This is a genomic window from Pseudomonas sp. G.S.17 (genome assembly GCF_038096165.1).
GTDB lineage: Bacteria > Pseudomonadota > Gammaproteobacteria > Pseudomonadales > Pseudomonadaceae > Aquipseudomonas.
This window is the reverse complement of the sequence record NZ_CP151076.1, coordinates 917028-974698: the sequence shown is the minus strand read 5'-3', so window position 1 is coordinate 974698 and position 57671 is coordinate 917028. Positions and strand designations below refer to the sequence as shown.

Genomic DNA, 57671 nt, shown 5'->3' with positions numbered 1-57671 from the left:
CACTCATCTGAATTGCGGAACTCTAGCTTTGCACACTGGCTCGAAACCTTAGGTCGGAGTTTTATCTCAACCATCCTATGGACCAGGAGTTGATCAATGAGCGGATCCGGAACGAGCATAAAAAAAGCTGCCGTAGTTCTCTTGTCCACCCATAAAAAGCTCGCAACACACGAAATCGTCGTGCATCAGGCGCTCGCAGAAAAGCTCGCCGGGTTGCTCGGTACGCAATTCGAAGGCCTGTATGACAGCGCCATCCATACTCAACCTGGCCTGTATTACGTTCCTTCCGACACGCTGATCGGCAAGCAGGAACACAGCGCGCTGCATATCGACGACGCCAACGACTTGTTCGGCGGGCTGATCTCGCAACCGTTCATGGCCACCAAAGCCATCTCCCATCCGCTTATACCCAACGCCACTGCCAAACCACCCGGCTGGTCCGAGCAGTTTGATGAGCAGACCGCAGACGCGGTGCTGGCCGGTTATACCGTGTTCAACCAACAGGACGCGGATCGCGCCGGGCGGTTGATTCTGGCCAATGGACCGGTGCGCATTAAACCGGTTCTGGCTACGGCGGGTCGCGGACAGATCGTCGCGCACGATGAAACCGAGCTCGACCAGGCCATCGCGCAGCAGGACATGAAGGAAGTCGAAACCTGGGGGCTGGTGCTGGAAGAAGACCTGACCGATGTCGTGACCTTGAGTGTCGGTCAGGTCAGCGTTGCCGGGATCACCGCCAGCTATCACGGCACCCAATGCCTGACTCAGGACAATCACGGTGAAACGGTGTATGGCGGTTCGACGCTGTGGGTCGTGCGCGGCGATTATCAGATGCTGCTCAAAGAACCCCTCGAAGCATCCGTCAGACAAGCCGTCACGCAGGCAATGCGTTATGAGCAGGCGGCCTTTGAGTGTTTTCCGGACTTTATCGCTTCCCGGCGCAATTACGACATTGCCCAAGGCACCAACGGCCAAGGCAAGCGTTGTTCCGGCGTGCTTGAGCAATCCTGGCGCATCGGCGGTGCCAGCGCGGCGGAAGTCGAGGCGTTGCTGGCATTCGCGGCCGATCCCGATCTACAGGCGATTTGCGCCTCCACCCACGAGATCTACGGCCCTACTACGCTTGCGGCAGGGGCCAATGTGCTTTACGAGGGCGACGACCCGGACGTGGGATTCATTACCAAATTCACACAGGTTCAACCTTATGAGCGTCAGCAGTGAAAGCATTGAAATTGCCGTAGATAACCAGTCGATTTCGGGAACAATCCTGACCCCCGGCGCGAAAATCCCCGGCATCCTGTTCGTCCACGGCTGGGGCGGCAGCCAACAGCGTGACCTGGCGCGGGCGAAAAACATTACCGGCCTGGGCTGCGTGTGCCTGACATTCGATTTGCGCGGCCATGAACGCACCCATGAAATGCGCGCCCACGTGTCTCGCGAAGACAGCCTGGCTGATCTGGTCGCCGCTTACGACCGGCTGGTCAGTCATCCGGCCGTGGACGACAGCGCCATCGCCGTGATCGGCAGCAGTTATGGCGGTTATCTGGCAACAATCCTCAGCGGCCTGCGCCCGGTCAAATGGCTGGCCTTGCGGGTGCCGGCGCTGTATTGGGACGCCGACTGGGAGATGCCCAAACAAGAACTGGATCGGGACAAGCTCGCCCACTATCGCCGCTCGGCCGTGACCGCCGCGGACAATCGCGCGCTGGCGGCGTGCAAGGAATTCAAGGGGGATGTGCTGCTCATCGAATCCGAGCAGGACGATTACGTGCCCCACGCCACGCTGATGAGTTATCGCGGCGCGTTCGAACTGGCGCATTCGTTGACGTATCGGCTGGTGGACGGCGCCGACCACGCGCTGAGCAGCGACATCAGCCAAAGCATCTACAGCTCGATGCTGACCAACTGGATCAGCGAAATGGTGATCGGCGCACGTCTGGTGGACTACCCACATCATTCGTCGAAATATTCCTGAGCTATTTCGACCCGGTTTCAGTCACGAAGGCCTTCAGCGAAGGCCTTCGACTTAAACGGACTAGCTGACCGACAACACACCTTCGACACTTTCCGGCTCACCGACACGACTGTCGAAGCCCGGCGTGAGAATCACCTTGCGGCAGTCCTCTTCTTTCTTGTCGAAGATCTTGTAGCCTTTGGCTGCCTCTTCCAGCGACATGCGGTGGGTGACGATCGCTTCGGGATTCAACGCGCCGCTTTCGATGTGTTCCAGCAGCTCCGGCAGATAGCGCTGCACGTGGGTCTGGCCCATCTTGAAAGTCAGGCCCTTGTCGAAGGCATCGCCGAACATGAAGCCATGGATAAAACCTGCGTAGACACCCGGCACGCTCACCGTACCGCCACGACGAACCGCCGCGATGCACTGGCGCAACGCCTTGCCGCTGCTGCCTTCAAGCTTGAGGGTGGCGAGAATGGTTTCCGTGGTGCTGCCCTTGGCTTCGAAACCCACCGCATCGATCACGCCGTCAACGCCGCGCATGCCTGCGGTCTGGCGACTGATGGTATCGGCCGGATCATCGTCATCATCGAAGTTGATCGGGATAACGCCATACGTCGCCTCGGCATAGGCGAGCCGATACGGGTGGTGATCAACCATGAAGATCTTCTCCGCACCCAACATCCGCACGCATGCCGCGCTCAGCAGGCCAACCGGCCCGGCGCCATAAATCGCCACGCTTGAGCCTTTGCCGATGCCGGCATTGAGCACCGCTTGCCAGGCAGTGGGCAGAATATCGGAGAGGAACAGCACCTTTTCGTCAGACAGCGTGCCCGGCACCTTGAACGGCCCGGTATTGCCTTTGGGCACCCGCACGTACTCGGCCTGACCGCCCGGAATCCCGCCGTACAGATGGCTGAAGCCAAACAGTGCAGCCCCAGGTGGAATCGACTTTTTATTCAGAATTGCGCCGCGTCCGGTGTTGGTGGTTTCGCAAGCGGCGAACTGATCCAGCTGGCAGAAGAAACAACTGCCGCAGGCGATCACAAACGGGATTACCACGCGGTCGCCCGGCTGGACCGCTGTTACTTGAGATCCAGCTTCCTCGACAATACCCATGAACTCATGACCAAAAATATCGCCATGCTCAGTGGCCGGAATCTTGCCGCGATACAGGTGCAAATCCGAGCCACAGATGGCGGTTGCGGTGACTTTCAGAATGATATCGTCAGCTTCCTGAATGACCGGATCGGGAACGGTTTCGACCCGGACATCATGGGCTCCGTGATAGGTAAGTGCGCGCATGGAGTTCTCCTGAACAAGTGGCTGTTTGATCATCATCAATTGAAGTACTTGAATCAAAGGAGGCTGCTCGACGAACTAAAGTTCAGGTTCGGGTGCAATAAGTTGACCAGCGGGCGGCAGAGTTACATCCCGCAACGAGGCAGGGTTATTCCTCATACCGTTCAGCCTTTTTCGCTGAACCCGGCGGCCAACTAACCTCCAACGAGTGACACGGCTGCGTGCCGTAATCTGGAGGCTGCTTAGAGCAAGAGGGATTTGCCATGACTGCACACTTCATTAAATTGTTCACTAACCCCGAACATGCATGGCGGGACATTCGCCAGGACGAAAAAGCACCCGCGCCACTATCTGCTGCATCTGCTGCTGTTGGCGTTGATACCCGCGATCAGCCTGTACATCGGCACGACGCAAGTGGGTTGGAGCCTGGCGGAAGGTGAAAAGGTTCGCCTGACCGCGAGCAGCGCGCTGCAGCTGTGCGTGATGCTCTACGTGACCATTCTGATCAGCACGATCATCATGGGCGCGTTCATCCGCTGGATGTCCCGTACGTTCGAGGCGCGGCCGACGCTCAATCAATGCATCGGTTTTGCGGCCTACACCGGTTAGCTACCTCGCTAGTGTCGGGATGCGTCTGAATAGAGCCGCCCCGCCTGGCTGTAAAAACTGCTGTGCGGCAACTGCCGACCGGTAAATACTGAACACATCCCGAAGCACTTTCGGGACGTATTTCCCAGTCGGAGTTGTCATGAATTCTTCTTCCCTGCGCATTTGCGTCGCCGGTGCGGGCGCTATCGGCTGCACGCTCGCCACTCGCATGGCCCTGAGTGGCCAGGCGATCAATGTCTTCGCTCGGGGGGAAACCCTGAGCATCCTGCAACGTGATGGCATTCACTTGAGTGATGTGCACGGCGAGCATCACGTGCGGGTCAATGCCAGCAACGATGCACTCGCCCTGGGCGAACAGGATCTGGTATTTCTCTGCGCCAAAGCTCATTCGCTGAGCAAGATACTGTCACAAATCCAGCCGCTGATCGGCCCGCAGACTGTCGTCGTGCCAGTGGTCAATGGCGTGCCGTGGTGGTACTTCCATGGGGAAGGCGGGCGCTTCGATGGCGAACACGTCGAAGCGGTCGACCCTGGCGGCCTGCTGACGGCGGCGCTGGATCTGAACCAGATCATCGGCTGCGTGGTGTTTATCACCGCTCAATGTCCGAGCCCCGGCGTGGTCAAATCCGACGATCCTTATCGAATCATCTTCGGTGAACTGGATAACAAACTGACGCCGCGTCTCGAACGCGTGCGGGCGCTGATCGAAGCGTCCGGCATCGAGGCGCAAGGCACGGATCGTTTGCGCGATCAGCTGTGGACGAAAATCATCGCCAACCTGACGTCCAATCCAGTGTCGGTGATCACGGGCGCGACCTTGGGACAGATCTACGGCCTGCCGCAGATGCGTGAGCTGGCAATGGGTATGTTTCAGGAGGCGATGCTGGTCGCCACGACCTATGACGCCAGCGTGAGCATGGACCGTGAGACGTTTATTCGCTTTGGCGCAAGCATGGGCGCGGTGCGTACTTCCATGCGGCAAGACTTCGAAAAAGGCCTGCCGCTGGAGCTGGCCGCGATAGGCGACGCCGTACTGGAACTGGCCGAACGCGCCAACGTGCCAATGCCCATAACCCGCAGCATTCTGACCCTGGCGCATTTTTGTGCGGGAAAGGTGTAGGCCGGCGCCCGACCTACAACCGTGGGAGCGAGCTTGCTCGCGAAGTGGCCGGTGCAATCGACGCAATCTTTATCGCTTGCACCGACGCCCTCCCGGATAAATCCGGTCCTACAATTGGCGCACTCCAATCGCAGCGGCGTTGAACAAGGCAGGTCCGTGGGAGCGAGCTTGCTCGCGAAGAGGCCGGTGCACTCGACGCAATCTTTATCGCTTGCACCGACGCCCTCCCGGATAAATCCGGTCCTACAATTGGCGCACTCCAATCGCAGCGGCGTCGAACAAGGCAGGTCCGTGGGAGCGAGCTTGCTCGCGAAGTGGCCGGTGCAATCGACGCAATCTTTATCGCTTGCACCGACGCCTTCCCGGATAAATCCGGTCCTACAATTGGCGCACTCCAATCGCAGCGGCGTTGAACAAGGCAGGTCCGTGGGAGCGAGCTTGCTCGCGAAGTGGCCGGTGCAATCGACGCAATCTTTATCGCTTGCACCGACGCCTTCCCGGATAAATCCGGCCCTACAATTGGCGCACTCCAATCGCAGCGGCGTTGAACAAGGCAGGTCCGTGGGAGCGAGCTTGCTCGCGAAGTGGCCGGTGCAATCGACGCAATCTTTATCGCTTGCACTGCCCACTTCGCGAGCAAGTTCGCTCCCACAGATTGACCGCGTTCCAAAGGCGGGAAGCACCCGATCAGGTAATCGGCGCGGGGTTGAACAGGGTAATGTCGTTGTGCAAACGATAATGCTCGGTCCAGGTTTTCTTTTTGCCGCTGGCCACATCCAGATAGAAGTGGAACAGCTCCCAACCGAGGTCTTCGATGCTGGCGCGGCCTGTGGCGATGCGACCTGCGTCGATATCGATCAGGTCCGGCCAGCGCTGAGCGAGCTCAGTACGGGTCGACACCTTGACCACCGGCGCCATGGCCAGACCGTAAGGCGTGCCGCGTCCGGTGGTGAACACGTGCAGGTTCATCCCGGCCGCCAGTTGCAAAGTGCCGCAGACGAAATCGCTCGCCGGCGTCGCACAGAAAATCAGGCCTTTGCGCTTGAACCGCTCACCAGGGCCAAGCACCCCGTTGATCGCGCTGCTGCCGGATTTGACGATCGATCCCAGGGACTTCTCGACGATGTTCGACAACCCGCCCTTCTTGTTGCCCGGCGTGGTGTTGGCGCTGCGATCCGCTTCGCCCTTGGCCAGATAGCGATCGTACCAGTCCATTTCGCGAACCAGTTCTTCGGCCACTTCCTGCGACTCGGCGCGTGCGGTAAGCAAGTAGATCGCGTCACGCACTTCGGTGACTTCGGAAAACATCACCGTGGCACCGGCGCGCAGCAGCAGGTCCGAGGCGTAACCCAAAGCCGGGTTGGCGGTAATGCCGGAAAACGCATCGCTGCCGCCGCACTGCATGCCCAGAATCAACTCGGAGGCCGGCACGGTTTCGCGACGGCGCAGGTCGAGTTTCTTCAGGCGGGTTTCGGCCAGTTCCATGATCTGCTCGATCATTTCGTTGAAGCCGTGACTGGAATCCTGCAGGCGATACAGCCATGGATCAGTAAGATCCACCGAGCTGTCGCCTTCGTGCATCACCTGCCCGGCCTGCAACTTCTCGCAGCCCAAGCTGATGACCAATGCTTCGCCGCCCAGGTTCGGGTTGCGGGCCAGATTGCGTACGGTACGAATCGGGATGTACGCGTCGGTGGCGGTAATGGCGACGCCGCAGCCGTAGCTGTGGGTCAGCGCCACTACGTCGTCGACGTTCGGGTATTTGGGCAGCAACTCCTCACGGATGCGCTTGACCGCATGGTCCAGCACACCGGTCACACACTGCACGGTGGTGGTGATGCCGAGAATGTTGCGCGTGCCGACGGTGCCGTCGGCGTTGCGATAACCCTCGAAGGTGAAACCTTCCAGCGGCGCCTGCTTTTGCGGCACCGCGTCAGACATCGGCAAGCTGTCCAGCGCGGGGGCTGAAGGCATGCGCAGCTGATCTTCCCTGACCCAACTGCCCCGTGGAATTGGCTGCAAGGCATAACCAATGGTATGCCCGTAACGGATAATCGGCTCGCCCTCGGCGATATCGACAGTGTTGACCTTGTGGCTCTGCGGTACGTTGTCGATGGTCACCAGGCCATTGTCGAACTCGGTGCCGGCTGGCACACCCTGGTCGTTGACCACCACGACCACGTTATCCAGCTCATGCAGCCGGATGTAACGTGGCGAATCGGCATGTTGAATCAGGTTCATCACGGTTTCCTCAGGATTTAGCTTGAGAAAGGTCGCTGGCGTTTTCGCCAATCAGTGGCCCCTTTGGAGGCTCTTTCAATTCAACGCGTTTGATCTCTCCCACGATGAAAATGTAGCTGAACACTGCCACGACGGCATTGGCACCCACGAACACCAGAGCCCATTTGAACGAGCCGGTGGTGCTGATGATGTAGCCAATCACGATTGGGGTAGTGATCGATGCAATGTTACCGAACATGTTGAACAGGCCGCCGCTCAAACCGGCAATCTGTTTCGGCGAAGCGTCGGACATGACGGCCCAGCCCAATGCGCCCACGCCTTTACCGAAGAACGCCAAAGCCATGAAGCCCACGACTACCCATTCGATATCAACATAGTTGCACGCGACGATGGAAGTCGACAGCAGCAGGCCACCAATGATCGGTGCCTTGCGGGCGAAAGTCAGCGAATGGCCCTTGCGCAGCAGGTAGTCGGAAATGATCCCGCCCAACACGCCGCCGATAAAGCCGCAGATCGCCGGCAAGGACGCGATGATGCCGGCCTTGAGGATGGTCATGCCGCGCTCCTGAACCAGATACACCGGGAACCAGGTCAGGAAGAAGTAGGTGATGCCGTTGATGCAGTATTGGCTCAGGTAGATGCCGAGCATCATGCGGTTGGTCAGCAGTTGACGAATGTAGTCCCATTTCGGGCCTGATTTGCTGCCTTTGACCTTGTCCTGATCCATGTCGACCATGCCGCCGTTGTTGGCGATGTGATCGAACTCTTCCTTGTTGATGCGTGGGTGTTCGCGGGGACTGTAGATGACTTTCATCCAGATCATCGAGAACACGATGCCGATCGAACCCATCACGATGAACACATGCTGCCAGCCGTAGGTGTAGACGATCCAGCCCATCAGCGGTGCGAACAGCACAGTGGCAAAGTATTGCGCGGAGTTGAAGATGGCGGATGCCGTACCGCGTTCAGCGGTCGGGAACCAGGCTGCCACGATGCGCGCGTTGCCAGGGAAGGATGGCGCTTCGGCCAGACCTACCATGAAACGCAGCAGGAACAGCAGGACGATGGCGCTCGAAACACCGAACTCACCGACATAGCCTTGCAGCACGGTGAACATCGACCAGGTGAAAATGCTCAGGGCGTAGACTTTCTTCGAACCGAAGCGGTCGAGCAGCCAGCCACCAGGGATCTGACCGGCCACATAAGCCCAGCCAAACGCAGAGAAGATAAAACCGAGTGTTACGGCGTCGATTCCGAGGCTTTTTTGCAGGCTGGAACCGGCGATAGCGATGGTGGCTCGGTCGGCGTAGTTGATCGTGGTCACCAGGAACAGCATGAGCAGGATCAAATAGCGGACGTGAGTCGGCTTGGTTTTTAGCATGTGTGTGTGAACTCCCACTAATTATTTTTTTACGCGGGTGAAACTGTTTTTTTATGTGCTGCTTACGCCTGCCGGCCCCTTAGGCGATATCGCTCATAGCGAATCGTCCTACCCACAGTACAAACGCGTCCTTACGATCCATGCTGCTGGCAAACACCCAAGGGCAAAAAACCGCTGATCGCTCAGCGGTTGATTACCTGTGGATTTGTTACTGCTTACCCTGCTTGTCCATCAGGGCTGCGAGCATTTCGTACTCTTCGCCAGTCAGGTCAGTCAGTGGAGTCCGCACCGGACCTGCGTCATAGCCAGCGATTTTGGCGCCGGCCTTGACGATGCTCACGGCATAACCGGATTTGCGGTTACGAATATCCAGGTATGGCAGGAAGAAGTCGTCGATCATTTTGCCAACAGCAACGTGATCGTCCTTGGCGATAGCGTGGTAGAAGTCCATCGCCAGTTTCGGTACGAAGTTGAATACCGCAGACGAGTAAACCGGTACGCCCAGTGCTTTGTAAGCAGCGGCGTAGACTTCAGCGGTCGGCAAGCCGCCCAGGTACGAGAAGCGATCGCCGAGGCGACGACGGATCGAAACCATCAGTTCGATATCGCCCAGGCCATCTTTGTAACCGATCAGATTCGGGCAACGCTCGGCCAGCTGTTCCAGCAGCGGAGCAGTCAGGCGGCAAACGTTACGGTTGTAGACGATAACGCCGATCTTGACCGATTTGCACACCGCTTCAACGTGGGCGGCAACGCCGTCCTGGCTGGCTTCAGTCAGGTAATGGGGCAGCAGCAACAAACCCTTGGCACCCAGACGCTCGGCTTCTTGCGCATATTCGATAGCCTGGCGGGTAGAACCGCCAACACCGGCAAGAATCGGCACGCTGGTAGCGCAGGTATCGACCGCAGTCTTGATCACTTCGGAGTATTCGCTGGCTGCCAGGGAGAAAAACTCACCTGTACCGCCGGCCGCGAACAAAGCGCTGGCGCCGTATGGGGCCAACCACTCAAGACGTTTGATGTAGCCAGCGCGATGGAAGTCGCCCTGAGCATTAAAATCGGTAACCGGGAAGGACAGCAGACCGTGGGAAAGGATGGACTTCAGTTCTTGTGGATTCATTATTCGAACACCCTAGGGAAGCAAAAAAAGTGAATGGATCATCAGTCCTGCGCTGATGTCGTAAGTCATCGTACAACTGAAAATAAGATGACTCAACAGGGATTTAGAGATTTTTGCTTCAGCGGTCAATGACGGCTGGATGAAGCCCGCAGGAATGGGGCTTGGCGGGTTTTGGTATAGAACGAAAGTCGTACGACGTCTTTGGATGCCTGGACGGCTGACACTGCACGGATTCGTAGGACCGGCTTCAGCCGGGAGAGCGCGCTCCCGGCTGAAGCCGGTCCTACGTCATGGCACCTTGTCTTCTCAAGCCCGCTGCGATTCAGCCTCTTCATGGGCGTGGCGCAAGCGTTCGCGGCTGTTGGTCAGGTGCAGGCGCATGGCGGCGCGGGCGGCGTCCGAGTCCTGGCGGGCGATTGCGTCGTAAATCTCCTCGTGTTCCCGGCTGAGGCGATTCATGTAGTGCTGTTGATCGTCATGAGCCAGGCGTGCCGAGTTCAAGCGCGTGCGCGGAATGATGCTGGTGCCCAGGTGGGTCATGATGTCGGTGAAATACCGATTGCCCGTAGACAGCGCGATGTGCAAATGGAACTGAAAGTCCGACGCCACGGCATCACTGGCATGTGCAGCGCTTTCGTTCAACGCATCCAGCGCGTTGCGCATGGCCAGCAACTGCTCGTCCGTACGACGTTGCGCGGCCAGGCCGGCAGATTCCACCTCCAGGCTGATGCGCAATTCGAGGATCGCCAGCACATCACGCAAGGTAACGATGGTGGCGGGATCGATGCGGAAACCGCTCGGGCTCGGCGTATCCAGCACAAAGGTGCCGATGCCATGCCGGGTTTCGACCAGGCCCGACGCCTGCAGGCGCGAAATCGCTTCGCGCACCACCGTGCGGCTGACGCCCTGCTCTTCCATGATCGCCGACTCGGTCGGCAACTTATCCCCACGCTTGAGCTGTCCGCTGCGAATTCGCTCAGACAATTCAGTGACCAGCTCTTGCGCCAGGCTACGGTGCTTTCTGCGGGCGCGAGGCGGAGCGCTTTGATTTTCCATATCCAACATCAATCTCACGGCAGTTAAGGGAACAATGATAGCTCACGGCGTTGTACGATCACATGCGTAAAAACGACTCGACCTGCAACATATCTATACAACCGCTTCAGGATGCGGCTGTTCGAGCAGTTGCCCGCCCTCAATACGCAAGTGACGGCGATGAAAACGCTTGAGACTGCTGCGATGACCAATGCTCAACAGGGTCACGCCCGGCAATTCATCGATCAGCGCCTGATACAGCGCAGCCTCGTCTTCTTCATCCATGGCCGAAGTCGCCTCATCCAGATACAACCAGCGCGGCGCGAACAACAATGCCCGGGCAAATGCCACGCGCTGCTGTTCACCCGGTGACAACATCCGTTGCCAGTGATTACTTTCATCCAGACGCGGAATCAGATGGCTCAAGCGGCAGGTTTGCAGAATCTCGGCAAAGCGCTCGGCGGGGTAAACGTCGCTGGCCTGTGGATAACTTAACGCGTCGCGCAAGGTACCGATAGGCAGATAAGGCTTTTGCGGCAAGAACAGATAGCGTTCCGCCGGCACGACCAACTGGCCATGGCCATCATTCCACAAGCCACCCAACGCCCGCAGCAACGTGCTTTTGCCGCTGCCGGACCGCCCGCTGAGCATGACGTGCTCACCCGCAGCGATACTCAAATTGGCATTGCTCAGCAATTGCCGACCCGCACCGAGCTGCAAGCCCAGGCCTTTCAAGCTCAAGGCATCGCCGTCGTGACGAATATCGAAGGCTGGCTCGCGTTGTTCGTTCTTGGCCATGGCCTGGCGGAAACTCAGCAAACGATCACAGGTCGCGCGCCAGGAAGCCAGCGTGGTGTACGCGTCGATAAACCAGCTGAAGTTCTCCTGCACGTTGCCGAATGCCGAGTTGATCTGCATCAGGCCGCCCAGCTCGATCTTGCCCGCGAAGTAACGCGGCGCGGCGACGACAAAGGCGAAGATTATGGCGATCTGCGAATAGCCAGCAGTGAAGAACGTCAGGCGCTTCTGCACTTTCATGATCGTCCAGAAATTCCCCCAGACCATGCCGAATCGTGAACTCAGGCGCTCATTCTCGTTGGGCTCGCCGTTGGACAGCGCAATGCTTTCGGCATTTTCCCGCACCCGAACCAGGGCGAAACGCAGGTCAGCTTCGTAGCGTTCCTGTTGGTTGCTGAGCAGGATCAGCCGCCGGCCGATCAGGTGCGTCAGCCAGCTGCCCGCCACTGCATACACCAAAGCCGCCCAGAACATATAGCCAGGAATAGTGATGCCGAACAATTCGATACTGCCGGAAACGCCCCACAGGATGATGGAAAACGAAACCAGGCTGACCACTGTGCGCATCAGCCCCAAACCCAGCGACAAGGTGCTGGTGGTGAACTGATCCAGATCCTGGGACAGGCGTTGGTCAGGGTTATCGGTATAACCGCCCTGCTCCAGCTGGTAGTAATTCTTGTGACTGAGCCATTTGGCGAAATGCTGCTCGGTCAGCCAGCGCCGCCAGCGAATGGTCAGCATTTGCGTGAGATACAGCCGGTAAACCGCACTCAGAATGCCCACCGCAGCGATCCCGCAGAAATACAGAATCTGCTGGGTGAAGGCTTCCAGGTCTTTCTTTTCCAGCGCGTTATAAAAGTCGCGATACCAGCTGTTGATCACCACCGAAATGGCGACGCTGAACAGCGAAAGGGCAATGACCGCTATCAGCAGAATCCAGGCCAGGCCCTTTTCTTCACTGCGCCAGTAAGGGGTCGTGAGTTTCCATACTCGCGAAAAAAAAGCACCTTCAACGCTGTCATTGACCGTTGAATATTCGGCATTGCGGCTCATGGGTGATGTCTCGGCTTCAATTGAAGTTCAGCGTTCGGGATCAACCTGAACGCTCGACACGATCATCCTTGAATGGTTTTTGCTTTGACTCAGCGACGCACCGGGCGCTTCTGCAACTTGCGCTGCAAGGTGCGTCGATGCATGCCCAGCGCGCGGGCCGTGGCCGAAATATTGCCTTCATGCTCGGTCAGGACGCGCTGAATGTGTTCCCACTGCAAACGGTCCACCGACATCGGGTTTTCCGGCACCAGGGTATCCAGATCGGAATGCCGGGAAAGCAGCGAGGCCAACACGTCGTCGGCATCTGCCGGTTTGCACAGGTAATTGCACGCGCCGCGCTTGATCGCCTCCACGGCGGTGGCAATGCTCGAGTAACCGGTGAGGATCACCACGCGCATGTCCGGGTCCAGCTCCAGCAGCTTGGGCAGCAGAACCAGACCGGAATCGCCGTCCATCTTCAAGTCCAGCGCGGCAAACTCGGGAATGTCCGCCTGCGCCAGAGCCAGGCCTTCTTCGGCGGAACCTGCGGTACTCACGCGAAAGCCGCGACGGCTCATGGCTCGGGCCATCACTCGGGTAAAGGTCGCATCATCGTCAACCAGCAACAGATGCGGCAGCTCTTCGCCTTCAACCTGGATTTCGTCACTCATCTATGTCTCCTCGGGCATCACGGGGCAGACGCAGCTCAGTGAGCGTGCCGCCTTCTTCATGACTGTAGAGTTTTACCGAGCCGCCTGCGCGGGTCACGCTGGCTTTGCTCAGGAAAAGGCCCAGGCCGAAGCCTTTGCCCTTGGTGGTAAAGAAAGGTTTACCGATTTGTTCGGCAATGGCCAGCGGCACCCCTGCGCCGTGGTCGCGAATACTGATGCAGATTTCTTCTACGTCCCAGCCCAGACTGACTTCCAGCCCTTCCGGGCAGGCATCGGCGGCGTTGTTCAGCAGGTTAAGCAACGCTTGGGTCAAGTCCGGCGGCGGCGCAAGCATGGGCGCTGTATCGGTGCCCAGCAACAGAAAACGATAACTGGCTTCCGGGCGCATCAAGTGCCAGCGGTTGAGGGCTTCATCCAGCCAGTGCGTCACCGCCTGCTTTTCCACCGCCAGACGTCGATTGGCCTCGGAAGCGCGGACCAGTTGCTGCAAGGTCAACTTGCACTGTTTGACCTGCTCCTGCAGCACCGCCAGATCGTCCTGCAACGCCGGATCGTGATGATCCTGGCGCATCTCTTTAAGCAGCACACTCATGGTCGACAGCGGCGTGCCCAACTCATGCGCCGCGCCCGCCGCCTGGGTCGCCACGGCGAGCAATTGTTGATCGCGTAAACCCTCTTCGCGGCGCTCGGCACGCAGTTGCTCCTGGCGGCGCAGCTCTTCGGCCATTTTCGCCGCGAAGAAGGTGATCACCGCAGCCGCCAGAGCGAAACTCAGCCACATGCCGTAAACCTGCAGGTTTTCCCGCGCAATGGGCAGCGTGTCCAACGGATAGAACTGCACCAGCAGCAAGGTGTACGCGGCCAGTGCGATACCGGAAAGAATCAGCGAAAAACGCCATGGCAGCGTCACCGCAGCGATGGTCAGCGGCACCAGATAATAAGAAACAAACGGATTGGTCGAACCGCCGGAGTAGTACAGCAGCGCGCTATGGATCAGCAGGTCGAAAGCTAGCTGCACGGCATATTCCAGCTCGGTCACCGGCAGCGAAGTGCGCAGCCGAACGGCGGTCAGGACACACCAGACCATGGAAAAGCCAAGGGTAATAGCCAGTTGCATCCAGGGTAGCGGCAACAAGTGAAACAGGTAGGCAATCCCCACCGATCCAGCCTGCGCGGCCAGCACCAGCATGCGGATAAGCGTCAGACGCCAGAGGTTCTGGCGAGTAGCGGACAACAATTGAACGGGGGCGAGCATGAGCTCTCCTGATGAGTGCTCCAGGCGAATCGGAGCGAGTATAACCAGCCACAGGTGAAAACTGCGAAAAGTGAGGCATCTTTCATTTGGCGAAGGGGGGAGCAAGCCTGCTTGCGAAGGCAATGTTTCAGACCCGAAGAACGTGATGAATATAAATACGTCTTCGCGAGCAAGCTCGCTCCCACGGAACATGTGTTTATTCAACAGAGTTGGCGGGGCCTGTTGAGAGGAACCTGCCCCCGCTTTCACAGTCTGATAGCTTTGCGTCTCAGCTCGACCACACCTCCATAAAAGGAAGTTTCCATGTTCAGCCTTCGTCCAACTGCCGCCCTCCTCGCCCTCGGCGTCGCTGCCCTGTCCAGCGTTTCAGCCATGGCTGAAGACCTCCGTTACAATCAGATTTCCGTGCGCGCCGAAGTCGACCAGGAAGTCGCGCGTGACTTGATGAACGTCACGCTGTACAGCGAGGCGCAGAACACCGATCCGGCCAAACTCGCCGCTGAAATCACCGAAACCCTGAACAAGGCACTCGCGCAGGCGCGGCAGGTTAACGGCGTGACGATCCGCCAGGGCAATCGCAGCAGTTATCCGGTCTATGACGACAAAGGGCAGAAGATCACCGGCTGGCGTGAACGTGCCGAGCTGCGTCTGGAAAGCGCCGATTTCGCGGCACTGTCCAAACTCACCGGCGAGATGCTCGGCGACATGAAAATGGGCGGCATGGACTTCTCCATTGCCAAGCCAACCCGCAAAGCCAGCGAAGATGTGTTGCTCAAGGATGCCGTGACAGCGTTCCGCGCGCGGGCACAGCTGTTGACCGAAGCGCTGGGCGGCACGGGCTACAAAGTGATCCACCTGAATTTCAATACTTCGGGCTATCCGCAGCCGTATCTGCGCGCACCGGTCATGATGATGAAGGCCGAACGCTCTGACGCAGCGCCAACGCCGGATGTCGAAGCCGGCACCAGCCAGGTCACGGTCACCGCCGACGGCGTGATTGAAGTCGCCATTCCCTGATTGACCCTGGCGGCAACTATGGTTGCCGCCATTTCCTGTACGTCCCGCCGACACGTCGCAACACCTGCGTTCCTTCCCCCTACACGCTTTGCCGACCGATCTGATTCCGCCATTTTTCTCAGGCCGTAAACTCACACCCCGCTACACCCACATTCATTTTTATGTGCACGTCGCTGACAGTCGCCTGCGACTGCACGCTTGCGCTCACTCCAGAGGAATCACGGATGAATCCTTCGCAAACACTTGTTGATAACAACACAGCCGTCGAACCCCTGCCCGTGGCACTGCGCTTCGAAGCAGGCAAAGGCGACCCTGTAACAGCCACCCACGGTGCAATCGAAGCAGTGCTTGGCAAGCTCGATCTCACTGCGTTTCAGATCCGCGCCATTTATTACGGCAACTGGCTGCGGGATTACTCCCAACTGCTCGACCCGAAACTGGTTCGCGCTGTTGGCACGCCGAAAAACTTCCCGGACGTGTTGTCCCGAGAGGCCTTGACCAAGATCGTCGATGTGCTGGCGGTCCGGGAATTCACCGGCCTGATGGCAATTGATCGGCAGCAATTTACCGTGACGCCCGAGAAACTTGGCGTTTACCGGCCCAGCGAACACCTCGACAACCCCAAACCCGCCAACGACAAACCCACCGATCCGAAAAACATCGACGCGGATTTCGAAGACTGGGTCGCGCCTGATGATGCTTCGCTGCAAGTCGACCCTGAAACGTCGATGAAGCGCTATTTGCAGCGTGGTGTGGACTTCATGACCGCCGAGCTGAACCTTGCGCGCGAGGCGGGTCCGCAATCCGCCGATGGCTTGCAGGCCTTCGGTTCCGCACTGCATGTCCTGGAGGACTTCTTCGCCCATTCCAACTTCGTCGAACTCAGCCTGAGAAAGGTGGGCTATGACGACGTGCTGCCATGGACCTCCAAGGCCGACTGCAAGCATGGTTTGCCCCTGGTGACCGGCACTTTTGGCGGCAGCGATATCATCGGCAGTCTGGCGGCACCGCTGGGCAAGATCCTGTTCTCTACCGACGACAAACCCTTCGAAGCGACAAAACCCGGCGTGCGCTATGAGCGCGACCAGATCCTGCAAATCCTGCTCAGTGAACATCCGGACCCGCGTTTGTATGAGGCACATGAGGCATTTTTGACCGCGCGCGATAAATGGGCCGGCCTGGGGTTTGCCAGCCAGGTCGAACAGATACTCAACATCATCGTTACGCCGGGCAGAATCGTTGGCAACGCTGTCGGCACCGCCATGCAAGGCTTGACCACCTTGTTCGGCAACAGCGTTGGCGATGGACAAACCAGCTGGGGTGATGACCCCCACACCAGCGGCTCGACAAACCCGTCCCACTCTCAGCTGTCCAAGGACCATGCCGAACATCCGCCGCATCAGCTTGCAGCACTGCTTGCAGAAAATGCCGTACTTCGCGTCGGGCAGGCAATGGCGGGGCATTGGGAACAAAAGCCCGAAGTTCAAGACCCTGCGCAAGCAGCCGCGCACTACTTTACCCACCCTATGGACAGTGACTGGCAGGACGCACTGGTACGCGAATGGGCGAACAACAATCCCGCCCTTGTGAAGCGCGCAACCAGCAAAAGCGAGCTGGAAAACATCAGCAAAGAAGTGCTGGAAAGCGCCAACAAGGCGATTGAGCGATTCAAAAACGAAAGCAGCACTTTCCTGAGTAAATTCTTCGAAATCAATTCAGCCAAAGATGTGTGGGACCTTCTCTTCGGCAAGTAGAGACGCCGGCAGAGCAACATCAAGATGTTTGTGGGAACCCGCGCTGTGCGGCACTATCCGATGCCTATCGTTTGTCGAAATTCAGGCACGGCTATTGCCGCACTTCGCGAGGACTCCATGACACCGACGCTCTTCAAACCGCTGTTGCTGACTACCGCGCTGCTGGCTTGCGCGCCCTTTGCCCAAGCCGCCAGCACCCTTGTGTATTGCTCGGAAGCCAGCCCCGCAGGCTTCGATCCGAGCCAGTACACCAGCGGCACGGATTTCGATGCGTCCGCCGAAACAGTGTTCAATCGCCTGACGCAATTCAAGCGTGGCGGCACTGAAGTCGAGCCAGGGCTGGCAACCCGCTGGGATGTTTCCAGCGACGGCCTGACGTACACCTTTCACCTGCGCCCCGGCGTGAAGTTCCACACCACCGATTACTTCAAGCCAAGCCGGGATTTCAACGCCGACGACGTACTGTTCACTTTCAATCGGCTGCTGGATGCCAACCAGCCGTTTCGCAAGGCTTACCCGTCCGAGTCGCCCTATTTCACCGACATGGACATGAACAAAACCATCAAGAGCGTGACAAAGGTCGACGACCAGACCGTCACGTTCAACCTGAACAACATTGACGCCGCTTTCGTGCAGAACCTGGCGATGAGCTTTGCCTCGATCCAGTCCGCCGAATACGCCGACCAGTTGCTCAAGCAGGGCAAGGCCGAAGAGATCAACCAGAAGCCGATTGGCACCGGCCCGTTCGTGTTCAAGCGTTATCAGAAGGACACGCAGATTCGCTACGACGCCAACAAGGCGTACTGGAAACCCGAGGACGTCAAACTCGATCACCTGATTTTCTCGATCAACAGCGACGCTGCCGTGCGGTTGCAGAAGCTCAAGGCCGGCGAATGCCAGGTCAGCGGTTATCCGCGCCCGCAAGACATCGAACTGATGCAGAAAGACCCGAACCTCAAGGTGTTGAGCCAGCCCGGCTTCAACCTGGGATTCCTGGCTTATAACGTGACCCACGCGCCACTGGATCAACTCAAGGTGCGTCAGGCGCTGGACATGGCCATCGACAAGCCGGCGATCATCAAGGCGGTTTACCAGAGCGCCGGCCAATTGGCCGAGAACGCCATCCCGCCGGGCCAGTGGAGCTACGACCCAACCGTAAAAGACGCGCCATACGACCCGACCAAGGCCAAAGAGCTACTCAAGGAAGCCGGCATCGCGCCAGGCACCCAGATCAACCTGTGGGCCATGACCGTCCAGCGCGCGTCGAACCCCAACGCACGCATGTCGGCGCAGATGATTCAGGCCGACTGGTCGAAGATCGGCATCAAGGCCAACATCGTCAGTTATGAATGGGGCGAATACATCAAGCGCGCCAAGGCGGGCGAGCACGACGTGATGATCTACGGCTGGACGGGCGACAATGGCGATCCGGACAACTGGCTCGGCGTGTTGTACAGCTGCGCGGCGGTCAAGGGCAGCAACTACGCCAAATGGTGTGATCCGGCCTACGACAAACTGGTGCAACAGGCCAAGCTGACCACCAATCGCGACGAGCGAATCAAGCTTTACCAACAGGCCCAGCACATTCTCAAGGCCCAGGTGCCGATCACGCCGATTGCCAATTCCAAGGTCTTCCAGCCGATGCGCAAGGAAGTCCAGGACTTCAAATTGAGCCCGTTCGGCCTGACACCTTTTTATGGGGTCAGCCTGAGCCAATAAGCCGGACCAATCCAAAATATTGGTAACACTCGCGCGCTAACCGGGTGCAATCACCACGATCGGTTGCGCGCAGTTGGTGCGTAAAACATTCCCGATTGCGACGCGCAAACGATCAAATGCGCCAATAATTATACTTTTGCGACATTCGTGTACGCTCGTGCCACACATTGTGTCTTCTTTGACGTCAGGATCTTGCTTTGGGTATGGCCCCTGCATAACTATCACTCAGGTCTGACTCACAAGGTCATTCCCTCTCTTAAAAAATGACAACAACTGAGGCCACCATGCTCAAACAAGCGGTCATTCCGTTTCTACTCAGCGCAGGTTTGCTTGCTGCAGCTCCTTTCGCCCAGGCAGCATCGAACCTTGTGTTCTGCTCCGAAGGCAGCCCGGCCGGTTTCGACCCAGGCCAGTACACCACTGGTACTGACTTCGACGCAGCGGCAGAAACCATTTTCAACCGTTTGAGCCAGTTCGAACGTGGCGGTACCGCAGTTGTGCCAGGTCTGGCCACCAGCTGGGATATCTCTCCCGACGTGCTGACCTACACCTTCCATTTGCGTGAAGGCGTCAAGTTCCACACCACGCCTTACTTCAAGCCTACCCGCACGTTCAATGCCGATGACGTGCTGTTCACGTTCAATCGCATGATTGACAAGGATATGCCGTTCCGCAAAGCGTACCCGACCGAATTCCCGTACTTCACCGACATGGCCATGGACACCAACATCGCCAAGATCGAAAAAGTCGACGACCACACGGTCAAGTTTGTCCTGAAAACCGTTGATGCTGCGTTCATCCAGAACATGGCAATGAGCTTTGCCTCTATTCAGTCCGCTGAATACGCTGCGCAATTGCTCAAGGAAGGCAAGGCTGCGGACATCAACCAGAAGCCGATCGGCACTGGCCCGTTCGTGTTCAAGAGCTACCAGAAAGACTCCAACATCCGCTACACCGGCAACAAGGATTACTGGAAGCCTGAAGACGTGAAGATCGACAACCTGATCTTCGCTATCACCACCGACGCGTCGGTACGTGCGCAAAAGCTGAAGAAAGGCGAATGCCAGATCACTGCTTACCCACGTCCAGCCGACCTTGCGCCACTCAAGGCCGACAAAGAGCTGAAGATGCCGGATCAGGCAGGCTTCAACCTGGGTTACATCGCCTACAACACGATGGACAAGATCAAGGGTGACGACAAGCCAAACCCTCTGGCCATCAAGGAAGTACGTCAGGCGCTGGACATGGCCGTGAACAAGCAAGGCATCATCGATGCCGTGTATCAGGGCGCGGGCCAACTGGCTGTAAATGCCATGCCGCCGACCCAATGGTCGTATGACACCACCATCAAAGATGCTCCGTTTGATGTTGAAAAAGCCAAGGCGCTGCTCAAGCAGGCGGGCGTCAAGGAAGGTACCGAAATCACCCTGTGGGCGATGCCGGTTCAGCGTCCTTACAACCCGAACGCCAAGTTGATGGCCGAAATGCTCCAGTCCGACTGGAAGAAGATCGGTATCAACGCCAAGATCGTCAGCTATGAATGGGGCGAGTACATCAAGCGCGCCAAGGCTGGCGAAAACGGCGCCATGCTGATTGGCTGGAGCGGCGACAATGGTGATCCGGACAACTGGCTCGGCACCCTGTTTGGCTGTGATGCCGTCAACGGCAACAACTTTGCCAAATGGTGTGACAAGCCGTTCGATACCTTGATCCACCAGGCCAAGGAAACTCCGGATCAGGCCAAGCGCACCGAACTGTACAAACAGGCGCAACACCTCCTCAAGGAAGCCGTACCGATGACGCCTATCGCGCACTCGACGGTTTACCAGCCTATGCGTACCTCCGTTCAGGACTTCAAGATCAGCCCGTTTGGTCTGAACTCCTTCTACGGCGTCAGCGTTAGCGGCAAGTAACAATGATGTAATTGCGCCACTACTGTGGCGCAATTACATTTATCAGCCGTTAAGAGAAAGTTATTCGACAAGTGGCAATTTGTTTCCATATGGAAATTTCCTACTTTATAGACGACTTATTCCTACGAACTGCGTCGGCATAATTTCCATTTACTGTATTGGCTGACCGACATACCTTCGACGCCGGCAGTAATTGCCATTACCCCTATAAAAACAATCAGGAAGAATTCCGGATTGGAGTTTTCCTTTTGTCAGCGATTAACGATGGACGATTTCAGTTCGTCCCGCGTTCGTTGCTCACTCGTTGAAGGATAAGGAGCATCATGAATAAAAATATCGTCATGGCGTCAGTGTTCGGGCTTGGCCTGGCCAGCGCACCGTTCGCCCAGGCCGCCAGCAGCCTGGTGTTCTGCTCTGAAGGCAGCCCCGCCGGTTTTGACATTGCCCAATACACTTCGGGCACCGACAACGATGCAGCCGAGCCGATCTATAACCGGCTCACCGAATTCGAACAAGGCGGCACCGGCGTGGTTCCGGCGCTGGCGACCAAGTGGGACGTCTCGCAAGACGGTCTGGTCTACACCTTTCACCTGCGCGAAGGGGTGAAATTCCATAGCAATGCCGTTTTCAAACCGAGCCGCGATTTCAATGCGGACGACGTGCTGTTCACCTTCAACCGCATGCTCAAGCCGGATCATCCATTTCGCGTTGCTTACCCGACCGAATTTCCGTACTTCAGCAGCATGGGCCTGAACAAGAACATCAAGTCCGTGGAGAAAACCGCTCCGCTGACCGTGGTCTTCACCCTCAACAAGGTCGATGCCGCTTTCATCCAGAACGTGGCGATGAACTTCGCGTCGATTCTGTCCGCCGAATACGCCGATCAACTGCTCGCTGCCGGCAATATGCGCGATATCAACCAGCAGCCAATCGGTACGGGGCCGTTCGTATTTCAGCGTTATCAGAAAGATTCGCAGATCCGCTACAAGGGCAACAAAGAGTTCTGGGACCCGAGCCGGGTCAAGATCGACCAGCTGATTTTTGCGATCAACACCGACGCTTCGGTGCGCCTGCAAAAGCTCAAGAAGAATGAATGCCAGGTGACGCTCAACCCACGTCCAGCCGACGTTCACGCGCTCAAGGAAGACAAACAACTGAAGGTCATCGAACAAGCTGGTTTCAATCTCGGCTATATCTCGTACAACGTGCGTCATGAACCGTTGGGCAACCTGCAAGTGCGTCAGGCGCTGGATATGGCCGTGAACAAACAGGCCATCATCAACGCCGTCTACCAGGGCGCGGGCCAGCTGGCCGTCAATGCCATGCCGCCGACCCAATGGTCTTACGACGACACCATCAAGGACGCGGGCTACAACCCGGAAAAAGCCAAAGAGCTGCTGCGCGCCGCTGGCATCAAGGAAGGCACCGAGCTGACCCTCTGGGCCATGCCGGTACAGCGTCCGTACAACCCGAACGCCAAGTTGATGGCTGAAATGCTCCAGGCCGATTGGGCCAAGGTCGGCATCAAGGTCAAGATCGTCAGCTATGAATGGGGCGAATACCTCAAGCGCACCAAGAACGGCGAACACGATATCTCGCTGATTGGCTGGACCGGCGACAACGGTGATCCGGATAACTGGCTCGGCACGCTGTACAGCTGCGCATCGATTGGCGGCAACAACTACTCGATGTGGTGCGACGAAAAATACGACGCCCTGGTCAAAGCCGCCGTTGCCACCGCCGACAAGACTCAGCGTATCGACCTGTACAAACAGGCGCAGCAGTACCTGAAGCAGCAAGTGCCGATCACGCCGATTGCACACTCAACGGTCAATCAGCCATTGCGCGCTGAAGTTCAGGGTTTCCACGTCAGTCCGTTCGGTCGCAACAACTTCTCCGGCGTCAGCATCGCCGAATAACTACGTTGATCCATCTGGAGCTCGCTGCCTTTATCGCAGGCGGCGCGCTCCGCTGTTCCAGAGATTCATGTTTTCGATAAAAAAAAGCCGGGCCATAAGTTCGGCGCCTTCAAGCCAGACCAAAAAAACTGGCGTTTATAAGAGCAGTAAAGGGAGCGTCACCGTGAAGAAAGTCAACACCGCTGCATTCGCCTTGTCCATCGCCACCTTGAGCGCAATGGTCCAGGCAGAACCAACCAGCCAGGCATTCGTGCCCACCGAGCTGAGCTCGAAAAGCGCACAGGGAGAAGCCAATGGCTTCTTCGAAGACCAGCACCTGACCGGAACCACGCGCAACTGGTACGCCAACGAGCTGGCCCGTCGCGACACCAGCTTCTCTTATCGCAAGGGCGGCGACACTCCAACGCCAACCTCGCGTCGGATCAACTGGGTGCAGGGCACCATCGTTGACTACACCTCGGGCTTCACTCAGGGCACCGTAGGTTTCAGCACCGAAATGGCGCTATACAACGCCATCGCCCTGGACCGTGACCGCAAGGACATGGCTGGCGGTTCGAACCGTACCCTGACCGAAAACGACGGCGACGCCGTGGGTCAGTGGAGCAAAATGGGCCTGGCCAACGTCAAGGCGCGGATCTCCAACACCACCCTGACCGGCGGCCGCCAGTCGGTGAACACGCCTGTGATCGCCTACATCGGCAACCGTGCGCTGCCATCGAGCTTCAACGGTTTCGCCCTCAAGAGCGACGAGTTCAACAACCTGTCGTTCCAGGCCGGTAGCTTCGACCGCGTTTCGCCGCGTACCGAACAGAGCCTGACCAAGTTCCGCTCCGAATACGCCAGCACCACCGCCTTTGCCGATCGCATCGACATGGCCGGCGTTGACTACAAGCCGTTCGAGAGCCTGACCACCAGCTTCTACGCCTCGAACGTCGAAGACTTCTGGCATCAATACTACTTCGCCTTCACCCACGAACTGGGTGACACCGATGTAGTGGGCCTGAGCACCAACCTGAACTACTACAAGACCAAGGATGCCGGCCAGCGCAAGCTCGGCCCTATCGACAACGACACGTACAGCCTGTCGTTCACCGCGACTCACAAGGCGCACAGCCTGACGCTCGCGTATCAGGAAGTCGAAGGCGACGAATACTTCGACTACGCCCACGAAACCAACGCCATCTTCCTGGCCAACTCCCTGCTCTCGGACTTCAACGGCCCGAACGAGAAATCCCTGCAGATCGGCTACGTGCTGAACATGGCCGAATACGGCGTGCCGGGCCTGAAGTTCAACGTTTACCAGGCGCGCGGCTGGGGCATCGACGGTACGCATTACAAAGGTACTGCCTATGACGTGAAGAGCATGGACGGCGAAAAACACTACGAATATGGCGTAGGTACTTCGTATACCGTACAAGACGGCCCGCTCAAGGCCACCGCTGTACGCGCGACCTACACCACGCACCGCGCCAGTGAATTCCAGGCTGATGGCAGCCTGAACGAGTTCCGTCTGGTCACCACCATTCCGTTCAACATCCTGTAAGCGTTATCGACAAGGCCGGGCGGGCGCCCAGCGCATGCCCGGCTCACAGGCGTTATCTAATGGAGGGTTCCTATTGAAACTGTTATCACTACGCAACTCGATTGCCCTGGCACTGTTCAGCGTCGCAGTCGGCGTCTCGGCAAAACCCTTGGTGGTCTGCACCGAAGCCAGCCCCGAAGGCTTTGATATCGTTCAGTACACGACAGCGGTTACCGCCGATGCCACGGCAGAAACCCTCTTCGACAAGCTGGTCGCGTTCAAGCCCGGCACCACGGACACCGAACCAAACCTGGCGGAAAGCTGGGACATCAGTGAAGACGGCCTGACGTACACCTTCCACCTGCGCAAGGGCGTCAAGTTCCAGACCACCGATTACTTCAAGCCGACCCGGGAAATGAACGCCGACGATGTGTTGTGGAGCTTTCAGCGCCAGCTGGACCCCAAGCATCCCTGGCATGCAAAATCCCTCACCGGCTTCCCGTACTTTGAAAGCATGGGCTTCAATGACCTGGTGAAAAACATCGAAAAACTCGACGACCACACCGTCAGGTTCACCCTGGCGCGCCCGGAATCGCCGTTCCTGCGCGACCTGGCGATGCCGTTCACTTCGATTTACTCGGCCGAATACGCCGACCAGCTGCTCAAGGCTGGCAAGACCGCCGAACTGAACAGCAAGCCCATTGGCACAGGCCCGTTCATCCTGACCCGCTATGCCAAGGACGCCCAAGTCCGATATAAAGCCAACCCTGATTACTGGAAGGGTGTGGTGCCCAGCGAGGCGCTGATTTTCGCCATTACGCTGGACAGCAATGTGCGCTTGCAGAAGCTCAAGGCGAACGAATGCCAGGTTGCGCTTTATCCGAAGCCGGACGACATCACCAGCATCAAGGCTGACCCCAATCTCAAGATCGACGAGATGGAAGCCATGATGACCAGTTACATCGCGATCAACACCACACATAAATACCTCAGTGATGTGCGGGTGCGTGAAGCGATCAATATGGCTTTCGATAAAAAGGCGTACATCAAGGCGCTGTTTGGCGAGGGCAAGGCCACTGAAGGCGTAAACCCTTACCCGCCTACACTGTTGGGTTATGCCGCTGACATCCAGAATCCACCGCATGATCTGGACAAGGCACGTTCGCTGCTTAAGGAAGCAGGCGTACCGGAAGGCTACGAATTCAGTCTGTTCCTGCGCAATGGCGGTGCGGTGACCAACCCGAACCCGGCCCTGGGCGCGCAAATGATGCAGGCGGATCTTGCGAAAGTCGGGATCAAGCTCAATCTGCGGGTGCTGGAATGGGGCGAGATGCTCAAACGCGCCAAAGGTGGCGAACATGACATGGTGTTTGCAGGCTGGGCCGGCGACAACGGCGACCCGGATAACTTCCTGACGCCAAACCTGAGTTGCGCTGCGGCCAGTAATGGTGAAAATTACGCGCGCTGGTGCAACAAGGCATTTGAGGAAGCGATTTCCAAGGCTCGGGAGAAGACCGATCCGGCCGAACGCGCCGCCTTGTACGAGCAAGCGCAGCAAATCGCGCGCAAGGACCTGCCATGGATAAGCCTGGCGTATCCGAAACTGTTTACTGCAATGCGCAAGAACGTCGAAGGCTATCAAATCAGCCCGCTGACCAATAACAACTTCGCCACTACCAGGGTGAAGTAGAAGAATAATCCGGCGGGCTCATAACCCGAGACCCGCCGGAACACGCCTAACCGGCCGATGAGGTACACGAGAAGATGTTTAGTTTTATTGCCCGCCGAGTGGGGTTGCTGATACCCACCTTCTTCGGCATCACCTTGCTGACCTTCGCCCTGATTCGCCTGATTCCTGGCGATCCGGTCGAAGTCATGATGGGTGAACGCCGGGTCGATCCGGAAATGCACGCCCAAGCCATGGAACGTCTTGGCCTCAACAAGCCGCTTTATGCGCAATACATCGATTACGTCGGCAAGCTCGCTCACGGCGACCTCGGCGAATCGTTGCGTACACGGACCAGCGTCTGGACCGAGTTCACCGCACTGTTCCCGGCAACTCTGGAACTGTCGCTGGCGGCGCTGATCTTCGCGGGCATTCTCGGCTTGCTGGCCGGGGTCGTTGCGGCGTTAAAACGAGGGTCCCTGTTCGACCATGGGGTGATGGGTATCTCCCTGGCGGGATACTCGATGCCGATCTTCTGGTGGGGCCTGATCCTGATCATGTTCTTCTCGGTCACCTTAGGCTGGACCCCGGTTTCCGGGCGTATCGACCTGCTGTATGACATCCCGCCCAGAACCGGCTTCATGCTGATCGACACCCTGCTCAGCGATGAAGAGGGCGCGTTTCTCGACGCCTTGCATCACCTGATTCTGCCGGCCATCGTGCTGGGCACCATTCCGCTGGCCGTAATTGCCCGGATGACCCGCTCCTCGATGCTCGAAGTGCTGCGTGAAGACTACGTGCGTACCGCCCGGGCCAAAGGCCTGTCGCCGGCTCGCGTGGTATTCGTGCACGGCCTGCGTAACGCGCTGATTCCGGTGCTGACCGTATTCGGCCTGCAAGTCGGCACGTTGCTGGCCGGTGCGGTACTGACCGAAACGATCTTCTCCTGGCCGGGTATCGGCAAGTGGCTGATCGAAGCCATCGGCGCACGGGACTATCCTGTTGTGCAGAACGGCATCCTGCTGATCGCCTGCCTGGTGATCCTGGTCAACTTCGTGGTGGACATCCTCTACGGCTTTGCCAACCCACGCATTCGTCACCAGCGCTGAGATCATTCCTATGACCACCACTACTCCAGCGGTAGCAGTCGATCAAAGCCTGCTCTACCCCTCGCCGTACAAAGAATTCTGGCAAGCGTTCGCCAAGAACAAAGGCGCCGTTGCCGGCCTGATGTTCATGATCCTGATTGTGTTCTGCGCACTGTTCGCGCCGTGGGTCGCACCCCATGATCCGAGCGAGCAATACCGCGACTTCCTGCTGACCCCGCCGGTCTGGCTCGAAGGCGGCCAATGGCAGTTCCTGCTGGGCACCGACGAACTGGGTCGCGATCTGCTGTCGCGTCTGATCCAGGGTTCGCGCCTGTCGCTGCTGATCGGCTTGTCATCGGTTGTGATGTCGCTGATCCCAGGCATCTTCATGGGCCTGCTGGCGGGTTTCTTCCCGCGCATCCTCGGCCCGTCGATCATGCGCCTGATGGACATCATGCTCGCCCTGCCCTCGCTGCTGCTGGCTGTGGCCATCGTCGCGATCCTCGGCCCTGGCCTGATCAACACCGTGATCGCTATCGCCATCGTCTCGCTGCCTTCATATGTTCGTCTGACCCGCGCGGCGGTGATGGGCGAGCTGAATCGCGACTACGTGACCGCTGCACGTCTGGCTGGCGCAACCTTGCCACGCCTGATGTTCATCACCGTGCTGCCCAACTGCATGGCGCCGCTGATCGTGCAGGCGACCTTGAGTTTCTCCTCGGCGATTCTCGATGCCGCAGCGCTGGGTTTCCTCGGTCTGGGCGTACAACCGCCGACGCCTGAGTGGGGCACCATGCTCGCTTCGGCGCGGGACTACATCGAACGCGCCTGGTGGGTGGTAAGCCTGCCCGGCCTGACCATTTTGCTCAGCGTGCTGGCAATCAACCTGATGGGCGACGGGCTGCGCGATGCGCTGGACCCGAAACTCAAAAATGCCGCCTGAGGAGATTCGTATGTCACTTTTAGAAATCAAGAATCTCAACGTCCGCTTCGGCGACGCGACGGCGGTGCCGGTTGTCGACGGCCTGTCCATCAGCGTCGAGAAAGGCGAAGTCCTGGCCATTGTTGGCGAATCGGGTTCGGGTAAATCCGTGACCATGATGGCGCTGATGGGCCTGATCGATCACCCCGGCGTCGTCACTGCCGATTCCCTGAACTTCGACGGCAAGGAGCTGCTGCAGCTCAACTCACGCCAGCGTCGCAAGATCATCGGCAAAGACATGGCGATGGTGTTCCAGGACCCGATGACCGCTCTGAACCCCAGCTATACCGTGGGTTTCCAGATCGAAGAAGTTCTACGTCAACACTTGAACATGTCCGGCAAGGCCGCACGTCAGCGTGCCCTTGAACTGCTGGAAAAGGTAGAGATCCCCGGCGCCGCTGCGCGCCTGAATGCCTACCCGCACCAACTGTCCGGCGGCATGAGCCAGCGCGTGGCGATTGCCATGGCGATTGCCGGCGAGCCAAAACTGCTGATCGCTGACGAACCGACCACGGCGTTGGACGTGACGATTCAGGCGCAGATCATGGACCTGTTGCTGAGCCTGCAAAAAGAGCAGGACATGGCCCTGGTGCTGATTACCCACGACCTGGCAGTGGTCGCCGAAACCGCCCAGCGCGTCTGCGTGATGTACGCCGGTCAAGCGGTGGAAGTCGGCAACGTTCCCGGCCTGTTCGACGTCCCGGCGCATCCGTACAGCGAAGCACTGCTGGCGGCGATTCCGGAACACAGCATGGGCGCCGAACGTCTGGCGACCCTGCCGGGCATGGTTCCCGGCCGTTACGACCGTCCGCAAGGCTGCCTGCTGTCGCCGCGCTGCCCGTATGTGCAGGATAACTGCCGGACCCAACGCCCTGGCCTGGACCCGAAAGCCCATAGCCTGGCCCGTTGCTTCTATCCCTTGAATCAGGAGGTGGCGTAATGAGCGTCGTCTTAACCGCCCGTGACCTGACCCGTCACTACGAAGTGTCCCGCGGCCTGTTCAAGGGTCACGCGCTGGTGCGCGCCCTCAACGGCGTTTCGTTCGAGCTGGAAGCTGGCAAGACACTGGCGGTGGTTGGCGAATCCGGCTGCGGCAAGTCGACCCTGGCCCGCGCCCTGACGCTGATTGAAGAGCCTTCATCCGGTTCGCTGAAAATCGCCGGTAACGAAGTCACCGGCGCGACCAAGGAACAACGCAAGCAATTGCGCAAAGACGTGCAGATGGTTTTCCAGAGCCCGTATGCGTCGTTGAATCCTCGGCAGAAGATCGGCGATCAGCTGGGTGAGCCGTTGTTGATCAACACCAATCTGTCCGCCAAGGAACGTCGTGACAAAGTGCAGGCAATGATGGCTCAGGTCGGCTTGCGTCCTGAGCACTATCATCGCTACCCGCACATGTTCTCCGGCGGTCAGCGTCAGCGTATTGCCCTGGCTCGGGCGATGATGTTGCAGCCAAAAGTATTGGTGGCGGACGAACCGACGTCGGCGCTGGACGTGTCGATTCAGGCGCAGGTGCTGAACCTGTTCATGGATCTGCAGCAGGAATTCAACACGGCCTACGTGTTCATCTCCCACAACCTGTCAGTGGTTCGCCACGTTGCCGACACGGTGTTGGTGATGTATCTGGGCCGCCCTGCGGAAATGGGCCCGAAAGAAGAGATCTACAACCGTCCACTGCACCCGTACACCCAGGCGCTGCTGTCAGCGACTCCGACGATTCATCCTGATCCGCTGAAACCCAAGATCAAGATCATCGGCGAGCTGCCTAACCCGCTCAACCCGCCCACCGGCTGCGCCTTCCACAAGCGCTGCCCGTATGCGACCGAGCTGTGCGCCACCGACGAACCGGCCTTGCGCCTGGTAGACAACCGCCAGGTTGCCTGCCATTACGCCGAGCAGTTTGTGGCGGCGTAGGCCACTAGCCCGTAGGACCGGCTTTAGCCGGGAGAGCTTTAGCCCGTAGGACCGGCTTTAGCCGGGAGAGCTTTCTCGCGGCTAAAGCCGCTCCTACGGATTTCCCTATTAGTAAACATCCCTTCTATAACGCCCCTGCTCGATCAAATCCCCCACCGCTGGCGCGCCGAGGATTTCGATCAGCGCCGCATCGACGCCCGCCGCCATGCCTTCCAGGCTGCCGCAGATATAAATCGCCGCACCGTCCGCCAGCCAAAGACGCAATTCATCCGCCGCCTCCAGCAAGCGATCCTGCACATAGACTTTCTCGCCGTGATCCCGGGAGAACGCCAGATCCAGGCGCGTCAGCTCGCCCGATGCCAGCCACGCTTGCAACTGATCCCCGCAATGGAAGTCATGCGCCGCATTGCGCTCACCAAACAGCAGCCAGTTGCGCGTCTGCCCTTGGGCAATTCGCCCTTTGAGCAAGCTGCGCAGCCCCGCCAGCCCCGTGCCGTTACCCAGCAGAATCACCGGGCGCGGATCGTCCGGCAGATGGAAGCTGCTGTTACGCCGCACCCGCAGGCTGACCGCTTCACCCAGCGCCACATGTTCAGTCAGCCAGCCAGAACCCAAACCAAGGCTGCCATCCGGATGCAGCTCCTGACGCACGATCAATTCCAGCACGCCGTCCTGCGCAATCGACGCAATGGAGTATTCGCGCATGGCCAGCGGCACCAAGGCATCGATCAACGCCTGAGCGTGCAGCCCGACCAAATGCGCGCGATGTTGCGGCAACTGGCGACTGGCCAAAGCAATCTCGATGCTTTCTGCCAGACCGCCGACCTTGACCGAAGTGTCGCCCGAGATGCCCAGACCCGCGAGAAACTGCTGGATCGCCCCATGACTGTTGCGCGGCAGGATTTCCACCAGATCGCCCGCTGCCCACGTCATGGAAGGCGGCGGCGTCAGGCCCAGCAAGAACACTTTCGATCCGCTGCTGCCAGGGTTCAGATGCTCGCGCTGACAAAGGGTCCAGTTGTCATAGCTTGGCGCCTGCCACAACGTGGACGGCGTGCTGCCGGTCAAGTTGCCCAACTGCTGCTGCCATTGCTGCAGGGCGGCGGGATCGGCGCTGTCCACTTCAACCGAAGCGAACAGCGTGTTGCCGCCGCGCTCGGCGAGCCAGTCATGCAAACGGCGGGCAAATGCGCAGAAGTGCTGATATTGCCGATCGCCCAAACCAAGCACTGCGTAATTGAGATTGCCCAGCGTCAACTGACTGCCGAGCAACTTGCGCTCGAAACCCCGGGCGCTGTCCGGCGCTTCGCCGTCGCCAAACGTGCTGACCACAAACAATGCGTTCTGGCTCTGGCGCAAATCCCGTTCAGTCACATCCGCCAGACGCTGCACCTTGACCGGCATACCGGCGGCCTGCAATTGGCCCGCAGTCTGCCAAGCCAGTTGTTCGGCAAAACCGCTCTGGCTGGCAAAGCCGATCAACCACGCAGGCGCGTCAGTGGCAGCCGGAGCCGCTGAAACAGCACCCCGCGCACTGCGCACTTCTTTCTTCTTGCGGCGACGGTCCAGATACAGCAACCAACCGGTAATAAAGAACAGCGGCATCATCAGCGCCGCAGCGGTCATGATGATCCGCCCGACAATGCCGAAGTAACTGCCGACGTGCAGCGCATAGTTGCTGATCAGCAACTGGCCGCCGAGGCTTTTTTCCGCGTAACGGGAAACTTCACTGACCTTGCCGGTGGCCGGATCAAGGGTGATGGTGTTCAGCGCGCGCGGGTGCGGCGAGTCCTTGAGCAGGTAGAAAATCGTCGCCTGCTGACCTGCGACGTTCGGCAGGCGAATGTTGTAGCCCGCCAGATCCGGGCCAGCCGCAGTCTTGATGCTGTTCCACACCGCGACATAATCGACGGTCGGCAACGGACCTTGCGGCGCGCCTTTGCCACCCGGACGGCCACCGCCGCCACCTTTGCGCTGCTCGCCCGCAGGTGCGTCACCCAGCAAACGGGTCATGCCATCCTTGACCCAGTCATAGGACCAGGTCAGACCGGTAATCGCGAACAACAGGTAAAACACCAGGCACCAGGTGCCGAACACCGAGTGCAGGTCCCAGTTGAAGCTGCGGCCTTTCTTCGCCCAATCCAGCGTCAGCCAGACTCGCCAGTTCAAGGCTTTGCGCGGCCAGCGCAAATAAAGGCCGGACAAGCAGAAGAACACCAGAATCAGCGTGCAGGCGGCAGTGACTTGCTTGCCGTACTCGCCCAGCGCGAGAAAGCGGTGCAGCTTGAGGACGAAATCGAAGAAGTCCGCGCCGGTGGCGTCAGGCTTGAGGTCGCCGGTGTACGGATCGAAGTTGCGCATCGGCCCGCGTCGCTCGCCCGGCGCCGGGGTGAAATACACTTGCGCGGCTTTATTGCCGACGGTTTCAACCCGCAGGATCGCGACGATCAGCCCGGTGGTGGACTCCAGCTTGCGCACCAGTTCAACCGGCGGCAATTGCTCGCCACGCTGTTCGACGTACAAGGCATCGGGATTGGTCCATTCAAGGATTTCATCCTCGAAGGAATAGATCGCCCCGGTGATCCCCATCAGGGCCAGCACCAGACCGGCCGTGATTCCGAAGAACCAATGGACTTGAAACAGGACTTTCTTCAACACCCGTGCTACCTCGTTCTCATTCATCCGTCGCGCCGCGCAGTATGCTCCAAACGGAAGACGTTCTCATTTGCTAACTGCCACCCAATCCCGACCGCGCAGCAAACGTAAACCCTGTACCGGTATTCATTTGCTTGAAGCACTCCCCACACAACCAAAAGCCCCGCCAACCAGAACGGTCAGCAGGGCTTGGGTAACACTTCAAATCAGAAGTGGAAATTGGCGCTCATCAACGCGGTACGGCCAGCGGCCATGTGCGCGTAGTGAGTGGTGAACACCTGATCGTAATAACGCTTGTCGGTCAGGTTTTGCACGTTCAGTTGCAGGTCGACGTTCTTGGTCAGGGCGTAGCTCGCCATGGCATCGTAACGCCAGTAGGAAGGCACCTCGACCGAGTTGGCTTCGTTGCCGAAACGCGAATCGACGAAGGTTGCGCCGCCACCGATGGTCAGCTTCGGAATCAGCTCGTAGGTCGACCACAGGTTGAAGCTGTTACGCGGCGTGCTCGGCATGTGATTGCCTTTGTCCGCTGCCAGCGTGGTCTTGACCAGCTCGCTTTCCATGTACGTGTAGCCGCCGTAAACCTTCCACTTGCTGGTGATCTTGCCGGTGTAGGTGAACTCGAAGCCGTCGACACGTTGCTCGCCATCCAGCACCTGGAACGTGGTGTTATCCGGGTCGGTGATGCGGGCGTTGGTTTTTTCGGTGCGGAATAAGGCAGCGGTCAGCGACAGGTCATCGCCGAAGAAGTCCCACTTGGTGCCCAACTCGTAGTTACGGTTCTTTTCCGGTTCAAGATCGTTGTTGGCCGCGGAAATTTCCAGGCCGCCGTTACCACTGGTTTCGCCGGACGGGTTGCTGGAGGTCGACCAGGCCGCGTAAATGGTGCCGTTAGGCAGCGGCTTGAAGACCAGGCCCACCTGATAGTTCCACAGCTGGCTGGTGTTTTCGCGCTTGAAGTTGCCAGCAACGGTGTTGCGACCGGCAGTGGCGAAGCCGCTGGACTTGACCTCGTAGTCGTCATAACGCAGGCCGAGGTTCAGCGACCATTGCTCGTTGAACTTCAGGGTATCGAACACATAGGCAGCGCTGGTTTTGGTGTCGGTATCGGTGTAGGCCAGGTTGTCCGTGATGGTGCCGTTCCATGCGTCTTTCGGCGTCGGGTTATACAGGCTGGTGCAGTCGCCGGAGCGGAGCAGCGCTGCCGAGCAAATGCTCGGAATAGTGCCGCCCGCCGCGTTAAGCACGCTGTAATTGCGGTTGTGCGTGTCCTGATACGAGAACTCGACGCCGGTTACCAGGCTGTGATTGATAAAGCCGGTGTCGAACCTGGCGCTCAAATCGGTCTGGTTGACGAGGCCGCTGGAGGTCGAATTACGGCTCTTGGCCGAACGCGACAGCGTGCCGTTGGCGACGTTGCCACGGCTGTCATCCGGGTTGGTGACGATGTAGTCCAGGGTCGAGCGCGACATGCGGAAGCTGTTGGACAGGGTCAGGTTGTCGTTCAGATCGTGCTCGATCCGGAACGTGCCGCTGTCGTTCTTGCTCTTGCGATAGTCGCGGTCGGTCAGGCCGTAGAAATTGCTTTCGTTGACGTGAGCTGGCTTGTCGACAATGTACTTGCTACGACCGGTGGTGGAAGTCAACGGGATGCCGTAGTCCGGCATGTCGTCAGTTTCCAGGTGGTAGTAATCGAGTTTGACGCGGGTGTCGGTGCCCAGGCCGAAAGCAAATGATGGCGCCACGCCCCAACGGCTGACGTCGACGTTATCGCGACCGGCAACATTGGCGTCGTGCTTCATCAGGTTCAGACGGAACGCCGAGGTGTCAGTGAGCTGCTGGTTCAAGTCAGCGGTGTAGCGTTGAGTCTGGTCGGAACCAAAGGTGTAGCCGCCGTTATAGGCGTTGCCCAGGTGAGCGCCCTTGGTGATCAGGTTCAGGCTGCCGCCCGTGGAACCGGCGCCAGTGAACGCCGAACCCGGGCCTTTGCTGATTTCTACCGATTCAATATTGAAGATTTCCCGGCTTTGCGCCGCAACGTCACGCATGCCGTCGATGAACACATCACTTTCGGCGTTGAAGCCACGAATGATCGGGCGGTCAGCGTTCGGGTTGCCGCCCTCGCCTGCACCAAAAGTGATGCCCGGCGTGGTGCGCAGCGCGTCAGCCAGGCTGGTGGCGGCGGTGTCGCGAATTACTTGTTGTGGAATCACCGTAACGCTTTTTGGCGTCTCGCGCAGTGGCGCGGTGTACTTCCTGGAGGCCGATTCTTCGGTCTTGTAGCTCGCGTCCTGTTCGCCATTGATGCTGGTTGCCCCCAGCGAAATGGCTTTTTCATCGGTGCTTTCTGCGGCGTGGGCCATATGGCCGGCCGACATTGCAGCGATGGCAACGCCCACTGCCGAAGCGAGTGAACGTGGCTGAACAGCAGTGGATTGTGGTGATTGACGCGACATGTTGGTTCCTTCCCCAAGGAGTTGAGGCGGCGGAATATAGGGTAAACAAGTATTTGTAGCAATTGAGATACATTACTATTCGCGAAAAACTTACATTCTTTACATTTGGAATTTACGAAATTTTCATCTTCATTGACGTAGGTCGCCGTTCAGGGTTTTACACAGTCAATAAGAATCACTACCATTCGCTCCCTCTCCTGCACACGGTGCTGCGCCATGCTGCTACACATCCCCGGCTTGTTCGACCGCGACGAAGTGGCGCGCATCCGTCAGGCACTGGAAGCGACGGACTGGGCCGACGGCAAAATCACCGCCGGTTACCAATCGGCCAAGGCCAAGCACAACCTGCAGCTGCCCGAAGGCCATCCGCTGGCGCTGGAAATCGGCACCGCCATGCTCGAACGCTTGTGGGCCAACCCGCTGTTCATGTCGGCAGCACTGCCCCACAAAGTCTTTGCGCCGCTGCTGAACTGCTACACCGCGGGCGGCAGTTTCGATTTCCATATCGACAATGCCGTGCGCCAATCCAAAGGCAGCATCGAGCGAGTGCGGACGGATTTGTCGAGTACGCTGTTTTTCAGTGACCCGGATGAATACGACGGCGGCGAGCTGGAAATCCAGGACACTTACGGCATCCAGCGCGTCAAGCTGCCAGCGGGCGACATGGTCTTGTATCCCGGCACCAGCCTGCACAAGGTCAACGCGGTTACCCGTGGCGCCCGTTATGCGTCGTTCTTCTGGACACAAAGCCTGGTGCGCGAAGACAGCCAGCGCACGCTGCTGTTCGAGATGGACAACGCGATCCAGAAGCTGACCCAGGACGTGCCCGATCATCCGTCGCTGATCCAGTTGACCGGCACTTATCACAACCTGCTGCGCCGCTGGGTCGAGGTCTGACCCATGAGCTGGAATCTGCAACGCAAGGAAGAACTCGACGGCGACCAACTGCGCGCCATGCTCGCCGACCATCCGGCCAAGGCCGCCCAGGCGATCATCGGTGCGGCGGCGGACAACGTCGTCGATGCCCAGGCATTGCTGGGGCAGATTCTGCTGGATGGCAAAGGCATTGAACGCGATCCGCAACTGGCGCTGGTCTGGTTCGAGATCGCCGCGCGCAACGGTCACGTGATGGCGCGCAACATGCTGGGCCGCTGCCTGGAGCATGGCTGGGGTTGCAGCGCCGATGCTGCCAAGGCCGCCGCCCACTATGAAAAGGCCGCCAAGGCAGGTCTGGACTGGAGCCTCTACAACCTGGCGAACCTGCTGGCCACCGGACGCGGCGTCGCGCAGAACCAGCAACGCGCGTTGCAGTGTTACCACCGCGCCGCGCAGATGGGCCATGCCAAATCCATGAACCTGCTGGGCCGCTATCTGGAAGATGGCCTGTTCTGCCAACAAGACCTGCCCGCCGCCTATGACTGGTATCGCCGCTCAGCCGAGGGCGGCGACTTTCGCGGGCAGTTCAGCCATGCCGCCGTGCTGGCTGATCACGGCATGACTGATGAAGCACTCAGCTGGCTGCAACTGGCCCTGGAAAACGGCAACCTGAATTTCCTGCGGGTCAGCCGTTCAGTCCTGTTGTCGTCGACCAACCCGCAGATCAGCGCGCTGGCCGTGGATTACCATCGCCGCGCGGCAGAACTGGGCGACGAAACCGATGCTCAGCTTTTCCAGACACTGTGCAATTCCCGAAGGTAATCGACCAGTTCGTCTGAATGGTGCAGGAAGTCTTCGGCCCGCTGGATGACGTCCGGACTAGCTTCCAGCACGTTGTCGAAAAAGTAACTCACCGCAAAAACCAGCTTGCTGATTTCGTGCACATAACCGGCTCTGGATTTATCCACGTCCAGAACCGCGCAAAACTCGTCGAGGCAATCGCGGAGTCGCTGGGCTTCTGCGTCCGTCGAAGTTTCGAGTCGCGTCTGCAACTCTGCTATCGGCGCGAAAACATCATCGATGGGCGACGTCTCAAGGGACAAAAGGCTCGCGTCCAGGGTGCTGAGGTAGGTCCTGACCAAAGCAGACGCGTCCAGCAGCAGATTGGCGACTTCCTCCTGGTATTGCAGGCAAGCCGCACTTTCCTCGGCAGTCCTCTCGGGCTTGTCCAGCAAGAGAATGGCTTGCTGATAAGGGGCAATGTCGATCTTGCCCAGGCCTGCGCCGATGCCGATGATCAACTCCGTGGCAGCTACGTCCACGGCATTTACCTTGTCCAGTAACGCCTGCAATTGTTGCCTCAATGACGGCCAGTACAGCTCACCCGGCGTGCTGGCGAGGCGGGTCATCTCACGGCGATGTTTCTCAAGCATGTCGATATCCGGCAACGGACACGCATCCAGCATTCCTGCCGACAAAACCTCATTGGTGACTGTCATTGGTCCACCTCCGCAACCGCATGGTTAAAGGCTGTCAATAAATCCTGACTGTGTTTCCTGATTTCGACCCAGCACTGGATCATCGCCTTGAGCCGGGCGACGAAAACCACCAGATAAACCGCATCGTCCATATGGCTAAGCCGTCGGGCGGAGCTGTCGATGTAGGCCAGGACCAGTATCCACAGGCTTTCCAGATTGGAGGCGCCAGACGCAGCGGCACTCATGCGCAACCCCAGATCCTGGACATCGGTTTGCAGGCTGAGCAGCGCGGCGATCAGCGCATGGTTATGGCGAATCTCTTTCTGCACCTCGCGCTTGCGCGCCAACAATGCTTCCAGCTGTGTTTGCGGCGAAGCCTCGGCGCCGGGAATGAGCAGGCTCCCGGCAAATGACAGCAGGCTCCATTGGCGCTCCAGAAAATCTTCGAAACTGTCAGCGTGTTGCTGGATCTGGCGATTGAGTTCGTCCAGTTCCTGATTCAAATCAGCAAGGGCGCTGTCCTTGCGATGGCGCTGCATCAGGGTCAGCGTCAAGCCGACTGCCGGTGCGATGCGGGTTTTAAGCTCAGTCTTGAACGAGCTTATGCCGGAGCTGACCTGGGTGGTGGTGCGGCTGCACTCGCGAATGACAATGCGCATGTCTTCCACCAGCGCAAGCAGCGTTGGCGCGCGGCTTTTATCCCGCGCAGTCAATTCCATGCGCGGGTGACCCGCCATATCCAGCGCATCGACGTCGCCAACCACGCCTATCGCATTCTGGAAACCTTCCAGGCCCTCGATAAAGCTGATCAGCGTTTGCCCGCTGCTTTTCAATGCATCGGAAAACACCACGAGGTCCGAGCCAACCGCCTTCATGCCACTCTCGATTGCCGGCCAGCCGTGAGCATGACGCTTGACCGACTGATGCAGGTTTTGCATTTCCATGGGTTCAAGCCCGGGGACGCCGGCAACCTCATAACCGAGGAATTTTTTCACCTGCGCTAGTTCGCACGGCAACTCCAGCGCAGAAGCGACATAGCGCTTGATGGCCCGGACATCCGTATCGGTCACGAGCAGACCCGGGGATCGACCTGCAGAAGTTTCGCGTCGGGTGCGGGTATTTATATAGTGCGTACTTATTTCGTTGAGTCTTTCGACCGTTAGTTCATCGTGTGCAAGCATATGACTCATCCTTGTATATCGGCGCACTCTTGACGCTAATGATTATATTTTCCAGCGGGCGGCAGCTTACTTAACGAACCTGACAACAAAGCACTAACATACTACCGACACAGCACACGATAACGACTCAATTGTTCAACGGTACAATATCCAACTCCATTACACACTTTTCCTACACACTCAATCCAACTAATTAACTGACACCCATTCAAAACAGCTGCTAACTTTTGTAACAGCCACGCAAATATACCCTTAACCCAAGACTGTCACTTCATGACTCAAGGAATAGACATGACACCTGTAAAGACCGAGATCTCGCAAAGCCTGATGAACGAAGTCACCACAGGCTTTATTAATGTTGTCTCAAGCGCCAGCCCGGAAGTCACTCGTGCTCCGGGGCTCCTGGCAACCGCCAAGGACATGCAGGCGCTTAGAAGCTTTGCTGCCTACGCGAATGCGCTTCCACAACGCCTGGACCAGGTCAAATATTTACTCGGCTACGATGAAAGCGGCGTCCCTGGACTTGAACCAAAGGACATTCTGAATTTGTATAACGACACTCAGAAAACCGCCGATCTGTGGCCTCACCTCGAAATAAACATGAAAAACGTGAGCGCCGGTCTTGGCGTGTTCGCGGACAACCTGAAGAGTATCGGTAATGATGTAATTGCACAGATCCAACGCTTTGATAGCTACTCTACTGATGGCGTCGTTGACGATTACAAAAACGTCCCCCTTGACTCCATTCCCCACTCGCCCCTGCTCGCCAGCGACGCAAAAAAAGTCTCGACCCTGGAAAGCTTTATCAACGAGTTGAAAGGTCTTGTCGAAGAGCAGAAAAACCAGGCCGCCGACGTCAAGGAAAGGATCACCGATTACAAGTATGAATTGACGGATCTGGCCGCCAAGGTTGGGCTCAAACGCAAGCTCTGCCTGACCGCTGCCAAAGGCATGGATTCGAGCGACCTGAACGAAAAGATCGAATCGCTAAACACCCGCATTGCCGAGCAGCAGCGCACTTATGAAACCTACTGTCGTTACATCTGGGTCGGCGCATGGTGGGGACTTCCCGGTCTCGCGGTCAGCGGAGGCATTTATGGATTCAAGGCATATGACGTTTCAAACGGTATTGAACGGCTGATCGCAGAGAAACAGCAATTGAGCAAGAAGTTGGAATCCGGCAAAGTGGCCAACTCCCTCACAACCTTTGAAACCAGCCTGCAAGATCTATCCTTGCGTATTGACGGCGCGGCCAGTGGTGCGGCAAATCTGCAAGAACTGTGGACGACCATAACGACCTACATCATGAGCGCGGCAAAGCGGTTCAAAGATACCAGCAACGCTACTTTGCTGACGGTACTCGTTTCACGGCTGACCAATCTGATTTCAAACTGGCAAACCGTCAAACTAAAATCCGAGCTATTGCAGAGCGCATTTGAGTATTCCGCCGAACAACTTTAATCATTTCAATTCACCACGCCGCTTATCACTAAACACTTAGAGACCGCACCACTATGCCTACTATATTTGACCCAATTCAGCTTGACCTTGAAACGATTCGTTCGTGCAGGGACAGTATCAAAACTCATGTGCTTGACCTTGACGGCCTCTATCTGCCAACACTTCAGGAAAAGGTACGAACGCTGGCGACCGATATTAATGAAGCGGACGATCAGGCCCGATCAACCCTTGCCTTGCTACCCGCCGCACTACAGGTCCGCGCGATTCAATCCGCTTTGAATATATTAATCAAGGAGGCCGCGCAGTCCGGGCCGGTGCCAGCGCAACATGTGGCAGAGATGAACAGCTATCTCGAAGATGCACTCAGCCAGACGCGCGAGCATTACAACGTTCTTTCCATGCGCCTCGACAACTTGCGCGCGTTTGATACCGGAAATATCACCGACCTGCAAGGCAGTCTTAATCAGCAACTTGAGATACAACAGACGGCATTGAATGAAACCGAGAACAAACGCGACCGATACACCGGCGATAAACAGACCCTCAACGCGGCCATGTCAGTAATAGAAGACAAAAATCTGATTGATCAATTTATCCCGCTGCTTGACGCGTTCACCAAGCTCGACCCAAGAAGCCCCCAAGCATCCCTGGTCAGAGCGGCCGTGGTCAGCGTGCAGAATATTCTGCGGATGGCGAGCGAATCAGTGAAGTATGTAGATATGGTTGAGGCCAGAGCAAAAGTACAGGCAGAACTGAATTCGATCGCAAAGGAACTAGGCGACATCAAGCCGCGCATTAAATCCCTGGAGCAGCGAATTCAGCAGTTGAGTACTGCCCAGGCCCTTGAGCAAAACGTGGCGCGCTATGAGGAGCAAGTCAGGAAAATCTGCACCGCGCTGCTCATCTTCATCAACGCGCAACAAGCGCCTTCGAACGTGAGCATCGTCGAGGATGTCGAAGCGTTTGTTGCCAACGCCAGGGCGCTATCGGACTACGTGACTGATCTTCGCGCTCGCTGGAAATAACAGCGAGGTCGAAAATGCAAAAAACCCGCGATCACTCGCGGGTTTTTTATCAGCCGTAACGCTTAAACGTAAAACGATTTCAGCGGCGGGAAGCCGTTGAACTCAACGGCGCTGTAGCTGGTGGTGTAGGCGCCGGTGGACAGCCAGTACAGGCGGTCACCGATGGCCAGGTTCAGAGGCAGGCCGTACTTGTAGTTTTCGTACATGATGTCGGCGCTGTCGCAGGTTGGACCGGCAATGACCACTTCTTCCATTTCGCCTTTCTTCTCGGTCCAGATCGGAAACTTGATGGCTTCGTCCATGGTTTCGATCAGGCCGGAGAATTTGCCCACATCCGTGTACACCCAACGCTCGACGGCGGTACGGGATTTACGCGCGACCAGCACCACTTCGCTGACCAGGATGCCAGCGTTGGCGATCAGCGAGCGGCCTGGTTCCAGAATGATTTCCGGCAGGTCATCACCGAAGTCTTCTTTCAGGAAGCGGATGATTTCTTCGGCGTAGGTTTCCAGGCTGTTGGTGCGGGTGATGTAGTTGGCCGGGAAGCCACCGCCCATGTTGATCAGCTTGAGGATGATGCCGTCTTCTTCTTTCAGACGTTCGAAGATCACTTTGACCTTGGCAATCGCCGCGTCCCAGACACTGATGTCGCGCTGCTGCGAACCCACGTGGAACGAGATGCCGTACGGCACCAGGCCCAGGTCGCGGGCGAGGATCAGCAGGTCCATGGCCATGTCGGTCTGGCAGCCGAATTTACGCGACAGAGGCCAGTCAGCCGTGGTCGAACCTTCGGTCAGGATACGCACGTAGACTTTTGAGCCCGGTGCGGCCTTGGCGATGTTGCGCAGGTCGGCTTCGGAGTCGGTGGAAAACAGGCGCACGCCCTTCTCGTAGAAGTAGCGAATGTCCTTGGATTTCTTGATGGTGTTGCCGTAGCTGATGCGGTCAGCGCTGACGCCGCGGTCCATCACCTTGTCCAGCTCATAGATAGAGGCGATGTCGAAGCTCGAGCCTTTATCCTTGAGCAGGTCGATGATTTCGACAGCCGGGTTGGCCTTGACGGCATAGTAGATCTTGGCGAAATCGAAGCCTGCGCGCAGGTCATCGTAGGCCTTGCTGATCATCGCGGTATCGATGACCACGAATGGGGTTTCTTGCGTGTCGGCAAACGCCTTCATCTTGTTGAAGGTGTCGCGCTGGAAATAGTCTTCGACCTGGATCGGCATGCGGAAACTCCTACTGGCAAACTGCATTAATCAATGGGTGCGAGGCGTGTCTCCACGCGCTCAACGAACGCCCTCAGTATCCCCACTTTGGTTCGCCTACTTCCCAAGGCTGTTCGCCGAAAGCAAAAAGACCATATGGACGCGGTTAGCGCATTCCCTATGGCCTTGCTGTCTCGTCGTCAGTACTTGAGCCGGATGGATCGTTTCCAGCATGGACGTTCGGCGCGAACTTTAGGACGTGAGGAGCTTGAGATCAACAAAAAATGTCGCATTTTTACCCGTTTTTGCCTGATCGGCAGCTGATCGCGTTCCCACACCCGTAGTAACGGACCTGTGTGACAGGATGATGTTCATTCTGTAGGTGATTGTAGGACCGGCTTCAGCCGGGAGGACGGAACGTCTGACGACTGAACGGCTATGGATGTACCGGCATCCTCCCGGCTGAAGCCGCTCCCACGGGATGACCGTATTCCACCTGTGGGAGCGAATTTATTCGCGAAGAGGTCGCGACAGACTCCGACTATCTCGCTGACTGAACCGACGTCTTCCCGGATAAATCCGGTCCCACACTTGAATCGCGCTTCTACGCGAAGTTGTTCGTGAGGCAATGGGCCTGATCAGCCAGTAGCAACATATCGCCAACAAGTTGGCCCCTACCACACCATCCAGGAAAATACTTTTAGCTTCTAGGTAAACGAAATTAGACAGCGCTAATCCTGCACTAAACATTCTAAAAACCTGTAAGTTCTAACAGTACCACCCGACAGACAACCCCAATAAAGTCGTGATCGAATCCTTCCAAAAATGAAGGCCAAGTTTACGAGGCATAGCATGAGTACGTTTATTAAGGAAAAATCATTCAGAGCCACGTTAAGATCCGTACATCCAGACTACCCGGCGGCCTTTGATTTTTCGAAGATAATTTCAGAAATTGAACTCCCGAAAGACTACCAGTCATCCGGAAATTTTATGGAAGCCACCCTGAAAGGCACGGAACGGTGTGGGTATCTGACAGCCACCACCTGCCCTCGAGGCGCTCAGAATCCGATGCCTATTCAGCAGTTCTGGTTTCTGTATCGAGAGTGGGACGACGGATCAAGCAGCTATGAAATAAAAATCAAAGATGCCCTTATCATTAACAACAAAGAAGTCTTCAGGAACATTGTCATTGGCAGACGACAGATTTATAGTGTACAGACGATGAGCCACCATAGTGTAGATTTCTATGTAGCCCCCTCCACTACTGAAAAAATAGTTTCAGGCTGGAAATTAGTACCACTCAACAATAGCGAGTTCACGCCAAGCGTAGCTGAAATCGGCCCGGTCTATATAACCGCGCCAAATGGCAATACGCTTGGCGTTAATGAACGACAGAACTTTGGAGAACAATGGTGGGCGTATGTAGCCTGTTCCAAACAGAGCGAACCACTGCTTATCAATAAAACAGTTATTGTTCCAGTGATAGTGAACATTCTTGAAACCGATATTTCCGATCCGACGGCGTAATTGCCGTTTAGTGGAAAATGGCTGACCGGCTCGTGCTGGCTGTCGAAGCGCGATAACGGCAGCACACGATGCCTCTCGTTGGAGCGAGGCTTGCCCGCGAATGAGTCATTGAGGTGCAGCAGACACACCGCATGATCGTTCTTCGCGGGCAAGCCGCGCTCCAGCGGGACCGGTTTTCATACGAAAAATGTCACTATTGCGAAGGACCGGTCTGAATCTTTTGTGCGAAATGTCCTAGACACTCCCGCCCCGCTTGCGCCTGCCCATTCCTGCAACTAGCCTGCGCCCTGCCATTGAAAACTCAGTGGATGGGTGTGAGAGCCCGGTGATCAGAAGCCGCATTAACCTGTCAGTCCATCATCGATATTCAGATATCGATGAATGCGTTATGGCAGCTGTGTGCAGGCAGACTTCGGTCTGACCGGGTCCCTTCTGCCGGTCTCTCACCCTGTGCATAGCTGCCACCCTCTACCGCGTGAGAGCGACAGGTGTTGGCGCAAAAGGAAGGAATTCTATCTTGATCAACAATGCCCCAGAACCGCCCATGAACCTCGAAGAAAACCTGGTGCGCGTGTCAGAACTGCTGCGTTGCGCAGCCGCCACCGCCTACGAAACCTGCGATCAACTCACCGGCCAGAAACGCGACCTGGCGTGTTCGGTGATGCATCTGGTCGAAATGGCGCAGGGTCTGGTTGAGCGATCGTTGACGAGCGTCGAAGCGCGATAGAGCACGCCTGATTACACCGGGATCCGTAGGACTGGCTTCAGCCGGGAGGAGGCCGGTACATTCGCAGCAGTTGCGTCGTCAGAACTTGCGCCCTCCCGGCTAAAGCCAGTCCTACGGATTCCGTGTGCTGACCGACATCGCGGTGTACGCGACACAGTGAAATCCTCCGCTGGTCTCGCGTCGGATTTGGATCCAGGGAGCGAACTTGTTCGCGAGGCGTCGACCTATCTATCGCAAGATCGCAAGGAATGACGCCTTCGCGGGCAAGTTCGCTCCAACGACCCTCAGCCCTGCGCTTCAGCCACAACGTCAGCCGGAGAAGTAATACTCGTCTTGCCACCACGCGAACGGCCTGAACTCAGGTATTCGGCGATGGACTCCTGGGTGACTTCACCGAGGAACACGTTTTCGGCATCCAGCACCGGCAGCCATGAGCGGTTGAACTCGTACATGCGCGACAGCAGGATGCGCAAGTGTTCGTCGTAAGCGGCGGTGGCGTTGAATTTCTGCAGGAATTGCAGGCAGTTGCCGGTCTGGCGATGCAGGTCGCGGCGACGTACGTAACCCATGGCCTTGTTTTCGCTGTCGGTGACGACGATGTAGCGACGGTCGTTTTCGTCCATGACTTCCAGCGCATCGACGACCGGGGTTTCCGGGCTGACCGAGGGCGCGTTGTCGGCGGCGTCTTCGGCCTTGACCAGCAACAGGCGCTTGAGGGTGCTGTCCTGGCCGACAAAGCTCGACACGAACTCGTCTGCCGGGTGCGCCAGCAAGGTGTCCGGGTGATCGAACTGGATCAGTTTGCCCGCACGGAAGATGGCAATTTTGTCGCCCATCTTGATGGCCTCGTCGATGTCATGGCTGACCATGATCACGGTCTTGTTCAGCGCACGCTGCATCTCGAAAAATTCGTTCTGGATCATTTCGCGGTTGATCGGATCGACCGCGCCGAACGGTTCGTCCATCAACAGCAGCGGTGCGTCAGCGGCCAGTGCGCGGATCACGCCGATGCGCTGTTGCTGGCCACCGGACAGTTCACGCGGGTAGCGATTCAGGTATTGCTTGGGTTCCAGCTTGATCATGCTCATCAGTTCGCGAGCGCGGTCGTGGCACTTCTGTTTATCCCAACCCAGCAGGCGCGGAACAATCGTGATGTTTTCTTCGATGGTCATGTTCGGGAACAGACCGATCTGCTGGATCACATAGCCGATGTTGCGACGCAGGGTCACTTCATCCAGGCCGGTGGTGTCTTCGCCATTGATCAATACTTTGCCGGAAGTCGGCATGATCAGGCGGTTGATCATTTTCAAGGTGGTGGACTTGCCGCAGCCCGATGGCCCCAGAAAGACGCAGATCTCACCTTCATTGACGGTCAGGCTTACCGAGTCGACGGCTTTGACTTCTTTGCCGTTGCTTTGAAAAATCTTGGTCAGGTTTTGAAGTTCGATCATTTGAGCAATCCTTTTGGAGTCAGCGTGCGTTGCAGCCATTGCAGGAGCAGGTCGGCGAAGATGGCCAGAAGACTGACCAGCACGGCGCCGACGATCAGCATCGACATATCGCTGCGGCTGATTGAAGCAAGAATAAGTACACCCAGACCGCCCGCGCCGATGGTGGCGGCGATGGTCATGACGCCGATGTTCATCACGACGGCAGTGCGCACGCCAGCGAGAATCACCGGCACGGCAATTGGCAGTTCAACCATGCGCAGGCGCTGGCCGAAGGTCATGCCGATGCCTTTGGCGGCTTCGCGAATACCCGGTTCGACGCCGGTCAGCGCCAGATAGGTGTTACGCATGATCGGCAATAGCGAATACAGGAACACAGCGGTGATTGCTGGCATCGGGCCCAGGCCCTGACCGAACTTGGAGTAGAACGGCAGCAGCAGCCCGAATAGCGCAATCGACGGCACCGTCAGCAGTACCGTGGCGCTGGCTTGCAGCGGTCCGGCGAGTACCGGAAAGCGCGTCATCAGCACGCCCAATGGAACACCCACAACAATGGCCAGGGTCACGGCGATCCCGACCAGCGTGATGTGCTGCCAGGTAAGGTGCAGGATCAACGGCCAGTCCAGATGGGAGAAGGTACTCAAGAAATTCATGTCTTCTCCTTAATCAGTTCAATGGGTGCTGGCGCAGGAAATCTGCGGCAACAGCAGAGGGGCTTTCGTGATCGACATCGATGCGGGCGTTGAGGTCGATCATGGTCTGACTGTCCAGCAGATCCGCCAGCGGTTTGAGCAGCGTGGCGATTTCCGGGTGAGCATCCAGATACTCCTGACGAATCACCGGGGCAGCGGTGTAGTCCGGGAAGTAATGCTTGTCGTCCTGCAATACTTTGAGTTTGAAGGCGTTCAAGCGACCGTCGGTTGTATAGACGAGGCCGGCGAAGACTTGCCCGTTGCGCAGCGCGGTGTAGACCAGACCGGCGTCCATCTGCCGGGTGTTTTCACGACTGAGATTCATGTCGTAATGCTTGACCATGCCAACCAGACCGTCGGAACGGTTAGCGAACTCAGTGTCCAGCGCTACGATATGATTCTCTTTGACTTCGTCCTTGAGCACTTTCGTCAGGTCAGTCATGTTGTTGATCTGCGGGTATTGTTCGGCAATTTTCCGCGGCAATGCCAGCGCGTAGGTGTTGTTGAACTTCGACGGCGAAAGCCAGGCCAGGCCTTTTTTCGCATCGAGTTCCTTCACCCGGGCGTAGGTTTGTTCGCTGTCGAGTTTTTCATCGACATGGTTGTAGGACACCAGCGAGACACCGGTGTATTCCCACAACATGTCAAGCTGACCGCTTTCCTGTGCACTGCGCGCCAGATTACTGCCCAGACCGCCAGTGATTTGCACCTCGTAGTTTTTGGTACGCAAATATTGCGCGGTTAATTCGGCCAGTATGGTCTGCTCGGTAAATACCCGGGCACCAATACGCAGCAGCGGCTTATCCGCTGCCTGGACAAATGCCGGGAACAGCATGGCAAAGCCTAGAAACAAGCATAATTTTTTCATTGGAATTCCTTTCGCTCAGCGAGTCAGGCCGCGTTCCAGCCAGATACGACTGGCAAATGTCACCAGGCCATCTAGCAGCAGCGCGAGCAAGGCGGTACACACCGCGCCCAGCAGCAATTGCGAATGATTGTTCAAGGCGATGCCGGGGAAAATCAGGCTGCCGAGACTGTTGGCACCAATCAGGAACGCCAATGGCGCGGTCCCGACGTTGATTGCCAGCGCCACACGCACACCACCGATGATGATCGGCACGGCATTGGGCAGCTCGACACGCATCAGCACCTGGCTGGGCGTCATGCCGATACCGACGGCGGCTTCCTTGAGTGAACCCTGAACGTTTTTCAGGCCTTCGTAGGTGTTGCGCACGATGGGCAGCAACGAGGCCAGGAACAGCGCGAAGATGGCAGGTCCGCTGCCGATGCCGAGGATACCCAGGGCGATGGCCAGAACCGCGAGAGGAGGAATGGTGTTACCAATGTTGAAGATCTGCATGAAGCGCTCGGCGCGGCCAACCATGCTGGGTCGACTGAGGGCAATGCCCGCCGGGATCCCGACCACAAGGGCCGCCAACATTGAAACCAGAACCAGAATCAGGTGAGCTTGCAGATAAAACAGCAGGTCATCCTGGTATTGCTTGATGGTACTTATGCCGATCCAGTGGATCAGCAGGGCCAGGAGTGCGATAACAACCGCACCTCCAATCAGCCCCTTGCCATAGCGATTAGCCACAGGCGGACTCCTTATTTCAGTCGGCGAACGCGTTGCCGTTGATCGACCATTGCGGGCCATCAAGGAATAACGTTCGCGAAGAGCAGCGGGTGGGTCGCCGTTGAGGGTTAAACCTCGGCGAAAACACAAGCCATTAGCGCAGCTTCGTCAAGCCAACTCGTTGATTTTGCAGACCCTGACGGTGGTTGTATCAGGGGAATGGACGTCTCCACGGTCTGAAAGGTTCCCACATAAGATGGTAATTGGCCACCGCGCATGTGCTGAACGGTTCGGTTATTGCATCGAGATAGGCTATAATCTGCGCCCTTTTTTGACTCACCTGCCAGGCGATTTCCCATGACCCACCAGGCCGCCGAAGTCGCGAAACGCCGCACTTTCGCCATCATTTCCCACCCGGATGCGGGCAAGACCACCATCACCGAGAAGCTGCTGCTGATGGGCAAGGCCATTTCCATCGCCGGCACGGTGAAGTCTCGCAAGTCCGACCGCCATGCGACATCCGACTGGATGGAGATGGAGAAACAACGGGGTATTTCCATTACCACCTCGGTCATGCAGTTCCCGTATCGCGATCACATGATCAACCTGCTCGACACCCCGGGCCACGAAGACTTCTCGGAAGACACCTATCGCACCCTGACTGCGGTCGACTCGGCCCTGATGGTGCTCGATGGCGGTAAAGGCGTTGAGCCACGGACCATCGCGCTGATGGACGTTTGCCGTCTGCGCGACACGCCTATCGTCAGCTTCATCAACAAGCTGGACCGCGACATTCGAGACCCAATCGAGCTGCTGGACGAGATCGAAGCCGTCTTGAAGATCAAGGCTGCGCCGATCACCTGGCCGATTGGTTGCTACCGCGACTTCAAGGGTGTTTACCACCTGGCCGACGACTACATCATTGTCTACACCGCCGGTCACGGCCATGAGCGCACCGACGTCAAGATCATCGAGAAGCTCGATTCGGACGAAGCCCGCGCACACTTGGGCGACGAGTACGACCGTTTCGTTGATCAGCTGGAACTGGTTCAGGGCGCTTGCCATGAATTCAACCAGGAAGAGTTCATCAACGGTCAGCTGACGCCGGTGTTCTTCGGCACGGCCTTGGGCAACTTTGGTGTCGATCACGTGCTCGATGCCGTGGTGAACTGGGCGCCGATGCCGTTGGCGCGGGTTGCCAACGAGCGCACCGTGGAGCCGGTCGAAGAGAAATTCACCGGTTTCGTGTTCAAGATCCAGGCAAACATGGACCCAAAGCACCGTGACCGGATCGCGTTCATGCGGATCTGTTCGGGCCGCTATGACAAGGGCATGAAAATGCGCCATGTGCGTCTGGGCAAGGAAGTGCGCATCGGTGATGCACTGACGTTCTTCTCATCCGAGCGCGAAATGCTTGAAGAAGCCTACGCCGGCGACATCATCGGCCTGCACAACCACGGCACGATCCAGATCGGCGACACCTTCACCGAAGGTGAAAACCTCGGTTTCACTGGTATCCCGCACTTCGCCCCGGAGCTGTTCCGTCGCGTACGCCTGAAAGATCCGCTCAAGTCCAAGCAATTGCGTCAGGGTTTGCAGCAACTGGCCGAAGAAGGCGCCACGCAGGTGTTCTTCCCGCTGCGCAGCAACGACATCATTCTCGGCGCCGTGGGTGTGCTGCAGTTCGATGTGGTCGCCAGCCGCTTGAAGGAAGAATACAAAGTTGAATGCGCCTACGAGCCGATCACGGTGTGGTCAGCGCGCTGGATCGAATGCACTGACAAGAAGAAGCTCGAAGAGTTTGAAGTCAAGGCCGTGGAAAACCTCGCGCTGGACGGCGGCGGTCACCTGACCTACCTGGCGCCAACCCGGGTCAACCTGGCCTTGATGGAAGAGCGCTGGGCGGACGTGAAATTCCGCGCAACGCGTGAGCATCATTAAGCAATAACCGTTACGTTACCGTAGGACCGGCTTTAGCCGGGAGGTGGTTGTTACATTCGCTGCATTTGCTTCGTCAGAGATGCCGCCCTCCCGGCTAAAGCCGGTCCTACGGGCTCGTTTATTTCACCACCATCCCCACGCCCCTGCCCCGTGGATCGGACGCTGTCTCCAGCTTCGTGCCATCAATCCTGATCGCCTGCACATTGCCCATTTCCCAACCCTGATCCTCAAGCTTATAGCCCATGGCCTTGAGGTCTTCGGCGGGTTTGCCGGTCAGCGGCGCGTAGGCGTCGTAGTAAATGGTGTCCTTGGGCAGCAACTGGTGATGCACCCGTTGCGCGCCGACGGCTTCCTTCAACGGCAGCTTGTAGTCATAGATATTGTTCAGCACCTGAAAGATCGAGGTGAAGATCCGCGAGCCGCCCGGCGTGCCCAACACCAGTGTCACTTCGCCGTCGCGGGTCACCAGGCTTGGGCTCATGGAAGACAACATGCGCTTGCCCGGCTCGATGGCATTGGCGCTGCCGCCCACCACGCCAAAGGCATTGGCCACGCCCGGCTTGGAGCTGAAGTCGTCCATTTCGTCGTTGAGCAGGAAACCCGCGCCTTTTACGACAACGCCGCTGCCGTAATCCCAGTTCAGGGTGTAGGTATTGCTGACCGCGTTGCCCTGTTTGTCGACGATGGAGAAGTGCGTGGTCTGATGCGGCTCAAGGCCGGGCTTGATGTTTGCCGTAGGTGAAATGGCCGTCGGGTTGATCTCATGGGCGCGCTTGGCGAGGTACGCCTCGTCGATCAGTTCGTTGACCGGCACCTTGGAGAATTCCGGATCGCCCAGATAATCCGCACGGTCGGCAAACACGCGCTTTTCGATTTCCGCCAGCAGATGGATATAGCGCGCCGAGTTGAGTTCGACGCCTTTGAAGTCGTCGGCGCGCTGTTCCTTGATGCCGATCAGCTGCGCCAGTGCGACGCCGCCGGAGCTGGGCAATGGCGCGGTATACAACGTGTTGCCGCGCCAGTTCACGTGCAGCGGTTTGCGCCAGACGGCTTTGTAATCCGCCAGATCCTGTTTGCTGATCAGGCCGTTATCGCGCTGCATCTGCGCCACCAGCAAGTCAGCGGTCTGGCCGCCGTAGAATTCTTTCGCGCCCTTGTCGGCGATGCGTTCGAGGGTCTTGGCCAGCTCCGGCTGACGCAGGGTCTCGCCGACTTTCATGTTGCCGAAGTAATCATTGAAATTGGTCGTGCCGTTGAACAGTTCCAGAGCCTCCTGGCGATACATGTATTGCTTTTCGGCGACCTTGAAGCCGTTCTGCGCGTAACCGATGGCCGGGGTCAACAGCTCGGACCACGGCAACTTGCCAAACTTCTGATGCGCCTCCCACAAGCCCATCACCGTGCCCGGCACGCCCACCGCGCGGGCGCCGACCAGGCTCATGTTTTCGATGACTTCGCCTTTCTCGTTCAGGTACATATTGCGCGAGGCAGCTTTCGGCGCAGTTTCCCGGTAATCGAGAAAGTACGGTTTGCCGTCCATGAACAGGGTCATGAAGCCACCGCCGCCAATGTTCCCCGCTTCGGGATAAGTCACCGCCAGGGTGAAGGCCGTCGCCACGGCAGCGTCCACGGCATTGCCGCCTTTCCTGAGAATCTGTGCCGCGACTTCGGCGCCGTATTGGTCCGGCGCAGCCACCGCGCCGCCTTCCAGAGTGACGGCGAACGCCGCCGACGAGCTGACAATGGCCACCGACAAAGCCAGTGTCTTGAACATGACGAGTCGCATAACGCTTCCTTATTATTTGCAGAACTGACGGCACTGATTAATGACCAGGAATGGCACAAACGCAAACGGCCACCCGAAGGTGGCCGCTTTTTGGCAATTGCGCGTCGCAGGTCTTATCCAACCAGCTCGTCGCGAATCCAGTCGGTGACCGAAGTGCGCTTCGGTACCCAGCCCAGCAGTTCGCGAGCATTCTTGCCGCGCACCCGGCTGTTGGAACCCAGGCCGTAGTTGGCCATTTCATAGCCCCATTCGGCTTCGGCATCCTTGAGCGGCCAGTCCTGCACTACGGCCAGGCCCAGCGCCTTGGCGATGGCATTGCTCATGTCGACAAATGCCGCCTCGCCACTTTCGACGAAATAGAACGTACCGGCCGGAGTTTTCTCCAGGGCCAGCGCGTACAGCTCGACCACATCTTCGATATGCACGTTGGACCAAATGTTCTCGCCCGGACCGACGTGGCGCATGATGCCGCTCTTGCGCGCCTGCTTGATCAACCGTGGCAACTGCACGCTGTCGCGCTTCACGCCCAGACTGTGGCCGTAAATCAAAGTGTTGCAGATCACGGCCGAACGCACGCCTTGCTTGGCGGCATCGAGCACCAGATTATCGATGGCAACACGCGCGGCCTTGTCGACGGTCGGTTCCGGCAGCTGGCCTTCGTAATAGATGACATCACTGCCCTTGCCGCCGGACGCATCGCCGACAATGCTGGAACCGCTGGTGTGCAGAAACGGCTTGTTCGAGCCCTTGAGCCCTTCGATCAGCGCTTCCACCGCGCCGCGATGATCGCTGCTGGCGGCGTTGATCACGCCATCGGCTTTGCGTGCCTGTTCGGTGAGCAATGCGCTGTCGTCCAGGGTGCCGACGACCGGCGTGATGCCCAGCGCGGTCATTTCTTCAGCCTGCTCGGCGCTGCGCACCAGACCGGTAACTTGATGCCCCTTCTTGACCAGACCGGTAGCGATGGAACCACCGATGAAACCGGCAGCGCCTGTAATGAATACGTTCATGGTGACTCCAAGCTTGCGATGAATGATGGGATCAGTATCGGCTTCGGATTCATGTTGAAAAAGACGGGCTTAGTGAAATAGCTTTTGCGCAGCAAGCACGAATCCTGCGCAGGGTTGTAGGACTGGCTTTAGCCGGGAGGGCGTGCTCCCGGCTAAAGCCGGTCCTACGAGATAAGCCCCTACATATTCAGACCGCATACCCCGCCATCTTCTGCTGAATGAAATCCAGAAAACACTGGATGCGCAGTGCCAGCTGCGAGTTGCGGTAGTACACGGCGTTGATCGGTTGACGATAGCCGGTGTTGGCGTCGGGCAGGATGATGTTGAGTCGCCCCAGGCGAATGTCTTCGTGAGTCATGAAGTGCGACAGGCACACGATACCCTCGCCCGCCAGCGCCAACTGGCGCAAGGTTTCGCCACTGGAAGCGGCGATAGCCGGCTGGATAAACAGTCGATCACCTTCGGCGTGGCGCAGCGGCCAGTGGTTGAGGGTTTCGGTCTGGGTAAAACCCAGCAGCACGTGTTCGGCCAGGGCTTCAACACTGCCTGGCGTGCCATGTTTTTTTAGATAGGCCGGGCTGGCGAGGATGTTCAGCGGGCTGCTGCCCAGCGAGCGAGCGTGCAGGGTCGAATCCGCCAGGGCGCCGATGCGAATCGCGACATCGGTGCTTTGCTCCAGCAGATCGATAATCAGGTCGTTGCTGTTCAGCTCAAGCTGGATGTCCGGATAACGCTCACGAAACTCGGCGACATAAGGCACCACCGAATGCAGCATGAACGGCGACGCCGCGTTGATCCGCAAACGTCCGGCGGGCGTCTGTTGACGCAGGGAAAGCCGCTCTTCCAGCTCCTCCATCTGCGCCAGGATCAGCCTGGCCCGCTCAAGAAAGAATTTGCCTTCTTCGGTCAGGTCCATACGCCGGGTGGTGCGGTTGATCAGCGTGGTTTCCAGCTTGGCTTCAAGGCGCGACAAGGTCCGACTGATGGCCGAGGGCGTTTGCCCGACCTGTTCGGCGGCAGCGGAAATCGAACCGCACTCGATCACCGAGATAAACACCTGCAATTCATCGGAGCGCGCTTTCATTGTTGTCCTCCATTCAAAACAGCCTGGATATTAGCGCTGTTGAGGACAACAAAGCGTGCCGATTCAGCTACCGATCAACAGATGCAAACCCAGCGCGCCCATGCCCGTGAAGAATATGCGTTTGAACAGTTGCGGGCTGATGCGCTGGCGCAACCATTGGCCGAGCCACATGCCGAGCAACGCTGGAATCAACGCCAGCAGTGACGCGCCCAGTTCATCGCTGCCTAACGCATTGTTCCAGAACAGCCCTGCTGCCAGCGCCAGGGTCGAAACGGTAAATGACAGGCCCAACGCCTGCACCAGCTGGTTGCGCTCCAGCCCGAGCGCCTGAAGATACGGCACCGCCGGAATGACAAAGACGCCGGTGGCCGAGGTGATGATGCCAGTCAGCAACCCGCAGAGCGGCCCCAGCCAGGCTTCATGGCGGGGCGGAATGTGCAGCGTCGGCAGAAACAGCCCGCTCAAGGCATACAGCAGCAATGCCGCGCCCAGCGCCCGGGTCATCGAATGCCCGCCGCTCATTCCGATGCCGATCGAACCCAGTCCGGTGCCGATCACGATCATCACCAGCAGCGGCCACAGGCGCCGGATCAGCACACGCAATTGGCCGCCCGCCGCCAGTTGCCAGAGATTGGTCAAGGTCGACGGGATGATCAATAACGCGGCTGCCTGCGCTGGAAGCATAGCCAGCCCGAGCAATCCCATCGCGACCGTCGGCAAGCCCAGGCCAATGACGCCCTTGACCGTGCCAGCCAGAAAAAAGGTGCCCATCACCAGCGCCGACAGGGCCCAGCCGAGTGCCTGGTAGTGTTGGATAATTGCATTCATGGGCCTATGCTGACGCCAGCCAGGGAGTTTGAAAATCTGTCATGCATTGAGCCAGCCTCAAGCTCAGACAGAGGCTGAAAATACCGCCCACGTCAAAGGCTGACCATGCACTTCGATCTGATTGACCTGCGACTTTTCCTGAACGTGCTCGAAAGCGGCAATATCACCGCTGGTGCAGCCAGCAGTCATCTATCCCTGGCCTCGGCCAGCGCCAGGGTCCGGGGGATGGAAGCCTCGCTGAACATTGCCCTGCTCGAACGCGGCCGGCGCGGTGTGACGCCGACTCCGGCAGGCAAAGCCCTGGCGCAACATGCGCGATTGATACTGCAACAGGTCGAGCGCATGCAATTTGACCTGGCCGATTACGCCAAAGGGTTCAAAGGCCAGGTCCGCCTGCTGTGCAATACCTCCACGCTGAGTGAGCACCTGCCGGAATTGCTGGCGGACTTTCTGGTGAGCCATCCCAATATCGATATCGAAGTCGAGGAACATCCGAGCCTGCGCATCCTGCATGCGGTGCGCCACGGGACGGCGGACATCGGGATTATTTCCGACGCGGTCGATGCCAGCGACCTGCAAACCCGGCCGTTCCGCGCCGACCCGTTGGCGGTGATCATGCCGCTGGACCATCCGTTGCAGGATCAGACCACCCTGAGCTTCAACCAGGTTCTGGATTACGAGTTTGTCGGCCTGGCCGTCAACAGCGCCATGGCGATTTACCTCGAAGGCCAGGCGCTGCACGCCGGAAAACGCCTGCGCATCCGGGTGCGCGCCGAAGGCTTCGCCGCCGCGATCAGGATGGTTGCCCACGGCGCTGGCCTGGGCATCGTTCCACAAGCGGCCATTGAACGCTGCCAGGGCGAACGTCAGTTCAAAAGCATTGCGTTGACGGACCCGTGGGCCGACCGAAAATTGCTGCTGTGTGCCGTGGATTTCGCTGCGCTGCCGGGTTACGCCGGGGCGCTGCTGGAGGTGTTGAGCTGCGCTTCTGGATACCCGGATGTCGAGTACAGACAACTGAGCGGCAAGCAACCGCCCTAAGGTAGCCGAGCGATTTTCGCCCACATCCTGGAGCTGTCCATGTCTACGCCGATTACTGTCCTGCGCGATACCCACCCGCTGCCGGTGCTCGATGCCTGCAAATGGGAAAAACTCGAAGGCGATCCGCACACCGTCAACCTTAACGCCTACACCTCCGAAGACGGCAGCAAGATCATGGGCACCTGGATCTGCACACCGGGCAAATGGCGTGTGGATTATGTGAAGTGGGAGTACTGCCACTTCCAGGAAGGCTATTGCATCATTACCCCGGACGGCATGGACCCTATTCATTTACGGGCCGGTGACATCTTCGTGGTTGAGCCGGGAATGAAAGGCATCTGGGAGGTCGTCGAGACGGTACGCAAGTATTTTGTCTTTGCCTGACAGAGCATCGCCCGACTCGAACGCAGGTGCAGAGAACAATTTTCTCTGCAACTGCAGCAGGTTCAATTATTTACGTGTAACGCTGAAATTACACTATCGATCAATTCTTCAGTTAACTGTATTCGGCACTGCACGTCCGCGTTTCAAGCTATCTATTTGAAAGTCCACGTCATTATTTTCCTTGCCTGCAAACCACCCGCTACATACCTGTTAATTTCCTGATAAAAGCCTGAAAGCTGTTCATTAGCCCGCTGTACAGTTGCGCTAAAAAAAATCTAACCTCTTTAACAACGACTAATCTTCCCCCGTAAATCAGAGTGCCCGCGAGCTGCAACGCGCAGGGCTGCGGGCCTAATGTTTGATTATTTCAGGATGATTATGAAAATACTTGTCACGGGTGGAACCGGTTACATAGGGAAAGCGTTACTGGCGAAATTGACCGCCGAGACGACATACGAGGTTTCAGGCACGACACGCACTCAGCACTCGCCGCCATCCGTTGCCCCTTTGATACCCGTGGGCGATTGCTGCGCAACGACCGATTGGTCTGCAGCGCTGCAAGGGGTCGATGTCGTCGTTCATGTCGCCGCCCATCTCAAGACAGCCACCGACCCCGGCATCAGCCAGCTGGATCAACTCTGGCTGACCAATGTCGAAGGAACACTGGCCCTCGCCCGGCAGGCGCTGGCAGCCGGGGTAAAACGGCTCATCTTCATCAGTTCCGTAGGCGTCAACGGCTCGCACACCACCGACACCCCCTTCACCGAAGCATCTGTTCCGGCACCAGAGGACGACTATGCGCGATCCAAACTGGAAGCTGAACGCGGGCTGATGGTTTTGCTTGCGGACACCAGCATGGAGTTCGTCATTATTCGGCCGCCGCTGGTCTACGCCGCCCACGCGCCGCGTAACTTCCCGCGCCTGTTGCGGTGGGTCGCATCCGGCGTGCCGCTGCCGTTTGCCCTGATCAATAACAAGCGCAGCATGATTGCCCTGGAAAACCTGGTGGACTTCATTGCGCTGACTGTCGAACATCCCGCCGCCGCCAATGAACTGTTTCTGGTTTCAGATGGCCTGGATATGTCGACTGCGCAGATTGTCAGTGAGCTCGCCGCAAGCATGGGAGGCCGGGCACGCTTATTACCGGTCCCTGATTGGTTGATGCGTTGGGGCGCAAGAATGGTCGGCAAACAATCCATGTATTCGACGTTATGTGCGTCCTTGGTCGTTGATTCGAGCAAGGCGCAAAGGCTGCTCAACTGGACGCCACCATTGACG

Annotated in this window: 45 protein-coding genes and 1 pseudogene (1 of these 46 only partly in view); 25 read left to right on the top strand and 21 right to left on the bottom strand. The window is 57.9% G+C overall.

Annotation, left to right across the window (positions count from 1 at the left end; all coding sequences use genetic code 11):
• Positions 1–96 precede the first annotated feature (96 nt).
• Both AABC73_RS04335 and AABC73_RS04330 read left to right on the top strand, forming a co-directional pair.
• The gene (locus AABC73_RS04335) at positions 97–1221 is read left to right on the top strand and encodes a DUF3182 family protein (RefSeq protein ID WP_341522610.1); all 1125 of its coding nucleotides are present in this window, start codon (positions 97–99) and stop codon (positions 1219–1221) included.
• Entirely contained in the window at positions 1205–1975 is a 771-nt protein-coding gene (locus tag AABC73_RS04330) for an alpha/beta fold hydrolase (RefSeq protein ID WP_341522609.1), read from the top strand. Before AABC73_RS04335 ends, AABC73_RS04330 begins: the two co-directional genes overlap by 17 nt.
• A gap of 60 nt (positions 1976–2035) precedes the next feature.
• Here AABC73_RS04330 and AABC73_RS04325 read toward each other — a convergent pair whose 3' ends face one another.
• Positions 2036–3259: a zinc-dependent alcohol dehydrogenase gene (locus tag AABC73_RS04325; protein WP_341522608.1), complete on the bottom strand. Its 1224-nt coding sequence runs from the start codon at positions 3257–3259 to the stop codon at positions 2036–2038.
• 260 nt (positions 3260–3519) lie between these two features.
• On the opposite strand from AABC73_RS04325, the pseudogene AABC73_RS04320 reads away from it, so the two are divergent.
• Positions 3520–3859, top strand: a pseudogene (locus AABC73_RS04320) (Yip1 family protein); the annotation flags it as partial.
• Positions 3860–4004: 145 nt separating this feature from the next.
• Complete coding sequence (locus AABC73_RS04315; protein ID WP_341522607.1) at positions 4005–4985, top strand: 2-dehydropantoate 2-reductase; 981 nt, start codon at positions 4005–4007, stop codon at positions 4983–4985.
• Between the two features lie 687 nt (positions 4986–5672).
• Here AABC73_RS04315 and garD read toward each other — a convergent pair.
• The 7 genes from garD to AABC73_RS04280 all read right to left on the bottom strand — a co-directional run bounded on the left by garD (position 5673) and on the right by AABC73_RS04280 (position 14518).
• Positions 5673–7226 carry a galactarate dehydratase gene (gene garD, locus AABC73_RS04310; protein ID WP_341522606.1) on the bottom strand — a complete coding sequence of 518 codons (1554 nt, stop codon included), beginning with the start codon at positions 7224–7226 and terminating at the stop codon, positions 5673–5675.
• Between the two features lie 10 nt (positions 7227–7236).
• Positions 7237–8607, bottom strand: a complete 1371-nt coding sequence (locus AABC73_RS04305) for an MFS transporter (RefSeq protein WP_341522605.1) — start codon at positions 8605–8607, stop codon at positions 7237–7239.
• Positions 8608–8815: 208 nt separating this feature from the next.
• Positions 8816–9727 carry a 5-dehydro-4-deoxyglucarate dehydratase gene (gene kdgD, locus AABC73_RS04300; RefSeq protein ID WP_341522604.1) on the bottom strand — a complete coding sequence of 304 codons (912 nt, stop codon included), beginning with the start codon at positions 9725–9727 and terminating at the stop codon, positions 8816–8818.
• Positions 9728–10033: 306 nt separating this feature from the next.
• Positions 10034–10783, bottom strand: coding sequence for a FadR/GntR family transcriptional regulator (locus tag AABC73_RS04295; RefSeq protein ID WP_341522603.1), 750 nt, complete (start codon positions 10781–10783; stop codon positions 10034–10036).
• 93 nt (positions 10784–10876) lie between these two features.
• On the bottom strand, positions 10877–12613 hold the full coding sequence (locus AABC73_RS04290) for an ABC transporter ATP-binding protein/permease (RefSeq protein WP_341522602.1): 1737 nt from the start codon (positions 12611–12613) through the stop codon (positions 10877–10879).
• Positions 12614–12702: 89 nt separating this feature from the next.
• Positions 12703–13263 (bottom strand): response regulator transcription factor, encoded by a 561-nt coding sequence (locus AABC73_RS04285; RefSeq protein ID WP_341522601.1) that lies wholly within the window; start codon positions 13261–13263, stop codon positions 12703–12705.
• Positions 13256–14518 (bottom strand): ATP-binding protein, encoded by a 1263-nt coding sequence (locus AABC73_RS04280; RefSeq protein ID WP_341522600.1) that lies wholly within the window; start codon positions 14516–14518, stop codon positions 13256–13258. The genes AABC73_RS04285 and AABC73_RS04280 overlap by 8 nt, the downstream gene beginning before the upstream one ends.
• A 303-nt stretch (positions 14519–14821) precedes the next feature.
• Between AABC73_RS04280 and AABC73_RS04275 the strand changes: the two genes are divergently transcribed.
• The 11 genes from AABC73_RS04275 to AABC73_RS04225 all read left to right on the top strand — a co-directional run bounded on the left by AABC73_RS04275 (position 14822) and on the right by AABC73_RS04225 (position 30012).
• Positions 14822–15535 (top strand): SIMPL domain-containing protein, encoded by a 714-nt coding sequence (locus AABC73_RS04275; protein WP_341522599.1) that lies wholly within the window; start codon positions 14822–14824, stop codon positions 15533–15535.
• A 224-nt stretch (positions 15536–15759) separates the two neighbouring features.
• Positions 15760–17289 carry an HET-C-related protein gene (locus AABC73_RS04270; protein ID WP_341522598.1) on the top strand — a complete coding sequence of 510 codons (1530 nt, stop codon included), beginning with the start codon at positions 15760–15762 and terminating at the stop codon, positions 17287–17289.
• Between the two features lie 117 nt (positions 17290–17406).
• Entirely contained in the window at positions 17407–19008 is a 1602-nt protein-coding gene (locus AABC73_RS04265; RefSeq protein ID WP_341522597.1) for an ABC transporter substrate-binding protein, read from the top strand.
• A gap of 284 nt (positions 19009–19292) precedes the next feature.
• Positions 19293–20921, top strand: a complete 1629-nt coding sequence (locus tag AABC73_RS04260; RefSeq protein ID WP_341522596.1) for an ABC transporter substrate-binding protein — start codon at positions 19293–19295, stop codon at positions 20919–20921.
• A gap of 323 nt (positions 20922–21244) precedes the next feature.
• Positions 21245–22840 carry an ABC transporter substrate-binding protein gene (locus AABC73_RS04255; protein WP_341522595.1) on the top strand — a complete coding sequence of 532 codons (1596 nt, stop codon included), beginning with the start codon at positions 21245–21247 and terminating at the stop codon, positions 22838–22840.
• A 163-nt stretch (positions 22841–23003) separates the two neighbouring features.
• Positions 23004–24383: an OprD family porin gene (locus tag AABC73_RS04250; RefSeq protein WP_341522594.1), complete on the top strand. Its 1380-nt coding sequence runs from the start codon at positions 23004–23006 to the stop codon at positions 24381–24383.
• A gap of 73 nt (positions 24384–24456) precedes the next feature.
• Positions 24457–26052: an ABC transporter substrate-binding protein gene (locus tag AABC73_RS04245; RefSeq protein WP_341522593.1), complete on the top strand. Its 1596-nt coding sequence runs from the start codon at positions 24457–24459 to the stop codon at positions 26050–26052.
• A 74-nt stretch (positions 26053–26126) separates the two neighbouring features.
• Entirely contained in the window at positions 26127–27137 is a 1011-nt protein-coding gene (locus AABC73_RS04240; protein WP_341522592.1) for an ABC transporter permease subunit, read from the top strand.
• Positions 27138–27147: 10 nt separating this feature from the next.
• Positions 27148–28059 (top strand): ABC transporter permease subunit, encoded by a 912-nt coding sequence (locus tag AABC73_RS04235; protein ID WP_020293117.1) that lies wholly within the window; start codon positions 27148–27150, stop codon positions 28057–28059.
• A 10-nt stretch (positions 28060–28069) separates the two neighbouring features.
• Entirely contained in the window at positions 28070–29038 is a 969-nt protein-coding gene (locus AABC73_RS04230) for an ABC transporter ATP-binding protein (protein WP_020293116.1), read from the top strand.
• Positions 29038–30012 carry a peptide ABC transporter ATP-binding protein gene (locus tag AABC73_RS04225; protein ID WP_065831461.1) on the top strand — a complete coding sequence of 325 codons (975 nt, stop codon included), beginning with the start codon at positions 29038–29040 and terminating at the stop codon, positions 30010–30012. The genes AABC73_RS04230 and AABC73_RS04225 overlap by 1 nt, the downstream gene beginning before the upstream one ends.
• Before the next feature lie 108 nt (positions 30013–30120).
• On the opposite strand, the gene AABC73_RS04220 is transcribed toward AABC73_RS04225, so the two are convergent.
• On the bottom strand, positions 30121–32667 hold the full coding sequence (locus tag AABC73_RS04220) for a sulfite reductase flavoprotein subunit alpha (protein ID WP_341524170.1): 2547 nt from the start codon (positions 32665–32667) through the stop codon (positions 30121–30123).
• A gap of 206 nt (positions 32668–32873) precedes the next feature.
• Positions 32874–35123 carry a TonB-dependent siderophore receptor gene (locus tag AABC73_RS04215; RefSeq protein ID WP_341522591.1) on the bottom strand — a complete coding sequence of 750 codons (2250 nt, stop codon included), beginning with the start codon at positions 35121–35123 and terminating at the stop codon, positions 32874–32876.
• Positions 35124–35339: 216 nt separating this feature from the next.
• On the opposite strand from AABC73_RS04215, the gene AABC73_RS04210 reads away from it, so the two are divergent.
• The gene (locus tag AABC73_RS04210; protein WP_341522590.1) at positions 35340–36020 is read left to right on the top strand and encodes a Fe2+-dependent dioxygenase; all 681 of its coding nucleotides are present in this window, start codon (positions 35340–35342) and stop codon (positions 36018–36020) included.
• A 3-nt stretch (positions 36021–36023) separates the two neighbouring features.
• On the top strand, positions 36024–36821 hold the full coding sequence (locus AABC73_RS04205) for a tetratricopeptide repeat protein (RefSeq protein WP_341522589.1): 798 nt from the start codon (positions 36024–36026) through the stop codon (positions 36819–36821).
• On the opposite strand, the gene AABC73_RS04200 is transcribed toward AABC73_RS04205, so the two are convergent.
• Both AABC73_RS04200 and AABC73_RS04195 read right to left on the bottom strand, forming a co-directional pair.
• Positions 36785–37498: a hypothetical protein gene (locus AABC73_RS04200; RefSeq protein WP_341522588.1), complete on the bottom strand. Its 714-nt coding sequence runs from the start codon at positions 37496–37498 to the stop codon at positions 36785–36787. The two genes, AABC73_RS04205 and AABC73_RS04200, sit on opposite strands and share 37 nt — an antisense overlap.
• Positions 37495–38658: an alpha-xenorhabdolysin family binary toxin subunit A gene (locus AABC73_RS04195; RefSeq protein WP_341522587.1), complete on the bottom strand. Its 1164-nt coding sequence runs from the start codon at positions 38656–38658 to the stop codon at positions 37495–37497. The genes AABC73_RS04200 and AABC73_RS04195 overlap by 4 nt, the downstream gene beginning before the upstream one ends.
• Before the next feature lie 291 nt (positions 38659–38949).
• Between AABC73_RS04195 and AABC73_RS04190 the strand changes: the two genes are divergently transcribed.
• Together AABC73_RS04190 and AABC73_RS04185 are read left to right on the top strand one after the other, a co-directional pair.
• Positions 38950–40119 (top strand): alpha-xenorhabdolysin family binary toxin subunit A, encoded by a 1170-nt coding sequence (locus tag AABC73_RS04190; protein WP_341522586.1) that lies wholly within the window; start codon positions 38950–38952, stop codon positions 40117–40119.
• Between the two features lie 53 nt (positions 40120–40172).
• The gene (locus AABC73_RS04185; RefSeq protein ID WP_341522585.1) at positions 40173–41144 is read left to right on the top strand and encodes an alpha-xenorhabdolysin family binary toxin subunit B; all 972 of its coding nucleotides are present in this window, start codon (positions 40173–40175) and stop codon (positions 41142–41144) included.
• A gap of 62 nt (positions 41145–41206) precedes the next feature.
• Here AABC73_RS04185 and AABC73_RS04180 read toward each other — a convergent pair whose 3' ends face one another.
• On the bottom strand, positions 41207–42370 hold the full coding sequence (locus tag AABC73_RS04180) for a type III PLP-dependent enzyme (RefSeq protein WP_331149304.1): 1164 nt from the start codon (positions 42368–42370) through the stop codon (positions 41207–41209).
• An 831-nt stretch (positions 42371–43201) separates the two neighbouring features.
• Here AABC73_RS04180 and AABC73_RS04175 point away from each other — a divergent pair.
• Together AABC73_RS04175 and AABC73_RS04170 are read left to right on the top strand one after the other, a co-directional pair.
• Positions 43202–43876, top strand: a complete 675-nt coding sequence (locus AABC73_RS04175) for a hypothetical protein (protein WP_341522584.1) — start codon at positions 43202–43204, stop codon at positions 43874–43876.
• Positions 43877–44393: 517 nt separating this feature from the next.
• On the top strand, positions 44394–44603 hold the full coding sequence (locus AABC73_RS04170; protein ID WP_341522583.1) for a DUF3077 domain-containing protein: 210 nt from the start codon (positions 44394–44396) through the stop codon (positions 44601–44603).
• Between the two features lie 284 nt (positions 44604–44887).
• Here the strand turns inward: AABC73_RS04170 and AABC73_RS04165 are convergent, their stop codons facing one another.
• From AABC73_RS04165 to AABC73_RS04150, 4 genes are read right to left on the bottom strand one after another with little or no spacing between them, the layout of a single operon-like run.
• On the bottom strand, positions 44888–46054 hold the full coding sequence (locus AABC73_RS04165; protein WP_341522582.1) for an ABC transporter ATP-binding protein: 1167 nt from the start codon (positions 46052–46054) through the stop codon (positions 44888–44890).
• Complete coding sequence (locus tag AABC73_RS04160) at positions 46051–46704, bottom strand: ABC transporter permease (protein ID WP_341522581.1); 654 nt, start codon at positions 46702–46704, stop codon at positions 46051–46053. The genes AABC73_RS04165 and AABC73_RS04160 overlap by 4 nt, the downstream gene beginning before the upstream one ends.
• 13 nt (positions 46705–46717) lie before the next feature.
• Complete coding sequence (locus tag AABC73_RS04155) at positions 46718–47611, bottom strand: glycine betaine ABC transporter substrate-binding protein (RefSeq protein ID WP_341522580.1); 894 nt, start codon at positions 47609–47611, stop codon at positions 46718–46720.
• Positions 47612–47626: 15 nt separating this feature from the next.
• On the bottom strand, positions 47627–48340 hold the full coding sequence (locus AABC73_RS04150; protein ID WP_341522579.1) for an ABC transporter permease: 714 nt from the start codon (positions 48338–48340) through the stop codon (positions 47627–47629).
• 336 nt (positions 48341–48676) lie between these two features.
• Between AABC73_RS04150 and AABC73_RS04145 the strand changes: the two genes are divergently transcribed.
• Entirely contained in the window at positions 48677–50260 is a 1584-nt protein-coding gene (locus AABC73_RS04145) for a peptide chain release factor 3 (protein WP_341522578.1), read from the top strand.
• Between the two features lie 118 nt (positions 50261–50378).
• On the opposite strand, the gene ggt is transcribed toward AABC73_RS04145, so the two are convergent.
• The 4 genes from ggt to AABC73_RS04125 all read right to left on the bottom strand — a co-directional run bounded on the left by ggt (position 50379) and on the right by AABC73_RS04125 (position 54968).
• Positions 50379–52046: a gamma-glutamyltransferase gene (gene ggt, locus AABC73_RS04140; protein ID WP_341522577.1), complete on the bottom strand. Its 1668-nt coding sequence runs from the start codon at positions 52044–52046 to the stop codon at positions 50379–50381.
• Between the two features lie 113 nt (positions 52047–52159).
• Positions 52160–53056 (bottom strand): NAD-dependent epimerase/dehydratase family protein, encoded by an 897-nt coding sequence (locus AABC73_RS04135; RefSeq protein WP_341522576.1) that lies wholly within the window; start codon positions 53054–53056, stop codon positions 52160–52162.
• Between the two features lie 187 nt (positions 53057–53243).
• Entirely contained in the window at positions 53244–54140 is an 897-nt protein-coding gene (locus AABC73_RS04130) for a LysR family transcriptional regulator (RefSeq protein WP_341522575.1), read from the bottom strand.
• 63 nt (positions 54141–54203) lie between these two features.
• Positions 54204–54968 carry a sulfite exporter TauE/SafE family protein gene (locus tag AABC73_RS04125; protein ID WP_341522574.1) on the bottom strand — a complete coding sequence of 255 codons (765 nt, stop codon included), beginning with the start codon at positions 54966–54968 and terminating at the stop codon, positions 54204–54206.
• A 105-nt stretch (positions 54969–55073) separates the two neighbouring features.
• Between AABC73_RS04125 and AABC73_RS04120 the strand changes: the two genes are divergently transcribed.
• The 3 genes from AABC73_RS04120 to AABC73_RS04110 form a co-directional block, all read left to right on the top strand.
• The gene (locus tag AABC73_RS04120) at positions 55074–56009 is read left to right on the top strand and encodes a LysR substrate-binding domain-containing protein (protein ID WP_341522573.1); all 936 of its coding nucleotides are present in this window, start codon (positions 55074–55076) and stop codon (positions 56007–56009) included.
• A 39-nt stretch (positions 56010–56048) separates the two neighbouring features.
• The gene (locus AABC73_RS04115; protein WP_020293094.1) at positions 56049–56393 is read left to right on the top strand and encodes a cupin domain-containing protein; all 345 of its coding nucleotides are present in this window, start codon (positions 56049–56051) and stop codon (positions 56391–56393) included.
• A 354-nt stretch (positions 56394–56747) separates the two neighbouring features.
• Positions 56748–57671 carry the 5' portion of an NAD-dependent epimerase/dehydratase family protein gene (locus AABC73_RS04110; RefSeq protein ID WP_341522572.1) on the top strand. 72 nt of this gene lie beyond the right edge of the window, so only the first 924 of its 996 coding nucleotides appear in the window; it begins with the start codon at positions 56748–56750; the stop codon falls past the right edge of the window.

Coding starts and splice junctions, on each gene's coding strand:
- AABC73_RS04240 (WP_341522592.1), top strand. CDS start 26,127: ATGTTTAGTTTTATTGCCCGCCGAGTGGGGTTGCTGATACCCACCTTC.
- AABC73_RS04125 (WP_341522574.1), bottom strand. CDS start 54,968: ATGAATGCAATTATCCAACACTACCAGGCACTCGGCTGGGCCCTGTCG.
- AABC73_RS04255 (WP_341522595.1), top strand. CDS start 21,245: ATGAATAAAAATATCGTCATGGCGTCAGTGTTCGGGCTTGGCCTGGCC.
- AABC73_RS04190 (WP_341522586.1), top strand. CDS start 38,950: ATGACACCTGTAAAGACCGAGATCTCGCAAAGCCTGATGAACGAAGTC.
- AABC73_RS04210 (WP_341522590.1), top strand. CDS start 35,340: ATGCTGCTACACATCCCCGGCTTGTTCGACCGCGACGAAGTGGCGCGC.
- AABC73_RS04115 (WP_020293094.1), top strand. CDS start 56,049: ATGTCTACGCCGATTACTGTCCTGCGCGATACCCACCCGCTGCCGGTG.
- AABC73_RS04285 (WP_341522601.1), bottom strand. CDS start 13,263: ATGAGTGACGAAATCCAGGTTGAAGGCGAAGAGCTGCCGCATCTGTTG.
- AABC73_RS04295 (WP_341522603.1), bottom strand. CDS start 10,783: ATGGAAAATCAAAGCGCTCCGCCTCGCGCCCGCAGAAAGCACCGTAGC.
- AABC73_RS04330 (WP_341522609.1), top strand. CDS start 1,205: ATGAGCGTCAGCAGTGAAAGCATTGAAATTGCCGTAGATAACCAGTCG.
- AABC73_RS04315 (WP_341522607.1), top strand. CDS start 4,005: ATGAATTCTTCTTCCCTGCGCATTTGCGTCGCCGGTGCGGGCGCTATC.
- AABC73_RS04335 (WP_341522610.1), top strand. CDS start 97: ATGAGCGGATCCGGAACGAGCATAAAAAAAGCTGCCGTAGTTCTCTTG.
- AABC73_RS04290 (WP_341522602.1), bottom strand. CDS start 12,613: ATGAGCCGCAATGCCGAATATTCAACGGTCAATGACAGCGTTGAAGGT.
- AABC73_RS04120 (WP_341522573.1), top strand. CDS start 55,074: ATGCACTTCGATCTGATTGACCTGCGACTTTTCCTGAACGTGCTCGAA.
- AABC73_RS04205 (WP_341522589.1), top strand. CDS start 36,024: ATGAGCTGGAATCTGCAACGCAAGGAAGAACTCGACGGCGACCAACTG.
- AABC73_RS04155 (WP_341522580.1), bottom strand. CDS start 47,611: ATGAAAAAATTATGCTTGTTTCTAGGCTTTGCCATGCTGTTCCCGGCA.
- AABC73_RS04145 (WP_341522578.1), top strand. CDS start 48,677: ATGACCCACCAGGCCGCCGAAGTCGCGAAACGCCGCACTTTCGCCATC.
- AABC73_RS04165 (WP_341522582.1), bottom strand. CDS start 46,054: ATGATCGAACTTCAAAACCTGACCAAGATTTTTCAAAGCAACGGCAAA.
- AABC73_RS04235 (WP_020293117.1), top strand. CDS start 27,148: ATGACCACCACTACTCCAGCGGTAGCAGTCGATCAAAGCCTGCTCTAC.
- AABC73_RS04215 (WP_341522591.1), bottom strand. CDS start 35,123: ATGTCGCGTCAATCACCACAATCCACTGCTGTTCAGCCACGTTCACTC.
- AABC73_RS04180 (WP_331149304.1), bottom strand. CDS start 42,370: ATGCCGATCCAGGTCGAAGACTATTTCCAGCGCGACACCTTCAACAAG.
- AABC73_RS04270 (WP_341522598.1), top strand. CDS start 15,760: ATGAATCCTTCGCAAACACTTGTTGATAACAACACAGCCGTCGAACCC.
- garD (WP_341522606.1), bottom strand. CDS start 7,226: ATGAACCTGATTCAACATGCCGATTCGCCACGTTACATCCGGCTGCAT.
- AABC73_RS04185 (WP_341522585.1), top strand. CDS start 40,173: ATGCCTACTATATTTGACCCAATTCAGCTTGACCTTGAAACGATTCGT.
- AABC73_RS04130 (WP_341522575.1), bottom strand. CDS start 54,140: ATGAAAGCGCGCTCCGATGAATTGCAGGTGTTTATCTCGGTGATCGAG.
- AABC73_RS04260 (WP_341522596.1), top strand. CDS start 19,293: ATGCTCAAACAAGCGGTCATTCCGTTTCTACTCAGCGCAGGTTTGCTT.
- AABC73_RS04160 (WP_341522581.1), bottom strand. CDS start 46,704: ATGAATTTCTTGAGTACCTTCTCCCATCTGGACTGGCCGTTGATCCTG.
- AABC73_RS04195 (WP_341522587.1), bottom strand. CDS start 38,658: ATGCTTGCACACGATGAACTAACGGTCGAAAGACTCAACGAAATAAGT.
- kdgD (WP_341522604.1), bottom strand. CDS start 9,727: ATGAATCCACAAGAACTGAAGTCCATCCTTTCCCACGGTCTGCTGTCC.
- ggt (WP_341522577.1), bottom strand. CDS start 52,046: ATGCGACTCGTCATGTTCAAGACACTGGCTTTGTCGGTGGCCATTGTC.
- AABC73_RS04305 (WP_341522605.1), bottom strand. CDS start 8,607: ATGCTAAAAACCAAGCCGACTCACGTCCGCTATTTGATCCTGCTCATG.
- AABC73_RS04175 (WP_341522584.1), top strand. CDS start 43,202: ATGAGTACGTTTATTAAGGAAAAATCATTCAGAGCCACGTTAAGATCC.
- AABC73_RS04280 (WP_341522600.1), bottom strand. CDS start 14,518: ATGCTCGCCCCCGTTCAATTGTTGTCCGCTACTCGCCAGAACCTCTGG.
- AABC73_RS04325 (WP_341522608.1), bottom strand. CDS start 3,259: ATGCGCGCACTTACCTATCACGGAGCCCATGATGTCCGGGTCGAAACC.
- AABC73_RS04275 (WP_341522599.1), top strand. CDS start 14,822: ATGTTCAGCCTTCGTCCAACTGCCGCCCTCCTCGCCCTCGGCGTCGCT.
- AABC73_RS04225 (WP_065831461.1), top strand. CDS start 29,038: ATGAGCGTCGTCTTAACCGCCCGTGACCTGACCCGTCACTACGAAGTG.
- AABC73_RS04265 (WP_341522597.1), top strand. CDS start 17,407: ATGACACCGACGCTCTTCAAACCGCTGTTGCTGACTACCGCGCTGCTG.
- AABC73_RS04230 (WP_020293116.1), top strand. CDS start 28,070: ATGTCACTTTTAGAAATCAAGAATCTCAACGTCCGCTTCGGCGACGCG.
- AABC73_RS04200 (WP_341522588.1), bottom strand. CDS start 37,498: ATGACAGTCACCAATGAGGTTTTGTCGGCAGGAATGCTGGATGCGTGT.
- AABC73_RS04135 (WP_341522576.1), bottom strand. CDS start 53,056: ATGAACGTATTCATTACAGGCGCTGCCGGTTTCATCGGTGGTTCCATC.